54 protein-coding genes and 4 tRNA genes (2 of these 58 cut by a window edge) are annotated in these 57,671 nt (G+C 30.7%); 32 read left to right on the top strand and 26 right to left on the bottom strand.

Features of this window, described 5'->3' with window-relative positions:
• Positions 1–15: the beginning of an RluA family pseudouridine synthase gene (locus tag K354_RS0105630; protein WP_024954528.1), read on the bottom strand. 891 nt of this gene lie to the left of the window's left edge; 15 of the gene's 906 nt are visible here — the first part of the coding sequence; its start codon is at positions 13–15; its stop codon lies beyond the left edge, outside the window.
• A 91-nt stretch (positions 16–106) separates the two neighbouring features.
• Here K354_RS0105630 and purB point away from each other — a divergent pair, with 91 nt between their 5' ends.
• The 9 genes from purB to K354_RS0105585 all read left to right on the top strand — a co-directional run bounded on the left by purB (position 107) and on the right by K354_RS0105585 (position 10,253).
• Positions 107–1,435, top strand: coding sequence for an adenylosuccinate lyase (purB, locus tag K354_RS0105625; RefSeq protein ID WP_024954527.1), 1,329 nt, complete (start codon positions 107–109; stop codon positions 1,433–1,435).
• A 19-nt stretch (positions 1,436–1,454) separates the two neighbouring features.
• Positions 1,455–3,821, top strand: coding sequence for a ribonucleoside-diphosphate reductase subunit alpha (locus tag K354_RS0105620; protein WP_037940317.1), 2,367 nt, complete (start codon positions 1,455–1,457; stop codon positions 3,819–3,821).
• A 25-nt stretch (positions 3,822–3,846) separates the two neighbouring features.
• Positions 3,847–4,437 (top strand): LysE family translocator, encoded by a 591-nt coding sequence (locus K354_RS0105615; protein ID WP_024954525.1) that lies wholly within the window; start codon positions 3,847–3,849, stop codon positions 4,435–4,437.
• A 144-nt stretch (positions 4,438–4,581) separates the two neighbouring features.
• Positions 4,582–5,562: a YhdH/YhfP family quinone oxidoreductase gene (locus K354_RS0105610; RefSeq protein ID WP_024954524.1), complete on the top strand. Its 981-nt coding sequence runs from the start codon at positions 4,582–4,584 to the stop codon at positions 5,560–5,562.
• A 58-nt stretch (positions 5,563–5,620) separates the two neighbouring features.
• Positions 5,621–6,388: an AraC family transcriptional regulator gene (locus K354_RS0105605; protein WP_024954523.1), complete on the top strand. Its 768-nt coding sequence runs from the start codon at positions 5,621–5,623 to the stop codon at positions 6,386–6,388.
• Entirely contained in the window at positions 6,385–7,083 is a 699-nt protein-coding gene (locus K354_RS0105600; RefSeq protein ID WP_024954522.1) for an aspartate/glutamate racemase family protein, read from the top strand. Before K354_RS0105605 ends, K354_RS0105600 begins: the two co-directional genes overlap by 4 nt.
• A 237-nt stretch (positions 7,084–7,320) precedes the next feature.
• Positions 7,321–9,429, top strand: coding sequence for a ribonucleoside triphosphate reductase (locus tag K354_RS0105595; RefSeq protein WP_024954521.1), 2,109 nt, complete (start codon positions 7,321–7,323; stop codon positions 9,427–9,429).
• Complete coding sequence (gene nrdD / locus K354_RS15330) at positions 9,422–9,583, top strand: anaerobic ribonucleoside-triphosphate reductase (protein ID WP_024954520.1); 162 nt, start codon at positions 9,422–9,424, stop codon at positions 9,581–9,583. Before K354_RS0105595 ends, nrdD begins: the two co-directional genes overlap by 8 nt.
• The gene (locus tag K354_RS0105585) at positions 9,561–10,253 is read left to right on the top strand and encodes an anaerobic ribonucleoside-triphosphate reductase activating protein (RefSeq protein ID WP_024954519.1); all 693 of its coding nucleotides are present in this window, start codon (positions 9,561–9,563) and stop codon (positions 10,251–10,253) included. Before nrdD ends, K354_RS0105585 begins: the two co-directional genes overlap by 23 nt.
• A 9-nt stretch (positions 10,254–10,262) precedes the next feature.
• Here the strand turns inward: K354_RS0105585 and K354_RS0105580 are convergent, their stop codons facing one another.
• Positions 10,263–10,856 (bottom strand): TetR/AcrR family transcriptional regulator, encoded by a 594-nt coding sequence (locus K354_RS0105580; RefSeq protein WP_169733421.1) that lies wholly within the window; start codon positions 10,854–10,856, stop codon positions 10,263–10,265.
• A gap of 73 nt (positions 10,857–10,929) precedes the next feature.
• Between K354_RS0105580 and K354_RS0105575 the strand changes: the two genes are divergently transcribed.
• The 6 genes from K354_RS0105575 to K354_RS0105550 all read left to right on the top strand — a co-directional run bounded on the left by K354_RS0105575 (position 10,930) and on the right by K354_RS0105550 (position 18,957).
• Positions 10,930–12,288, top strand: a complete 1,359-nt coding sequence (locus K354_RS0105575; RefSeq protein ID WP_024954517.1) for a TolC family protein — start codon at positions 10,930–10,932, stop codon at positions 12,286–12,288.
• Positions 12,275–13,402, top strand: coding sequence for an efflux RND transporter periplasmic adaptor subunit (locus K354_RS0105570; protein WP_024954516.1), 1,128 nt, complete (start codon positions 12,275–12,277; stop codon positions 13,400–13,402). The genes K354_RS0105575 and K354_RS0105570 overlap by 14 nt, the downstream gene beginning before the upstream one ends.
• The gene (locus K354_RS0105565; RefSeq protein WP_024954515.1) at positions 13,402–16,491 is read left to right on the top strand and encodes an efflux RND transporter permease subunit; all 3,090 of its coding nucleotides are present in this window, start codon (positions 13,402–13,404) and stop codon (positions 16,489–16,491) included. The genes K354_RS0105570 and K354_RS0105565 overlap by 1 nt, the downstream gene beginning before the upstream one ends.
• A 75-nt stretch (positions 16,492–16,566) precedes the next feature.
• Positions 16,567–17,589 (top strand): ribonucleotide-diphosphate reductase subunit beta, encoded by a 1,023-nt coding sequence (locus K354_RS0105560; RefSeq protein WP_024954514.1) that lies wholly within the window; start codon positions 16,567–16,569, stop codon positions 17,587–17,589.
• The gene (locus tag K354_RS0105555) at positions 17,579–18,307 is read left to right on the top strand and encodes a carbon-nitrogen hydrolase family protein (protein WP_024954513.1); all 729 of its coding nucleotides are present in this window, start codon (positions 17,579–17,581) and stop codon (positions 18,305–18,307) included. The genes K354_RS0105560 and K354_RS0105555 overlap by 11 nt, the downstream gene beginning before the upstream one ends.
• Entirely contained in the window at positions 18,307–18,957 is a 651-nt protein-coding gene (locus K354_RS0105550; protein ID WP_024954512.1) for a protein-L-isoaspartate(D-aspartate) O-methyltransferase, read from the top strand. Before K354_RS0105555 ends, K354_RS0105550 begins: the two co-directional genes overlap by 1 nt.
• On the opposite strand, the gene K354_RS0105545 is transcribed toward K354_RS0105550, so the two are convergent.
• The 13 genes from K354_RS0105545 to K354_RS0105485 all read right to left on the bottom strand — a co-directional run bounded on the left by K354_RS0105545 (position 18,954) and on the right by K354_RS0105485 (position 34,185).
• Complete coding sequence (locus K354_RS0105545; protein ID WP_024954511.1) at positions 18,954–19,187, bottom strand: hypothetical protein; 234 nt, start codon at positions 19,185–19,187, stop codon at positions 18,954–18,956. The two genes, K354_RS0105550 and K354_RS0105545, sit on opposite strands and share 4 nt — an antisense overlap.
• Before the next feature lie 75 nt (positions 19,188–19,262).
• Positions 19,263–19,931: a c-type cytochrome gene (locus tag K354_RS0105540; RefSeq protein ID WP_024954510.1), complete on the bottom strand. Its 669-nt coding sequence runs from the start codon at positions 19,929–19,931 to the stop codon at positions 19,263–19,265.
• A gap of 29 nt (positions 19,932–19,960) precedes the next feature.
• The gene (locus K354_RS0105535; protein WP_024954509.1) at positions 19,961–21,403 is read right to left on the bottom strand and encodes an NAD(P)/FAD-dependent oxidoreductase; all 1,443 of its coding nucleotides are present in this window, start codon (positions 21,401–21,403) and stop codon (positions 19,961–19,963) included.
• Between the two features lie 50 nt (positions 21,404–21,453).
• Positions 21,454–23,037 (bottom strand): single-stranded-DNA-specific exonuclease RecJ, encoded by a 1,584-nt coding sequence (gene recJ, locus K354_RS0105530; protein ID WP_024954508.1) that lies wholly within the window; start codon positions 23,035–23,037, stop codon positions 21,454–21,456.
• Positions 23,030–24,670: a CTP synthase gene (locus K354_RS0105525; protein WP_024954507.1), complete on the bottom strand. Its 1,641-nt coding sequence runs from the start codon at positions 24,668–24,670 to the stop codon at positions 23,030–23,032. Before K354_RS0105525 ends, recJ begins: the two co-directional genes overlap by 8 nt.
• A gap of 127 nt (positions 24,671–24,797) precedes the next feature.
• A complete protein-coding gene (locus K354_RS0105520) occupies positions 24,798–26,474 on the bottom strand; it encodes a Na/Pi cotransporter family protein (protein ID WP_024954506.1) in 1,677 nt (558 codons plus the stop codon).
• Positions 26,475–26,598: 124 nt separating this feature from the next.
• Complete coding sequence (locus K354_RS0105515; RefSeq protein WP_024954505.1) at positions 26,599–28,122, bottom strand: ABC transporter substrate-binding protein; 1,524 nt, start codon at positions 28,120–28,122, stop codon at positions 26,599–26,601.
• Positions 28,123–28,134: 12 nt separating this feature from the next.
• Positions 28,135–28,926, bottom strand: coding sequence for a gamma-glutamyl-gamma-aminobutyrate hydrolase family protein (locus K354_RS0105510; protein ID WP_169733420.1), 792 nt, complete (start codon positions 28,924–28,926; stop codon positions 28,135–28,137).
• Complete coding sequence (locus tag K354_RS0105505) at positions 28,880–29,857, bottom strand: ABC transporter ATP-binding protein (RefSeq protein WP_024954503.1); 978 nt, start codon at positions 29,855–29,857, stop codon at positions 28,880–28,882. The genes K354_RS0105510 and K354_RS0105505 overlap by 47 nt, the downstream gene beginning before the upstream one ends.
• A complete protein-coding gene (locus K354_RS0105500; RefSeq protein ID WP_037940316.1) occupies positions 29,839–30,795 on the bottom strand; it encodes an ABC transporter ATP-binding protein in 957 nt (318 codons plus the stop codon). The genes K354_RS0105505 and K354_RS0105500 overlap by 19 nt, the downstream gene beginning before the upstream one ends.
• Positions 30,795–31,652 (bottom strand): ABC transporter permease, encoded by an 858-nt coding sequence (locus K354_RS0105495; RefSeq protein ID WP_051505393.1) that lies wholly within the window; start codon positions 31,650–31,652, stop codon positions 30,795–30,797. The genes K354_RS0105500 and K354_RS0105495 overlap by 1 nt, the downstream gene beginning before the upstream one ends.
• A complete protein-coding gene (locus K354_RS0105490) occupies positions 31,649–32,599 on the bottom strand; it encodes an ABC transporter permease (protein WP_024954500.1) in 951 nt (316 codons plus the stop codon). Before K354_RS0105490 ends, K354_RS0105495 begins: the two co-directional genes overlap by 4 nt.
• Before the next feature lie 50 nt (positions 32,600–32,649).
• Complete coding sequence (locus K354_RS0105485; RefSeq protein ID WP_024954499.1) at positions 32,650–34,185, bottom strand: ABC transporter substrate-binding protein; 1,536 nt, start codon at positions 34,183–34,185, stop codon at positions 32,650–32,652.
• 254 nt (positions 34,186–34,439) lie between these two features.
• Between K354_RS0105485 and K354_RS0105480 the strand changes: the two genes are divergently transcribed.
• Positions 34,440–35,273 (top strand): LysR family transcriptional regulator, encoded by an 834-nt coding sequence (locus K354_RS0105480; protein WP_024954498.1) that lies wholly within the window; start codon positions 34,440–34,442, stop codon positions 35,271–35,273.
• Here K354_RS0105480 and K354_RS0105475 read toward each other — a convergent pair.
• Positions 35,270–36,418, bottom strand: coding sequence for a M20/M25/M40 family metallo-hydrolase (locus K354_RS0105475; RefSeq protein WP_024954497.1), 1,149 nt, complete (start codon positions 36,416–36,418; stop codon positions 35,270–35,272). The two genes, K354_RS0105480 and K354_RS0105475, sit on opposite strands and share 4 nt — an antisense overlap.
• 179 nt (positions 36,419–36,597) lie before the next feature.
• Here K354_RS0105475 and K354_RS0105470 point away from each other — a divergent pair, with 179 nt between their 5' ends.
• Together K354_RS0105470 and K354_RS0105465 are read left to right on the top strand one after the other, a co-directional pair.
• The gene (locus tag K354_RS0105470) at positions 36,598–37,485 is read left to right on the top strand and encodes an aspartoacylase (protein WP_024954496.1); all 888 of its coding nucleotides are present in this window, start codon (positions 36,598–36,600) and stop codon (positions 37,483–37,485) included.
• A 100-nt stretch (positions 37,486–37,585) separates the two neighbouring features.
• Positions 37,586–39,013, top strand: a complete 1,428-nt coding sequence (locus tag K354_RS0105465) for a DUF4139 domain-containing protein (protein ID WP_024954495.1) — start codon at positions 37,586–37,588, stop codon at positions 39,011–39,013.
• Positions 39,014–39,016: 3 nt separating this feature from the next.
• Here K354_RS0105465 and K354_RS0105460 read toward each other — a convergent pair whose 3' ends face one another.
• Positions 39,017–40,585, bottom strand: a complete 1,569-nt coding sequence (locus tag K354_RS0105460) for an HD-GYP domain-containing protein (protein WP_024954494.1) — start codon at positions 40,583–40,585, stop codon at positions 39,017–39,019.
• A 23-nt stretch (positions 40,586–40,608) separates the two neighbouring features.
• Positions 40,609–40,947 carry a zinc ribbon domain-containing protein YjdM gene (locus K354_RS0105455; RefSeq protein ID WP_024954493.1) on the bottom strand — a complete coding sequence of 113 codons (339 nt, stop codon included), beginning with the start codon at positions 40,945–40,947 and terminating at the stop codon, positions 40,609–40,611.
• Between the two features lie 133 nt (positions 40,948–41,080).
• Here K354_RS0105455 and K354_RS0105450 point away from each other — a divergent pair, with 133 nt between their 5' ends.
• The 3 genes from K354_RS0105450 to K354_RS0105440 all read left to right on the top strand — a co-directional run bounded on the left by K354_RS0105450 (position 41,081) and on the right by K354_RS0105440 (position 42,752).
• Positions 41,081–41,938 (top strand): nuclear transport factor 2 family protein, encoded by an 858-nt coding sequence (locus K354_RS0105450; protein ID WP_024954492.1) that lies wholly within the window; start codon positions 41,081–41,083, stop codon positions 41,936–41,938.
• An 87-nt stretch (positions 41,939–42,025) separates the two neighbouring features.
• Complete coding sequence (locus K354_RS0105445) at positions 42,026–42,466, top strand: MarR family winged helix-turn-helix transcriptional regulator (protein WP_024954491.1); 441 nt, start codon at positions 42,026–42,028, stop codon at positions 42,464–42,466.
• A gap of 49 nt (positions 42,467–42,515) precedes the next feature.
• Entirely contained in the window at positions 42,516–42,752 is a 237-nt protein-coding gene (locus tag K354_RS0105440; RefSeq protein WP_024954490.1) for a hypothetical protein, read from the top strand.
• Here the strand turns inward: K354_RS0105440 and K354_RS0105435 are convergent.
• From K354_RS0105435 to ilvD, 6 genes are all read right to left on the bottom strand, one after another.
• Positions 42,747–43,016: an EscU/YscU/HrcU family type III secretion system export apparatus switch protein gene (locus K354_RS0105435; RefSeq protein WP_024954489.1), complete on the bottom strand. Its 270-nt coding sequence runs from the start codon at positions 43,014–43,016 to the stop codon at positions 42,747–42,749. The two genes, K354_RS0105440 and K354_RS0105435, sit on opposite strands and share 6 nt — an antisense overlap.
• On the bottom strand, positions 43,013–44,779 hold the full coding sequence (gene recQ / locus K354_RS0105430) for a DNA helicase RecQ (RefSeq protein WP_245600571.1): 1,767 nt from the start codon (positions 44,777–44,779) through the stop codon (positions 43,013–43,015). The genes K354_RS0105435 and recQ overlap by 4 nt, the downstream gene beginning before the upstream one ends.
• Positions 44,780–44,800: 21 nt before the next feature.
• Positions 44,801–46,669, bottom strand: a complete 1,869-nt coding sequence (locus K354_RS0105425) for a flagellar hook-length control protein FliK (protein ID WP_024954487.1) — start codon at positions 46,667–46,669, stop codon at positions 44,801–44,803.
• Positions 46,670–46,676: 7 nt separating this feature from the next.
• Positions 46,677–46,877, bottom strand: coding sequence for a hypothetical protein (locus K354_RS0105420; protein WP_024954486.1), 201 nt, complete (start codon positions 46,875–46,877; stop codon positions 46,677–46,679).
• Between the two features lie 437 nt (positions 46,878–47,314).
• Positions 47,315–47,956, bottom strand: a complete 642-nt coding sequence (locus tag K354_RS0105410) for a MarC family protein (RefSeq protein WP_024954485.1) — start codon at positions 47,954–47,956, stop codon at positions 47,315–47,317.
• Positions 47,956–49,635: a dihydroxy-acid dehydratase gene (gene ilvD, locus K354_RS0105405; RefSeq protein ID WP_024954484.1), complete on the bottom strand. Its 1,680-nt coding sequence runs from the start codon at positions 49,633–49,635 to the stop codon at positions 47,956–47,958. Before ilvD ends, K354_RS0105410 begins: the two co-directional genes overlap by 1 nt.
• Before the next feature lie 105 nt (positions 49,636–49,740).
• Between ilvD and K354_RS0105400 the strand changes: the two genes are divergently transcribed.
• From K354_RS0105400 to K354_RS13990, 5 genes are all read left to right on the top strand, one after another.
• Positions 49,741–49,815: transfer RNA gene (locus tag K354_RS0105400), tRNA-Gly, on the top strand.
• Positions 49,816–49,852: 37 nt separating this feature from the next.
• Positions 49,853–49,940 (top strand) — tRNA-Leu (locus tag K354_RS0105395).
• Positions 49,941–49,963: 23 nt separating this feature from the next.
• Positions 49,964–50,037, top strand: a tRNA-Cys gene (locus K354_RS0105390).
• A gap of 29 nt (positions 50,038–50,066) precedes the next feature.
• A tRNA-Ser gene (locus K354_RS0105385) sits at positions 50,067–50,154 on the top strand.
• Positions 50,155–50,426: 272 nt separating this feature from the next.
• Positions 50,427–50,786, top strand: coding sequence for a hypothetical protein (locus K354_RS13990; protein ID WP_024954483.1), 360 nt, complete (start codon positions 50,427–50,429; stop codon positions 50,784–50,786).
• Between the two features lie 113 nt (positions 50,787–50,899).
• On the opposite strand, the gene K354_RS0105370 is transcribed toward K354_RS13990, so the two are convergent.
• A complete protein-coding gene (locus K354_RS0105370; RefSeq protein WP_024954482.1) occupies positions 50,900–52,498 on the bottom strand; it encodes a cation:proton antiporter domain-containing protein in 1,599 nt (532 codons plus the stop codon).
• A gap of 143 nt (positions 52,499–52,641) precedes the next feature.
• Between K354_RS0105370 and K354_RS15095 the strand changes: the two genes are divergently transcribed.
• From K354_RS15095 to K354_RS0105350, 4 genes are all read left to right on the top strand, one after another.
• Positions 52,642–52,797, top strand: a complete 156-nt coding sequence (locus K354_RS15095; protein WP_169733419.1) for a hypothetical protein — start codon at positions 52,642–52,644, stop codon at positions 52,795–52,797.
• 146 nt (positions 52,798–52,943) lie between these two features.
• On the top strand, positions 52,944–53,747 hold the full coding sequence (locus K354_RS0105360; protein ID WP_024954481.1) for a hypothetical protein: 804 nt from the start codon (positions 52,944–52,946) through the stop codon (positions 53,745–53,747).
• Positions 53,748–53,829: 82 nt separating this feature from the next.
• The gene (locus K354_RS0105355; RefSeq protein ID WP_024954480.1) at positions 53,830–55,047 is read left to right on the top strand and encodes a hypothetical protein; all 1,218 of its coding nucleotides are present in this window, start codon (positions 53,830–53,832) and stop codon (positions 55,045–55,047) included.
• Positions 55,048–55,620: a class I SAM-dependent methyltransferase gene (locus K354_RS0105350; RefSeq protein WP_024954479.1), complete on the top strand. Its 573-nt coding sequence runs from the start codon at positions 55,048–55,050 to the stop codon at positions 55,618–55,620.
• A gap of 54 nt (positions 55,621–55,674) precedes the next feature.
• Here K354_RS0105350 and K354_RS0105345 read toward each other — a convergent pair whose 3' ends face one another.
• Positions 55,675–56,628, bottom strand: a complete 954-nt coding sequence (locus K354_RS0105345) for a malate dehydrogenase (protein ID WP_024954478.1) — start codon at positions 56,626–56,628, stop codon at positions 55,675–55,677.
• A gap of 246 nt (positions 56,629–56,874) precedes the next feature.
• Between K354_RS0105345 and K354_RS0105340 the strand changes: the two genes are divergently transcribed.
• On the top strand, positions 56,875–57,537 hold the full coding sequence (locus K354_RS0105340; RefSeq protein WP_024954477.1) for a response regulator transcription factor: 663 nt from the start codon (positions 56,875–56,877) through the stop codon (positions 57,535–57,537).
• A 5-nt stretch (positions 57,538–57,542) separates the two neighbouring features.
• Positions 57,543–57,671, top strand: the start of a protein-coding gene (locus K354_RS0105335) for a sensor histidine kinase (RefSeq protein WP_024954476.1). The gene runs 1,248 nt beyond the window's last position; the window shows 129 of its 1,377 coding nt (coding positions 1–129); it begins with the start codon at positions 57,543–57,545; the stop codon falls past the right edge of the window.

The raw sequence follows: 57,671 nt of genomic DNA, 5'->3' as shown, positions 1-57,671 counted from the left end.
CGTGACATACGCCAAAATTAACCTTTTTATAACCATCAATTAGATAAAATAAATATACTTAAATACTTCATATTTTAGCATAAATCAATAATAAGGTAGTTACATAATGGTAGAGCGTTACGCAAGAGAAGAGATGACTCAACATTGGACACAAGAAGCAAGATATCAAGCATGGCTAGATGTAGAAAAAGCTGCTGTGAAAGCTTGGAATAGAATCGGACTAATTCCTGATGAAGATTGTAAAAAGATTGTAGAAAATGCTGGTTTTTCAGTTGCGAGAATCGAAGAGATTGAAGCAGTAACAAAACATGACTTGATTGCATTTAATACTAGTGTATCAGAAACACTTGGTGAAGAATCAAGATGGTTTCATTATGGTATGACAAGTTCAGATGCAGTTGATACTGGTGTAGCACTTCAAATGAAACACTCTTTAGAGATAATTATAGCTGATACTAAAATGCTAATGGAATCTATCAAAAAAAGAGCGATAGAACATAAACTTACACTTATGGTCGGAAGAAGTCATGGTATCCATGGTGAGCCTATAACTTTTGGTTTAACTTTAGCTGTTTGGTATGATGAGATGGCTAGACATCTTAAAAACTTAGAAGAGACTATGGATGTTATTTGTGTAGGACAGATAAGTGGAGCTATGGGTAACTTTGCTCATGCACCACTTGAACTTGAAGAGTATGCAATGGAAGAGTTAGGGCTAAAACCGGCACCAGCTTCAAATCAAGTTATCCAAAGAGATAGATACGCTAGACTTGCAACTACTCTTGCTCTTCTTGCTTCTAGTATAGAAAAGTTTGCAGTTCAAGTAAGACACCTTCAACGTACAGAAGTTTATGAGTGTGAAGAGTTTTTTGCTAAAGGGCAAAAAGGAAGTTCCGCTATGCCTCATAAAAGAAATCCTATCTTAACAGAAAACATAACGGGACTTGCAAGAATGGTAAGAGCTTATGCAATGCCTGCAATGGAAAATGTTGCACTTTGGCATGAAAGAGATATAAGCCACAGCTCAACTGAAAGATTTTGGTTACCAGATGCATTTATCACAACAAACTTTATGTTACATAGAATGAACAATGTTATAGCAAACCTTACAGTAATGCCAGAAAATATGATGAAAAATCTAAACCTAACAGGTGGATTAGTATTTTCTCAAAGAGTTCTTTTAGAACTTCCTCTTCAAGGAGTAAGTAGAGAAGATGCTTATAGAATTGTACAAAGAAATGCGATGAAAGTATGGGAAGAGATTCAACAAGGAAAACCAACGATCAATGAAAAAGGTGAAAGTCTCTATCTGAATCATTTGCTTAATGATTCAGAGTTAAGAGAAAAACTAAGCGAAGATAAAATAAGAGAATGCTTTAATTATGACTATTATACAAAAAATGTAGATAACATTTTTGCAAGAGTATTTATATAACCAAACTAGGAAAAACTGAATGATAACTGTACAAAAACGTAATGGTAGAACTGAAACACTAGATATTTCTAAAATACAAAAACATACAAGCAGAGCTGTCGAAGGCTTAGCTAATGTAAGTCAGAGTGAATTGGAAGTAGATGCGAAGATTCAGTTTCGTGATATGATAACCACTAAAGAGATTCAAACAACTCTTATAAAAACGGCTGTTGATAAAATAGATATAGATAGACCAAACTGGACATTTGTAGCAGCCCGTCTTTTTATGTATGATTTATATCATAGAGTAAATCAATTTAGTGGTTATGGAAAACTTAGTGAATACTTTGAAAAAGGTGAAAAAGAAGGACGTTTAGTTCTTGGTCTTAAAGAGAAGTATGACTTAGAAGATTTAGATGCGTATATCAAACCTGAACGTGATTTACAGTTTAACTATCTAGGTGTTAAAACTCTTTATGATAGATATCTTATTAAAGATAGAAAAGGGAACCCCATAGAGCTTCCACAGCACATGTTTATGGCTATAGCAATGTTCTTGGCCCAAAACGAGTTAAACTCTCAGGATTGGGCTAAAAAGTTTTATGATTTAATCTCTAAATTTGAAGTGATGCTTGCAACTCCTACTCTTTCAAATGCAAGAACACATAGACATCAACTCAGTTCTTGTTATATCGGAAGTACCCCTGATAATATAGAAGGTATTTTTGACTCATACAAAGAGATGTCACTTCTAAGTAAATTTGGTGGTGGAATTGGTTGGGATTGGAATCTAGTTCGTTCTATGGGTGGAAGTATCGATGGACATAAAAATGCAGCGGGAGGAATTATTCCGTTTTTAAAAATAACGAATGATATAGCCATTGCAGTTGATCAACTCGGAACAAGAAAAGGTGCGATTGCTGTTTATATTGAACCATGGCATATGGATATCCAAGACTTTTTAGATTTAAAAAAGAACTCTGGAGAAGAGAGACGTAGAACTCATGACCTTTTTCCTGCAATGTGGCTGAATGACCTCTTTATGGAAAGAGCTAGCAAAGATGAAATATGGACACTTTTTGATCCTTATGAAGTAAGTGATTTATCTTCACTTCATGGTGAAGCCTTTGAAAAAAGATACAAAGAGTATGAGAATGATCCGAGTATTGCTAAAGAAAGAATTCACGCAAAAGAGTTATGGAAAAAAATGCTTACAGAACTTTTTGAAACAGGAAATCCATTCCTTTGCTTTAAAGACAGTGCCAATAGAACTAATCCTAATGATCATACAGGAACTATTAGAAGCTCAAACCTTTGTACAGAAATATTTCAAAACACAGCGCCAAATCATTATAGAACAAAAATTATTTATGAAGATGGGACTGAAGATATCTTAGAAGAAGATACATTAGTAAAAACAGACAATGGCATTACAAAAGAATCTAAAAAAGTTACTGCTCTTGATACTATTAATGGTAAAAAAATCTTCATTGTTGAAAAAGATATGAGTGAAGGTAAAACGGCTGTTTGTAATTTAGCAAGTGTAAACCTTTCTAAAATCAATACTCAAGAAGATATTGAAAGAGTAGTACCAATAGCAATAAGAATGCTCGATAATGTTATTGATTTAAACTTTTACCCACATGCTAAAGTAAAACACACGAACCTCAAATCACGCTCCATTGGACTAGGTGTTATGGGAGAAGCTCAAATGCTAGCAGAAAACAAGCTAGAATGGGGTAGCTATGAACACTTTAGTAAAATAGATGAAATTATGGAGGCTATAAGTTACAACGCTATTCATGCATCATCTAAACTCGCTATAGAAAAAGGACAATATCCTGAATTTGATGGGTCTAAATGGAGTAAAGGAATTTTTCCAATAGATACAGCTAATGAGGAAGCAAAAAAACTCGTAGACCGTGGTGGACTTTTTGGCTACACTTACAATTGGGAAGAATTACGTGAATATGTAAAGAAAAATGGTATGAGAAATGGTTATCTTATGGCAATTGCACCTACAAGTTCAATCTCTATTTTAGTAGGAACAACTCAAGCTATTGAGCCAGTTTATAAAAGAAAATGGTTTGAAGAAAATCTTTCTGGCATGATACCTGTTGTAGTACCAAATCTAAGCCCTGATACTTGGAGTTTTTATACTCCTGCGTATGATTTAGATCAAAGATTACTAATAAAAGCTGGAGCAATTAGACAAAAATGGATAGATCAAGGTCAAAGCCTTAATATATTTATGACTTTAGATAAAGCAAGTGGTAAAGTTCTAAATGATATCTATATGCTTGGTTGGAAATTAGGAATTAAATCAACATATTATCTAAGAAGTCAATCACCAGAAAACAAAATTGATGTCGCAGATAGAAGTATAGAGTGTGATAGTTGTCAGTAAGCACCTAACATAGGAAAAATAAATAATGAATATGGAAACGATTTTATCTTGTGTCATAACTTTGCTTCCTATTACAATAAGCCCAGGTCCAGCAAATATTTTATTTGCTGCATCTGGTAGTTCTTTTGGAATTAAAAACTCCCTACCTTTTTGGTTAAGTACAAATAGTGTTTGTATACTACAGACATTATCAATTGGATTTGGACTTGATTTTATTCTTAAAAATTATCCCCATACTATAGAAATTATTCATTATATTGGTGTTGCTTTTTTATTATACTTAGCTTTTAAATTTTATAACCTCTCTATATCTTCAAAAGACGATATAAAACCTTTAACGTTTACGGATGGTTTGGTTGTAGAGTTTTTAAATGTTAAATACTTAATAATACCTACTATAATGTTTTCACAATTTTACCAACCAACAGATGGTTATTCTCAAATAATACTATTAAGCATACTTCTAGCAGTCTTAACTATGACAAGCAATATAATTTGGATAATAGGAGGAAAAAGTCTAGCTCTTTTTGTATCACAAAAAAATATGCAAAAAAAGCAAGGTATAATTTTTGGTTCACTACTCTTAATAACAGCTATCTGGTTAGCAATAAATTAATATTAATCTAATAGCTCTTCTAATGATATATAAAAAGTCATTTTGCTTCTAAACTATACAAAAGTAATAATTATTAGTCACTCTCTATGCATAATACATCTTATTAAATATTTTCTGATAGAATAATAAAAAAAGGACATTTAAATGAAATATAAAGCTTTACATGTAGAAGAAAAAGATGGCCGATTTACTAAAGAGATACAAGAACTAGATCTTGTAAAACTAGATAAAAACGATATTCTTATTCGAGTAAAATATAGTGCTTTAAATTTTAAAGATGCTCTCAGTGCTATTGGAAATAAAGGAATTACAAGAGAGTATCCCCACACTCCTGGAATTGATGGAGCTGGAATAGTTGAGCGTAGTAATACTAAAGAGTTTAAAGTAGGTGATGAAGTCATAGTCACTAGTTTTGATTTAGGGATGAATACCAATGGTGCTTTTAGTCAGTATATATCTGTACCAAAAGAGTGGGTCATTCCTCTTCCAAAAACTCTTAGTTTAAAAGAAGCTGTTGCTATAGGAACAGCTGGTTTGACTGCTGCGATTGGTACTTATAAACTTTTAGCAAATGGACAAATAAAAGGCAATAAAATATTAGTAAGTGGTGCAACTGGAGCAGTTGGTAGTTTTAGTGTAAAACTATTGTCATCTCTTGGTTTTGAAGTTACTGCTTTAAGTAGCAAAGCTGATAAACAAGAGTTTTTAACTTCTATTGGAGCAAAAAATATCCTTTTAAAAGAAGATTTTGAAACACATGAGAAAAAACCTTTATTAAAACCAAAATTTGATGGGGCAATAGATGTTGTAGGAGGGGAGTTACTAGAAAACTTACTCAAACAAATCAAACCGGAGGGAAGTGTAGCTATATGTGGACTTGTAAGCTCGGCTCAACTTAACACGACTGTTTTTCCTTTCATTCTTAGAGGTATAAATCTTTTAGGAATAAATTCTGCTGAACTCCAACAAGAAAAAAGAAATCAACTTTGGCAATTATTAGCAAATGAATGGAAAATAGACTTAAGTGATATAATGCATGAACACAGTTTAGAAGAACTCCCTTCTCTCATTGATAAAATGCTTACTGGACAAAGTTCAGGAAGAGCTATTATAACAATAAATTAGCAATTTTTTTCTATTTTATTATTTATCTTTTTGCTATAATATTGAAAAAGGAGTAGATGTGGATATTGCTATGCCAAGCTTATTAGAAGCATCATTTGAAAATAAAACATTTGCTCCACATTTTCACGACGAATACTCTATTGCCCTTATCACATCAGGTAATCACAACTTTACATGTAACAAAACTGAATTTCATGCTTCTTCAGGAGATATTAGGCTCATTAATCCTGGTGACATACATGTTTGCAAGAGTAAAACTTGGGGTTATATTACATTTACTCCTGATGCAAACTTTGTAGAAACATTTAGCCAATCTTGCCAAAAAGAGTTACACAATATCTCTTTCACCAATCCTGTTATTCATAACAAAAAACTTACGAAACTTTTTATTGATTTAAATAGTGCTAAAAAAGAGTGGCAAGATAATCTAATGGCTGAAAATATTCTTGAAGAACTTATTGTAAATCTTATTTCATCATACTCAAACAATGAAATTAAAAACAATCAAATAAGTTACTCTAAAAAAAGATTAGCTGAGTCAATAGAGTATATGCAAAACCACTACAATGAAAATTTAACTTTGGAAGAGTTAGCAAAACTCACAGGACTGAGTAAATACCACTTTTTGAGAAAATTTAAAGAGCAGTACAACATGACTCCTCATGCCTATCTATTGCAAATTCGTATACAAAATGCAAAAAATATGTTACGTGACAAAAGAACCCTTACCGATATTGCTTTTTCATGTGGATTTAGTGATCAATCACATTTTACAAGAGTTTTTAACAAAATATTTGGCATGAGCCCAGGTAAATTGATAACATGAAAACCATAGGATTACTAGGTGGCATGAGTTGGGAGTCAACGCTAAGTTACTACAAACTTTTAAATGAAGGCGTACGAGATGCTCTTGGTGGAGTTCACAGCGCTAAAATCATTATGCACTCTGTTGATTTTGCGCAGATTGAAGAACTTCAAAGTCAAAACAGATGGGATGAAGCAGGCAAAATTTTAAATAAACATGCCAAAGCACTCGAACTTGGTGGTGCAGATTTTATCTTGATTTGTACAAATACCATGCATAAAATAGTAGATCAAATATCTTTACATGTAAACATACCCATCATACATATTGCTAAAGCAGCATCTGAAAAATTAAATGAAGAAAATTGTAAAAAAACAATCCTTTTAGGAACTAGATTTACCATGGCTGAAAATTTTTACAAAGAGATTATTGAACATAACAATATTAAAGTAATCACTCCTAATCAAGAAGATATGAAAGAGATAGACAGAATTATATTTGAAGAATTAGTTATGGGTAAAATTTTACAAGAATCTAAAGAAAAATACATCAATATTATTGAAAAATTATATTCTGATGACAACAAAATAGACTCTGTAATATTAGGATGTACCGAAATCGGTCTACTAATCAAAAAAAGTGACATAAATTTTAAAATCTTTGATACAACTTCTTTACATGTAAACAAAGCACTTCAACTCGCACTTCAAAAATAATTAAAAATAATATTAATTTATTACTTATAAAATTTATTTAATTTTTATATTTAATATAATAAACATATATTTCTTTAAAAATACTATAATACAATACTTTAAGTCCTTAAGATAAAAAAGAAATTTTACTCTTTTTTTATATGTGACAAAAGAATAATACTTTTATCATTAAGTTTCAGTTTACATTTCATAGAGTATAATCCTGATTGAATAAGAGTTTACATTGACAGGAATATTATGCTAACAAAACTACTCAAAAGAGATGGGACAACAGAAGACTTTCATGCTTACAAAATTGAAGATGCTATCAAAAAAGCATTTAAAAGTGTAAGAGTAACATATGATGAAAGTGTATTTAAAAATTTGACTGAAACACTGAATGCAAAAAGAATTGCAGCAGTTGAAGATATCCAAGATTTAATAGAACAAGAGTTATATAAAGCTAGATATTTTGATGTAATGCGTTCTTTTATGATTTACCGTCATACTCACAAAATGCAAAGAGAACACATTGCTGGACTCAATGAAGATACAACTTTTGTAAACTCTACACAAACAATCGAAGAGTATATTGGAAAAAGTGACTGGAGAATCAAAGCAAACTCAAATACTGGTTACTCAAATGCTGGACTTGTTAATAATACAGCAGGAAAAGTAATAGCAAACTACTGGTTAGATAAAATCTACTCAAAAGAAGAAGGATTTGCGCATAGGAATGGTGATTACCATATCCATGACTTAGACTGTTTAACAGCATATTGTGCTGGATGGAGCCTAAGAGCTTTACTCAATGAGGGTTTTAATGGAGTAAGAGGAAGAGTAGAATCTCGCCCACCACAACACTTTAGAGAAGCACTAGGACAAATGGCTAACTTTTTAGGAATACTTCAAAGTGAATGGGCTGGAGCACAAGCTTTTAGTTCATTTGATACGTATCTAGCACCATTTGTATTTAAAGATAACTTACCATACAAAGAAGTAAAAAAAGCTATTAGAAGTTTTATATATAATCTAAATGTACCAGCTCGTTGGGGACAAAGCCCATTTACAAATATTACAATTGACTGGACGGTTCCTAGCGATTTAGCAGATCAAACTCCTACATCAAGTGATATTCATCTGTTTAAGAACTTAGAGAGTAAAATTCTTTTAGAAGAAGCTAAAAAAAGAGGTGTTGACACACTTGAAAATATGACTTATAAGAACTTTCAAAAAGAGATGAATCTTATAAATAAAGCTTATTATGAAGTAATGACTGAAGGTGATAAAACAGGTCAGCCGTTTACTTTCCCTATACCAACAGTAAACCTTACAGAAGATTTTGACTGGTATGGAGAAAATACAGATTTACTTTTTGAAAATACTGCAAAAATAGGTTCATCATATTTTCAAAACTTTATTGGTAGCCAATACATGAGAGATGAAAATGGAAAACTTGTAGAAGATCCAAAAGCATATAAACCAGGTCATGTAAGAAGTATGTGTTGTCGTCTACAACTTGACCTTAGAGAACTTCTAAAACGTGGTGGTGGATTATTTGGTAGTGCAGAAATGACAGGTAGTATTGGTGTTGTTACTGTAAATATGGCCCGTCTTGGATATAATTTTAGAGGTGAAAAAGAGTTACTATTTAAACAAATTGAACGCCTTATGGATTTAGCAAAATCTACACTAGAGAAAAAACGTGTTTTTGTTCAAGAGATGTATGATAGAGGACTCTACCCTTATACTCAAAGATATTTACCAGGATTTGCTAATCATTTTTCTACTATTGGTATCAATGGTGTAAATGAGATGATAAGAAACTTCACTGAAGATAAACACAATATTGCAGATGAATTTGGAATGAAATTTGCTGATGAAGTAATAGAGTTTATGAGAATGAAAATGGTCCAATACCAAGAAGAAACTGGTAACTTATATAACTTAGAAGCTACTCCTGCAGAAGGAACTACTTATCGTTTTGCAAAAGAAGATAAAAAGAGATATCCTGAAATTTTACAAGCTGGAGAAGGTGATAATATATACTATACCAACTCTTCTCAACTACCAGCTGATTACACATCTGATCCTTTTGAGGCATTAGATTTACAAGATGATTTACAGTGTGCATATACTGGAGGAACCGTTTTACATCTTTATATGAAAGAGAGAATCAGTTCAAGTGAAGCTTGTAGAAAAATGATAAAAAATGTAATAACAAATTATAGAATGCCTTACCTAACTATAACACCAGTTTTTTCAGTATGTGAAAAACATGGTTATATAAGTGGCGAGCATGAATTTTGTCCAAAATGTGATGAAGAATTAATTTTAAATTATGAAAAGGAGATGGAAGATGAGTAGAGAAGCGATGTTAAAAAAATTAGAAGCAAAAAGAACAAAATGTATTGTTTATACTAGAGTTATGGGTTATCATAGACCAGTTGAAAGCTTTAATGTTGGCAAAACTGGAGAACATAAAGAAAGAGTGAAATTTGTCGAAAACATTTCTTGCTAAGAAATCTGTTTACGATATAACTAAATTTACCACGCTAGATTTCAAAGACCATTTAGCGTGCATAATTTGGTTTGCAAAATGTAATATGAGATGCTCGTACTGCTACAATAGTAAAATTGTAGATGGTGAGGGCACCTTATCCAACGAAGAAGTACTTGAGTTTTTAAAATCACGTATAGGTAAACTTGATGGTGTTGTTTTAAGTGGTGGAGAATGTACGCTTAATCCTGATATTGTTGATTTATGTGATGAAATTAAAGACTTAGGTTACGAAATAAAAATAGACACTAATGGGCTTAAACCAAATGTTTTAAAAGAGTTGATTAATCTCTCTTTAGTAGATTTTATAGCATTAGATTATAAAGCTCCTTCTTCAAAATTTGAACAAATTACAAAAAACAATCAAATTGAAAATTTTTATCAAACACTTGATATGTTAATAGACAAAAAATTTCCTTTTGAAGTACGAACTACAGTACATCACGAACTTCTTAATGAAGAAAATATAAATGAAATCATATTTGATTTAAACAAAAGAAAATACACTGGAACTTACTATTTACAAAACTATTTACATGTAGATGATACTATTGAAAAACTTTCACAAAATTCACCTTCTATAAATAAAAGCTTACTATCAGATACTTTACCTATAGAATTTAGAAATTAACCAAAAAATTTATTTTTTAATCAATATTAATAATACTCTAATATACTCTTTTAATTCTTTTGCCAAATGAAACTCTTTTAAAGCAAAAGAATGCAATAACATACCCTCAGCTGTGATAATTAAAGGACTGGTTAACGCAAGAGCCTCAAATCGTATTTGTTTGTTTTCAATAGCTTCTTTAAAAACACTTTGTAAAACGTTGTGCATCTTTTTGCTTATTTCGTTTTCAAAATTTTGCATTTTTTCATTCTTATAGTCAGAATAAAGATATAAAAATTCTTTAAATATCTCTTGAAATTTTAAAGTTTCTTCATCCTCCTTTAAATAAAAAGCAAAAATTCTCTCTAATTTTTCTTCAAATGTTTTTAAAGAATATAAATCTTTTTCTATCTCTTTTAAATCTTCTATTGCTATATAATAATATACTTCATATAAAAGCTCATCCTTAGATTTAAAATAATGATATAAAGAACTTTTTCCAATTTTAAAGTACTTTATAAAAGCTGCTGTAGAAAAATTTTTAATACCAAATTTTTCTACAAATAAAAGTGTTTTTTCTATTAATTCTTCTTTTTTTGCATCACGTTTTGTAAGTTCACTCATTAAAATACCTTTGTGGACTTTTGGTCCAGTTTGTGATATTATTATACAATAATTTCCTTTAAGGTCATAAAAAGTGAAGTACATTACAATCTTTTTTTTACTATTTTGTACAGGATGTACAACATTTGAGCAGCATAAAAAAATCATACCAAATACAATAGAGCAAAAAAGATTTATGCAAAAATCTAAGATGAAAAAACTAAATCTTTCTTATGAAGCTAAAAATTTAATACATGAAATAAATATACATAACTTCACGTTAAAATCTCTAGAACAATCAATTCAAAGCTATCTTGCGCTCACTAAAACAGAACAATCTAGAAATAAACCAAAAATTTCTGCTGAAATTTCCAACACCACATCTTTAGAAAAAAATACTTATAAACAAAAAACAAAAAATCTTAGTCTTGGATTATCCCTAAACTGGACACTCGATATTTTTGGAAAAATAGCTGACGAAATCAAAGCTACTCAATTAGAATATAAACAAGCTAAACTTCACTATATACATACGAAAAGAGAATTATTTGCTGAAGCATTAGGATTACATACTGATTTAATTTACTATGACAATGCACTTAAAAATAATTTAGAACAAAAAGATATACTAAAAATACTTTATTCATCTCAAAAAGAAGCTTATATCAAAGGTTTAACTGCATTTAGAGAATATATGGAAGCAAAAACTGCTTTTGAAAAAATCAATCATCAAACAGAAGCTTTACATGTAGAATACATGCAAGTACTCTATGCCCTTAATATTTTACGAGGAAGTGATCCTAAAAAAAAGCTTTCTCTTAAACAATATCCTCTTAGTAAAATAACTCTTAATGAAGAATTTACAATAAATGCAACAGATTTAAATCAACGTGCAGATTTACAAAGTAGCTTTTTAACAGTCAAAATACTACAAAACAAAGAGAGTGCTACCTATAAAGCACTTTTACCCCAAATTACACTATCTGGACAATATGCTACAACAGGACAAAAACTTAATGAACTTTTTAATGGCAATTTTATATGGCAATTTATTGGAGGTATTACGCAACCTATTTTTAATGCTGAGGAGTTAAACTCTTTGGCAAAATCAAAATCAAAAGAAGTACAAAGTAGTTATTTTAAATATCAAGAAAAAGTTTTAAATGCAATAAAAGAGATTGATGAAACACTTGCCCAAATCAACTTACTTAAAAAACAGAATAAAATATATCAGTCAGAACTCAATAATACAATAAAAAGTTTACACTCTCAAGAGAGAAAATATAAATCAATGCAAATTAATTTAAGTGAATATTTGGAAGAAAAACTCACATGGTTACAAATCAAGCAAAATTTAGAAAAAACAAATGCACAATATATAAAATTAAAAATAAAATTAGCTCTACTAGGTGGAATATTAGCTAAAGAGGAAATAAACAATGTTCAAAAATAAAAAGTTCTGGTTAATCATATCTGGAAGTATTTTATCATTTGTGATTGTAACAGTTATCTCTATGGAGAATACTACAGATATAACAAAAAAAGAAAAACATACATATACCAAACAAGTTACAATTGCCAATATTACACCTACATCACATCAAAGTTATGTCCAATCATTTGCAATAATTCAACCAAGGTGGTCAGCAAAAATCAAGTCTCAAGTAGATGGAGAGATAATAGAAGTTTCACCAAATGCATTGGAAGGTAACTGGGTATCAAAAGATGATGCATTAGCACAAATTGATCCAAAGCGTTATCAAGCTGAACTAGATGAGGCTAAACAACTTCTTTCACAAATGCAACTTGAATTAAAATTAGAACAAGAAAAAACTAAACAAATTCAAGCAGACTGGAGTAGATCAGGAATAAAAGAGAGTCCATCAGATATTTCCATGAATATCCCTCAACTAAAAGCTATAGAAGATAAAGTCGCTTATGCAAAAAGTAAAATGTTATATCAAGAAAACATGCTCAAACATACAACAATACAAGCTCCTTTTTCAGGTTATATTACTATAAGACAAATCAGTCCTGGTCAAAAAATATTAGAAGGAGAAGAACTATTTGAAATTATTGATAATAATCATCTTGATATTCATGTGAGCTTAGGAGAACAACAATGGAATTTATTAGATAAATCAATTTGGAAAAAACAAGCAGCAAATATTGTAAATGAAAATGATGAACTTTTGGCTCAAGCAAATATTGTACGAGGAGGAGGATATCTTGATTCTAAAACACACCAATACACTCTTTTTTTAGAAGTAATACAAAACCAAGTAAATCATTCGTTAAGCGGGCAATTTGTCCATGTGCAAATACCAGGTAAAATATTGGACAATGTGCTACAGATTCCTCAAAGTGCACTCACTCAAGAAGGTAATGTATGGTATATTGATAAAAAAAATCAATTACAAAAATATGCTACGCAAGCTCTTTTTTATAAAGGGGAATGGGCCTATGTTTATCCTCCTAAAGAGCTAAAAGAAGACACTATAAAAATAGCAATAAATCCTTTAAGCTCTTTTTTAATAGGTACAGTTGTTAAAGAGGTTAAGCATTAATGCATACAATGACACGTTATTTTATTTATAATCCAGTAGCTGCAAATTTATTGATGCTACTAATTCTTATCGGAGGGTATTTTACACTTTCAACTCTTCGTATTGAAGGCTTACCAAAAATTCCTGCTGACACTATAACCATTGAAACAAGTTTTTCTGGAGCTTCTGTTCAACAAATAGATGAGCAAATTACACAAAAACTTGAAAGAGCACTAGAAGGGCTAGATGGAGTTAAAGATATATGGTCAATTTCTACTAAAGAATTATCTAGTATAACCGTACAAAAAAGAGCAAATTACGATATTCAAAAACTTCTTGATAACATTCGCATCCGTATTGATAGTGTCGCATCACTTCCTCACAAAGCAGACCACTCTATTATAAAAGTAGATGACTTTGATTTTCCAGCCCTTTATATTCAAATGTATGGAGAATCACAAGATACCATCCAATTACTCTCAGAACGCTTAAGAAAAGAGTTGTTATCTCAACCAGAGATATCACATATAAAAACTTGGGGCAAACAAAAACATCAAATTCGTATAGAATTTATTCCAAGCAATCTAGAAAGATATAATTTAACTATCGATGATGTTTCTAAAATAATACAAAGTTCTTCTCTATTTTTTGAAACAGGAGAATTAAAAAGTGATAAGAAAAATATTATACTAAAAGCCGATGCTCAAGCTTATTATATAGCAGATTATATGGCTATACCTATTTTAGAATTTAAAGATGGAAGAACCATAACTTTAGGTGAAATAGCTCATGTAAGCAATTTTTATGAGAATGAAGGTATAGCAGTAAGATTCAACACCAAAAATACAGTAGGCATGGAAATTCTTATAGGAAGAACTGAAAATCTTTTAGTTATATCTGATGTTGTAAAAAAAGTTGTTAATAATTTTAATGCCCAATTACCAAATGGCATACAAACAAGTATTTGGGGGGATGCAAGTAATTATATAAAAAATCGTTTAAATCTCTTACGTAACAATGCTATTGTTGGTCTCTTTTTAGTAATTTTGATACTATCACTTTTTCTACATGTGAAGCTTGCTTTTTGGGTTGCTATGGGTATTCCTATCTCTATAGGAGGGACAATAACACTTATGGCTACATCATGGGTAGATTATTCATTAAATGATATTACGACTTTTGGTATGATTATCGCTCTTGGAATTTTAGTCGATGATGCTGTTGTGATAGGGGAGAGTATCTTTGAAGAACGCAAAACTTGTCATAATCCCCAAAAAGGAACATTAAAAGGTGTACAAAAAGTAGCAATAGCCACTATTTTTGGAACCTTAACAACTATAACTGCTTTTGCCCCAATGCTAACTATTGACAATGCTATGGGTAAACTTTTAGCTAGTTTTTCAGGTATCGTTATTTTAACATTACTTTTTTCTTTATTTGAAAGTAAATTTATCTTACCTTCACATCTAGCTCAAATTTCTTTAAATACAAAAAAAAATACTAACTTTATCAGTCATTTTTGGAACATTTTACAACAAAAAGCTCAAAATACACTTGAGTGGATAAAACATATACTTTATGTACCTTTACTATCATTCTCATTAACACATCGATATGCTGTTTTAGGAATATTTATCTCTATACTAATTTTATGTGGTGGACTTATAGCAAATGGTAAAATAAGGTCAGTTTTTTATCCTGAAATCCCTGGACAAATCATTACGATTAATTTAGAGATGGACAAACGTGCACCAAAAAATCTATTAAATACTCATGTAAAAAAAATAGAAAATGCAATTGAAGAGTTAAATCAGAACTATGCTTCAAAGTTAGATACTGATAGAAAATTAATTGAAAACTGCCTTATTGTAATAAATGATGCACAATCAGCTGAAGTTTACGCAGAACTTCTTCCAGAAAATCTTCGTAAAAATATAGAAACATTAAAAGTACTTGAAGCATGGAAGCATAAAATAGGGTATTTAGAAGGATCTCAAAGTATCAAATTTTCAGGGAGTGAAGAGATGGCTGGGGGATTCGAAATACGCTTATATAGTGAAAATACTCAAGATTTAAAATCCTCTGGTGAAGATGTAAAAAAGTTTCTAAGTAATATAAAAGGTGTCAGTAATATCCGAAGTTATATGTATGGAGGGAAGCCTCAATTACAACTTCAACTAAAACCTGAAGCAAAACATTTAGGATTCACTACAGAAACTTTGGCACAACAAATTGGACATCTTTTTGGTGGTGCAGAAGCACAAAAAATACAACGTGACAACCAAGAAATAAGAGTTATTGTAAAAAGTAAAGAGCAATCTAGAAAAAATATTAATGATCTTTTACATACCAGAGTAAAAAGTGACACTGGAGAATGGTATTCCCTGCTAAGAATTGCAAAAATAAAATCAGGATATACTTCTGAAATAATTGACCGTAGAAATTCCAAGCGTATCAATACAATTAAAGCATTTGTAGATAAAAGCTTTATCTCACCTTCAATAGTATCACAAAGCATCTTTACAGAATTAGCACCAAAACTTGCTAAAAAATATCCTAATGTACGTATTGCTAAAGGAGGCGAACTAGAAGAAATGGGTGAAGTCAAAAAAGAATTTGTTAAAGCACTATTAATAGCAATTATAGTTATTTATGTATTAATAGCAGTTCCTCTTAAATCATACTGGCAACCTTTTGTTATTCTTTCTGTTGTACCGTTTGGATTTATTGGAGCAGCATTTGGACATTTAATTATAAATCTACCTTTAAGTATTTTATCACTTTTTGGAATATTAGCTCTTACAGGTATTACTGTTAATGATTCTTTAGTGTTAGTGACTACATATAACCAAAGTAAAGAAAAAATACATACAACACTAGATGCCTTACAAGATGCCTCTCTAAAACGATTTAAAGCAATTTTTTTAACAACTATAACCACAGTAGCTGGTCTTACTCCTTTAATAATGGAAACTTCAGAACAAGCACAATATCTTATTCCTGCAGCAGTTTCTCTTGTATTTGGTGAAATATTTGCAACTTTAATTACACTTATAATAGTACCAATTCTACTTGCAATTTTAAATGATTTAAAAGAATATGTTTTATAAATAAAAACATAAATAAAACTTTTTAAGTCTGCTTTAGCTAAAATATTCTATAAAAAGTATAATTAGGACACAATTATGGAAAGAAAAAAAATATACAACCCAAGCTCAGATGAAAACCTCAATGACAGAAGAGTTTTTAATGGAAATCCTCACGGTATTTTAAACTTTACAAAAGCAAAATACACTTGGGCTCTTAATTTATGGGATATGATGGAAGCAAACACTTGGTTCCCAAAAGAAGTTGATACTACAAAAGATGTAATTGATTACAACAAAAGTTTAACTGACCCAGAAAAACGTATGTATGATTTAGTTTGGTCCCAACTTATTAGTATGGATAGTTTTCAAACAAATAACTTAGCTGATAATATAAACCCCTATATCACTGCTCCTGAAATCAATGCTCTTCTTGCACGTCAAGCTTATGAAGAAGCTAATCATTCAAAATCATATGCAGTTATGGCAGAAGCTATTTGTGATAATACAGACCTTATTTATGAGATGGAAAAACATGATGAAGTGTTAAGACGTAAAAATGATTACATTTCTAGTGTATATGAAGAATTAGCAGGTGATGTGACAGATGAAAAACTTCTTTTAGCTATGTTTGCAAACCAAATCTTAGAAGGTATCTATTTTTACTCAGGCTTTACAGCAATCTATGCACTTGCACGTGCAGGAAGAATGCTTGGAAGCGCACAAATGATAAGATTTATCCAAAGAGATGAAATCACACATCTACTTCTTTTTCAAAACATGATAAATTCTACAAGAAAAGAGAGACCTGATCTGTTTACAGATGAACTCAAAGCAAAAGTTTTTAAAATGTTTGAAGAAGCGGGTAAGCTTGAAATTGAGTGGGGACAATACATCACACAAAATCAAATTATGGGTTTTACAGATGATATTATTGAAGAGTATATTCACTTCTTAATTGATGAAAGATTGAGTGCTGTTGGATATGAAAAAATGTACAATGCAAACCACCCTATTAAATGGGTTGAAGATTTTTCAAAATTTAATGAACAAAAAACAAATTTCTTTGAAGGAAATGTAGCAAACTATAGTAAAGGTAGCTTATCTTTTGATGACTTCTAAAAAAACTTTAGTTGCACTTCAATTTGATTATGAGAACAAGAGTCTTGAAGAAAATTTCAAGACTCTTACAAGACTTCTAAAAAACTGCCCTGAGGGCTCAATCATCCTCGCTCCAGAGTTATGCCTAAGTGGATATGATTATGCTCATTTAGAGCGTTCTAGCATGTTTAGTGAATCCATAATAGATACTCTATGCCAGCTTTCCTATAAAAAAACTTTTGGTCTCACTCTAATCCGTCAAAAAGAAGATAAATATCTTAATGTTTTTATGCTTTTTTCAAATGGTAAAATTATAGATTCACGTCCTAAAGCAAGACTTTTCCCTCTTGGTGATGAAGAAAAATACTTTTATTCAGGAACAGATGAAGATATACGCATCATAGAAATAAATGGAATAAAAATTGCTACACTTGTATGTTTTGAATTACGATTTACTGAACTTTGGCAACATATTCTTGGTGCAGATATTATTCTGGTCCCTTCTTTTTGGGGAAAACTTAGAAAAGAGCATTTAAAAACACTTAGTAATGCTCTAGCAATTATAAATCAAGCCTATGTTATAGTTGCAAATAGCAGTGATGATTCTATGGCCAGTAGTAGTGGTATTATATCTCCTTTTGGAGATGTTTACAGAGATAACTCATCCTATATTATCAAACGTGAAGTAGATTTAAACGAAATAAAAAAAATGAGAAAATATATTAATATAGGGTTATAATGAGTGATTTTAGCAGTAAAATAAGACTTCAAAAATGTAAATATATGGCTGATGAAATTTCTAAGGTATGCACATTAAGTGATGATACATATAAAGCACTTTGTCTAAGTGAAAGAGAACATTTTGTTCCAAAAGGTTTTAGTAGACACGCTTATAAACTTGATGCTCTTCCTATGCTTGCAGACCAATGGATAAGTTCGCCTTTAACAGTTGCAAAAATGAGTGAAGCTCTTACATGTAAAGGTGCTGATAGTGTCCTTGAAATTGGCTGTGGTAGTGGATATCAAGCACTTGTTTTGAGTAAACTCATTAGAAGAGTTTTTACTATTGAAAGGGTTGAGCGACTCTTAATGGAAGCAAGAGAACGTTTTAAAAACTTAAATATTCACAATATCCATACTAGATTTGATGATGGACAAAATGGTTGGAAAGAGTATGCACCATATGATAGAATTCTTTTTTCTGCATCAATCCCAAAAATACCTGAGAATATCTTTGAACAACTTGCTGATGGTGGTATCTTAGTTGCACCAATTGAAAAAGGTCATAAACAGATAATTACTCGATTTACTAAAGAAAATGGAACTATAAAAAGTGAAGAATTAGACGATTGTCTTTTTGTTCCTGTAAAAGATGGAAAAGGATATTAGCTTTTTAATGCAAATAATCCTCTTAGAAAACTCAATATTTTCCTAATTATATAAAGGATTATATATAATCCAAACGTAAAATATAGAGGATGAAAAAGTCCAAATTGACTTTGGCTAAGATGTTCGATGTGTTCAATAGGATGAGAAATCCATTGTTTCATATGCATACCAAGAGCTAAAAATAGAAACAATCCTACAAACACCACTATTTCTTTACCTATTTTTGTCATTCCATATCCTACTTTGTATTTAACATTATACCAAATAAAAGGGGAAGAAACTCTCTTCCCCTTGTTAATAATAAGCTATTTTTTAGCTTTTTTATTAAAATGAAAATAAATGTAAGTTGCCATATCTTCAGGATGATAGAGCATTCCTTTATCTTCTATTTTCTTTTGATTATGAGTCATTATTTCATTGCTACTACCTGAAGACTGAAATCCATCAGATTGTAGACTATACAACTCCATTTCTAGTTCACTTTTACTCATATCATTAATTGCTGGAGCATGTTTTTCTGGATTACCTTCAGCATTCATTCCATGACATTTTGAACACATTCTTTTATATATTTCAGAAACACTATATGTTTTTATACCATTATGGTTAACAGAAGAAACATCTGGCTTTGAACTTTTTATACCATACGTAGAAGAAATGTATAAAGCCATATCATCAGGGTGATATGTCATCCCTTTTTTCATAATTTGCTTTTGATTATGTGCCATAACTTCACTGTTACTTCCCGAAGATTGTGAACCATTTGCTACTAAATCAAAAAGCTCATAAGCTAACTCATTTTGGGTCATGTTATTTAATGCTGGAGCCTTTTTTTCAGGAATTCCTTCTGCTTTTAAACCATGACACTTTGAACACATTTTATCATAAATTTCTGCTACACTATATTGCTTAGCCTGAGCTAGAGAGATAATGGCGCTTAAAGATATGATTAAATAAACTAATTTTCTTATCATTTTATAACTCCTTTTAAGTTCATTATCGACTATGCTCTACCTTTTAGCATACCATAAAAATACATAGGCTTCAGCATATAAACTTTCAATATCCACCAAATCCAACGCTCTTTTGTAGGATCAAGAGGAAATGATGGTGTAGGTTTCTTACTCCAATCAAACTCAGCAAGCATAACCGTACCAATATCTGTAATCAAAGGGCAAACAGTATAGCCTCCATATTTTTGTGTTGGAGCCTTTCCAGACATGACATCTACAAGATTTTGTGCAGCAACTGTATATTGTTTTCTTACTGACCCACCAGTTTTTCCCATAGGAATACCAGCAACATCTCCTAAACCAAAAACATTTGCATATCTTGTATGTTGAAGAGTCTCTTTTTTAAGTTCAACCCAACCACCTTTACTTGCACTTCCTCTTTGCCATGCTAAAGGAGATTTTTTAACAGCATCAGGGGCACTCATAGGAGGTGTTACATGCATAAAATCAAATGGAACTTTTACTTGTTTTACTTGAGGAATCATGTCAAACTCTTCTAAGTCTGGATCCCATTCACCTTTTACAAGATAACTGTGATCAAATGTAGCTATTTTCTTACCTGGATCAACTGCTACTAAATTATGCTTATAGTGCCATTTCATATCACGAGCTTCAAACTGTTTTACAATAGCTTCATGATACTCTGGAACACCAAACATTTTCCCACCATTAGGATAAAAAGTCAATGTTGCATTGTCTCTTGCTTTTGCTTCTACTAATCGAGCATTTGTTAAATACATGATTTTTTTAGGAGCACCACCACACTTAATTGGAGTATTTGGATGAGTAAAGACACCTTCAACTTTTTTACCACTTTTTGCTTCTGAAACAAACTTTTGCATAAGTGGCCAAGTTTTTGCTGCACCATCGGCAAAATAAACAGAACCTATCCCATTACTTCCTATTATGTCACGGCTTAGTCCATCAATCTTGTCATAATTTAATTGTAATCCTGTAGCAACTACTAAAAAGTCATACTTTACTTCACCATTTTGAGCAGTTATAACTCTATTTTTATCTGGATCAAATTCTATCACGGAATCTTGCATCCATTTTGCTTCACTAGGAAAAAAATCTTGGCTTTGCCCAAGAATATCTTCTTTTTGCCAAACACCAGCACCTATTAAAGTTTGGCCTGGTTGATAACTCACACTAGTTGCATTTGGCTCAATTATAGTTATATTTGGATTACTTAGTTTTTTTACTAATAGTGAAGCTATTGAACACCCCGCTGCTCCACCACCAACAATAACAATTTTTCCTTTCACATCAGATGCTACAGCTTTTGTAGCTGCACTTGCCTCCGATGGGTTTAATAAAAAAGAGGCTGTACCAACACCGGCTAATTTTAAAGCATCTCTTCTTGATAGCCCTCTTTTACACAACTCCTTATCTAACTGCTCACACAGCAGATCAACATTCTCATTTATCATAGCTTCCCCTTATAAATATAACGTATATTATTAGGTTAGCATATTAATCTTTACTTATAACTTAAAATTTGCTTTATTAGTAACTGTGGTGTTACTAATCCTCTATATTCGTTACGAGAAACACTAAATAATATATCAATTGTATCACCTCTTTGTACTTCAACATCATAATTAAAAAACAAAGATTCTATAGAATGATTATCTTTTAATAAAATCAATTTTAAATGTCGCCTATCTCGTCCAATTACTCTATCTACTTTTATAAGTGCATTTTTGAGTAAAAAACTAGGTTTTGGATTTTTTTGTCCATATGGCTCAAACTCTTCTAATATTTCCAATAATTCGAAGTCAACATTGCAAATATCAAGTTCACCTAAAACGTCTTTTTCAGCTTCTAACTCTTTTGCTGTTAGCTTTTCACTTGCTTTTACAATACGTGATTTAAACTCAATCAAATTTTCTTTTTTTATAGAAACTCCAGCAGCACCTTTATGACCACCAAATCCTAAAAGTATCTCTTCTTGCATTTGAATAAGTGATAAAATATCAACTTCCCCAATACTTCTAGCACTTCCTTTAGCATATCCATCTTTTATCGAAAAAACTATAGCTGGTTTTTTAAATCTTTTTGAGAGTCTTGATGCTACAATACCAACAACACCTTCATGCCAATCTTGTCCCCAAACAACAATAACATTTTCACCCTCTTTAATTTGCTCTAATGAAGCATCAAAAAGATTTTTTTCTTCATCTTTTCTTGTGTTATTTAAATGAACTATATACTCTAATTTCAATATAGCATCTTCTAAATTTTTTGATTTTAAAAATTCATAAGAGTATTTAGCATCTTCCATACGTCCAGAACTATTGATAAGCGGAGCTATAAGAAAAGATATATCATCTCCTTCTAATACATTTTTAGAAAAATATTCACATATAGCTTCAAATGCAACCCTTTTTGAAGAGTTTAAAGCAAGTATCCCTTTTTTTACCATTACTCTGTTCATATCTCTAAGTTCCATCATATCTGCCATAATAGCAATACTAAGAAGGTCTAAAAATTTTGAAAGATCATATTTTAAATCTAGTTTATCTTTAAGAGCAGCTACGAGATACCAAGCCACTTGTGCACCACATATTTCACAGTTTGGAAAATCACAATCTTTTTGTTTTGGATTAACAATAGCGTAAGCATCAGGAATATTAGTTGGCACTGTATGGTGATCAGTAATTATTAAATCGATACCTTTTTCTTTACAATACTGCGCAGCTTCTAATGCTGAAATTCCATTATCTACAGTAATAATAACATCAGTATCTAATCTTTTTACAATATTTGGATTTAACCCATAACCATCATTAAATCTATTAGGAATTATTAGCGAATATTCAACATTTAAATCATCAAAAAACTCACTTAAAATTACAGAAGAAACAACACCATCAACATCATAATCACCTACAATAGCAATTTTTTCTCTGTTTTGTATAGCCTTCACAATCCTTGAAGATGCTTTATCAATATCTTTAAAAGAAGAAGGATTAGGCATCTCTCCTAGGCATTTACATGTATCATCTTTAAATCTATTCGATAAAATTTTCCTTACATCTTCTTTACTTAATAACTCACCCATCTTGATGAGATTTTAATGCTGCTTCACAAAATGATAAAAGAGCTCTATTTGGTGCAGTTAAACGAGATGTAAACTCAGGATGAAATTGAACTCCTAAGAACCAAGGATGACCTTTTATCTCAACGACTTCTATAAGGCCTTCTGACTCTCCACTTACTATCATTCCTGATTTTTCAAACTCTTTTCTATATTGTGGATTTGCTTCGTATCTATGACGATGACGCTCTTCTATAGTTTTTTTACCTTCATACACTTCTCTTAAAAGAGAACCAGCTTTAGTATCACACTTATAACCACCTAGTCTCATTGTACCACCAAGAGGACTTTTGTATGTTCTTACTTGTTTATTTCCTGCTGTGTCTAAGAAATTGTCAATTAAATAAATAATAGGTGCTGTTGTTTGCTCATCAAACTCTACAGATGTTGCATTGTCAATTTTTAATACATTTCTTGCATACTCTATCATGGCAAGTTGCATTCCTAAACAAATTCCTAAAAATGGTATATTATTAACTCTTGCATACTCAATTGATTGTATTTTCCCTTCAACCCCACGCTCTCCAAAACCACCAGCAACCAAGATACCATCTACGTCTCCTAGTAATTCTTTGGCACCTTTTTCTTCAACCATTTCAGCGTCTACCCATTTAAGCTTTACTTTTGCATTTAAGTGAGCTCCTGAATGTATAAAAGATTCTGTTAAAGATTTATATGCTTCTTTTAAATCAAGATATTTTCCAACAAAACCAATAGTTAATTCATTTGTAGGATCAATAACTCTTTTTACCAATGTATCCCATGTTTCCATATTAGGATTTAATTCACCAAGTTCTAGTATTTCTGATATTGGAGCTAAAATATTTTCTTTTTGAAGATTTAAAGGAACTTTATATATAGTCAAAGCATCCACTGATTCAATAACACAGTTTCTTTCAACTCCACATGAACTAGCAAGTTTATTTTTAAGCTCTTTTGGTAGTGGTAACTCAGAACGACAAACTAAAATATCTGGACTAATACCAATTCTTCTTAACTCTTGAACAGAATGTTGTGTAGGTTTTGTTTTAAGCTCACCCGCAACTTTTATATAAGGAATAAGTGTTAAATGGATATACATAGCACGTTTTTTACCAACTTCACTTCGTAAAGACCGTATTGCTTCTAAAAATGGTAAACCCTCAATATCTCCAACTGTTCCACCAATCTCAACAATAAGAACATCTTTTCCTTCACCAGCTTTTTTAATTCTATCTGATATTTCATTTACGATATGTGGTATAACTTGAATAGTTTTTCCAAGATAGTCACCTCTACGCTCTTTTTCAATTACAGAAGAGTAAACTTTTCCTGTTGTAAAGTTATTATTTTGAGATAAATCTTCATTTAAAAATCTTTCATAATGTCCTAAATCAAGGTCTGTTTCTGCTCCATCTGATGTTACAAAAACTTCTCCATGCTCTAATGGACTCATCGTCCCTGGATCAACATTTATATATGGATCAGCTTTAAGCATACTCACTTTTAGCCCTGACTCTTTTAACAATGTAGCTAAACTAGCTGCTACAATACCTTTACCAAGTGAGCTAAGAACTCCACCTGTGACAAATATATATTTAGTTTCTTTAGATGACATACTTTATCCATTCTGTATTTTTTTAGAAATTATATCTCAATAAAGATAATAAAGCGTTTATTTCATGTAAGTACATTTAGCTGGTAATTCAATTATATTGTTACATGTAAAGCATAAAAAATTTATCTCACTTTTCTAATTCTTTTTCTTTTATTTCTTCACTTTTTTGCATTTTATACATATAATCTGCTGAATCTAAAAATGCTTTTGCTGAGTGATATAAAGAGCTATTAACATTAATAATTGTCGTTGCATCATGTTCAGTAACATAATCTCCACGTACTAAAGTAGCAATATTTTCCATGAATTCTTTATTGCTATCTTTCATTTTATAATACTGCTTTTGAGCACGTTCTCCTTTATTTTTAATACCTTCCATTATGTAAGCATAATTTTTGAAAAACCTAGCAGTATTACGCCTTTGCTCTAAAAATATACCCCGTATAAAATCTGATTCATTTTCAATTAACTCTTCAATATTATGGCGAATATCTTTAACCAACTTAGCAGCATAAACTATTCTTCTTATTGCCGAAGTAAGATTATTAATAGCTTTAATCTCTTCAACTTCAAGTTTCATAGTTGAAACTTGGTTAGTATATTCTAATATTTCTATTTCCAATTTTTTTAAATCTTTATATCTTCTAACAAAATCAATTTCCATAAGTTTATCATCTAAATTAACAACTTCTTTAACCTTTTGTTTTTGTGTAACAACTTTTACTTCATTTATATTTAAAATTGCTAAAGAGAGTTTCATAGCCTTATCAAGTAAAAGATTTATATCTTTTTTTATTGCTTCAATTGATGCTTCTGGAATTTCAAAACCAGTGTTGTGTATACTTTGAGCTATAAAAACTCGTTTTTTAATGAAAAACGTATTTAATCTTTGTGTCAATAAATCAATAAAAGGATAAAAGAGAACAACACCTGTCAAATTAAACAAAGTATGAAAAATAGATAAACCAAGAATAGGATCGTCTTTAAAATTTAAAATTTCAAGTATAAAATAAGCATATTGAGATATAAAAATATACACAAATACAGAACCAACTACATTAAAAAGAACATGCGCTATAGCAATTCTCTTTTTATCCATCGTACCACCGATTGAACCTAAAAGAGCTGTTGCAGTAGTACCAAGATTTGCCCCTATTATAAATGCACAAGAAAGCTCAAAAGTAGCAATCCCCGCATAAAAAGCAGAAAATATGATTGCAGTTGCAGCAGAAGAAGATTGAATGACTGCCGTTAAACCCATACCCATAAATAAAAAGATAATACCTTTATAATTACTTTCAAAATTCAAATCAACACCATCTGCAATCGTTGCCATTGAGTTTTTTATTTCAGACAAACCAAAAAATATAAGACCAAAGCCTATCATCATTTGCGCTATAAAAAGTATATTTTTTCTCTTCCCACCAAAAACAGCTAAAAGTCCACCTAAACCTGTAATAGCAATAGCATATGCACCAATTTTAATTTTAAATCCAACAAGTGCCACAATCCAAGCAGTTGCAGTAGTCCCTATATTTGCTCCAAATATTGCACCAATTCCTGCTCCAAGTCCCATAAGACCCGCTCCAACAAATGATAAAACTATGAGAGTTATAACGGAAGAACTTTGCAAAACAGCTGTTGAGACTGCACCTAAAGCAATCGCTTTTAAGTTTGTGGAAGTATATCTTTTTATATAGTCTTTTAATTTACGTCCAGCAAATTCTTTTAATGCACTTTCAAGATAAAGCATACCAAATAAAAAAATCCCAAGACCAGATAAAACTGCAATTAATTTATCCATAATTTAGCCCCTCATTTCATTAGTACTTCTACTATGTTAGAGTAACTTATCTTAAAGAATAATTTATATGATGAAAATAGAGGGGTAATACACCCCTCTTTTATTAAAAATGTTTAGTTTATTCCTATTTTACGTCAAATGCCCAAATGTAACCGTTGATTCTTGGTTCAAAATGAACTTTTTTATTTGCAGCATATAAGTTCACTGTATAATGAATAGGTAGATACCCAAACTCTGCAAGAGCAATTTTTTGCACCTCTTTGAGTTCTTTTAATCTTTCTTCTGGATTCATTGTGCTAGCTGATTTTTCTATTAACTCATCCGCTTTTGCATTAGCAAAATTTCCCCAATTGTACTTTCCATATCCTTTATCAGGATTTACAGAATGAACTATACTATCAAGAAAAGAACTTGCATCTCCAGAACCACTTGCCCATCCGATTAAACTAAAGCTAGTTTCTCTTTTGCCCATTTTTCCAAAAAATACAGAACCAGGAGTTGCATTTACTTTAACTTTTATACCTATTCTTGTTAAACTAGAAGCTACTGCTTGAGCAATTTTTGGATAAGTTCCTGTATTTAGAGAGTCAAGTTGAATTTCAAAACCATTTGGATATCCAGCTTCTTTTAACAAAGCTTTTGCTTTTTCTGGATTAAATTCAAACTTTCCTATACTTTTATCATATCCATAAACAGTACTTGCATTAAGCTGATTTGCAGTCACTGCAAAGCCTTTCATAATATACTTTGTAATACTTTCTCTATCAATTGCATAAGAAAAAGCTTGTCTTACTTTTATATCTTGCAAAGGATTTTTACCTGTTGGGCTTTTTATAAATGGAGATTTTTCACGGTGCTGATCCATATGAATATAAATAGTTCTTAAAGAAGGAACCATAAAAAAATCTACTCTTTCGTTATTTTTAATTTTTGCTACATCTACTGCTGGAACTTTATTGATAATATCAACAGCACCACTTAAAATACCTGCAACTCTTGTTGCTGCATTTGTTAATGGCTTAAAAATCACTTTATCATAAGTTGGTTTTCCTAACCAATAACCATTGTTGGCACTCATTTTTATACTATCACCTTTATTCCATGAATCAAATTTATAAGGTCCTGTTCCTACTGGATTTAAACCTATCCATTGATCACTTTTTCCTGCTAATGTTTCTTTATCTAAAATATTAACATAAGTAAGTTGTCTTAAAAAGATTGGATAAGGTTTATTTGTAACCATTTTGATAGTATATTCATCAACTTTTGAAACTGATTCAATCATATTTACTTTACTTTTAAAAGCTGATTTATCCCAATTTCTTACTCTATCATAAGAAAAAATTACATCATCTGCATTAAAATCACTACCATTATGAAATTTTACACCTTTTCTTAACTTAAAAATCCACTCTTTTGGACTAGGATTACTCCATGACTCTGCTAAATTTGCTTGAGTATGTAAGTCTTTATCAAAAGAGATTAGACTATCAAATACATTATTTAAAATAGAATTTGTATCATCATTGTTAATAAAGTATGGATCCATACTTTGTGCACCATCAGACATCCCTACACTCAAGGTCTTTGCATTAGCTCCTGAACAAAGTAACGCTGCCGTTGCTAAACCAACTATAATTTTTTTCATTGAAACTCCTTATTACTCTTTTACTTCTTTAATTAGTCTTTTGAATATTTTAAGCATATCCTCATTATCACGAGCAGCCATCATTTCAGGGTGCCATTGAACTGATAAGAAAAAATACTCAGGATCTTTATACTCAACAGCTTCTATTGCTCCATCAGTTGCAACAGCAGTTACCTTAAGCATTTCTGGAACATCTTTTACAACTTGATGATGAAAAGAATTGACCCATATCTCTTCTTTTTTCAAAATATCATACAATAAACTATCTTTGTCTATTTTTATTTCATGTGCTAAAAAATCAGGAGTAGACTGTTGATTATGTGTTAAATGCATGTTATTTGCATAAGAAGTATCTTGATGCAATGTTCCTCCACGTAAAATATTTGCTACTTGATGTCCTCTACATACTGTCAATGTTGGTTTTTTAAACTCTTTAACTATTTTTGCAAGTTCAAAATCAAACCAATCTCTTTTATTATTAGGAGCTGTACTTCTTTCTGAAATTTCTTCTCCATATATAGCTGGATTTATATCTGCTTCTCCTCCAGAAAAGATAATAGCATCTATATTCTCTACTTGTGCTCTTATTACTTCTTTATCATCAACAATGGGTATTATAAAGGGAATTCCGCCTGCTTTTAAGATAGCTGTTACATAATCTTCATTAACATAGGTTCTCCAAAAGTCTTTAAATCTTCCACTTTCGTCTATTACTAAATTACTTGAAATTCCTATAATAGGTTTTCTTCTAACCAATTTAAAACTCTCCAATTCTAGGGCATCTTGCCAAATGTTTATTTCCAAGATCTACCAACTCAGGATGACTCTGTTCACAAGCATCTACTTTATAAGGACATCTATTAGCAAAAAAACAACCTTGTGGTAAATCTATTGGACTTTGTATTTCTCCTGTTTTTAAAACACTTTCTGTTGCCAATGGTGTACGAATATCTGGAACTGTAGAAAAAAGCATTTCAGTATAAGGATGTTTAGGATTTTTAAATAACTCATCTTTAGAAGCATACTCTACAATTTCTCCAAGATACATCACTGCAACATAATCACTTAAATGCTTAACAACACTTATATCATGTGTTATAAACAGTGTTGTTAATTTATACTTATCTTTTAAATCCATCATAAGATTTAATATTTGTGCTTGAATCGAAACATCCAGAGCTGAAATTGGCTCATCTGCTAAGATTAATTCCGGTTTTAATATCATAGCTCTTGCTATTGCAATTCTTTGACGTTGTCCACCGGAGAACTGATGAGGATACCTTTCAAGATACGTATGGTCAATTCCTACATCATCACAAAGTGATAACATTGTTGCTAAGCGTTCTTTCTTTTTCATTTTAGTATGAATTTTTAGAGGTTGTTCTAAAATTGTCTTTATTTTTTTTCTTGGATTTAAAGAAGAATAGGGATCTTGAAATATCATCTGAATATCTTTTTGGCTTATTCCTCTTTGCGCTGGAGATAATTTTGCTATATCTTTATCTTGAAATACTACTGAACCATTCGTAGCTTCATATAATCCTAAAATAACTTTTCCTATGGTTGTCTTTCCGCATCCACTCTCACCAACTAAAGAGAGAGTTTTTCCTTTAAAAACATCAAAACTTACTTTATTTAATGCATGTAAATCTTTTTTTTCAAATGAACCAACTTTTACAGAAAAAATTTTCTCAACATCTCTTACTTCGAGTAATTTTACTTCGCTTTGTGACAAAATATTCTCCTTCCATCTATCTCTTGTTCAGGAGGGTATACATCACACTCTCCATCTGCATATTCACATCTATCTTTAAAATAACAACCCTTTGGTAACCCTAATAAAGATGGCATAATACCAGGTATCTGATATAACCTTTCTTTGTTATCATCAAGTTTAGGTAAACATTCAATCAAACCTTTTGTATAAGGGTGTTTTGGATTAAATATAATATCTTCTTTTTTCCCATATTCAACAATACGTCCTGCATACATAACTGCAATCTTATCACAAAGTTGAGAGACTACAGCAATATCATGTGTAATTAAAATCAAAGAAGACTCAAAATCTTTACTTAATTTTTTCATAAGATATAAAATTTGAGCTTGTATTGTTACATCAAGTGCTGTTGTAGGTTCATCCGCTATTAAAAGTTTTGGATTATTTAAAAGTGCCATTGCAATAACAATTCTTTGTTTCATTCCACCAGAAAGCTGATGAGGATAACTACTCATCCTTTTTTCAGCTGCTGGAAGACCAACAAGTTTTAAGATATCAACACTAGCTTTATATGCCTCTTTTTTTGACGCCTTTTTGTTATGATAAAGTATTGCTTCCATCAGTTGTTCACCAATACTTATAACAGGATTTAAAGATGTTTGAGGATCTTGAAATATCATTGCAATTTCATTCCCTCTTATTTTTTGAAGATATTCTTCGCTTTTTTGAGCTAAATCTACTCCATCAAATAAAATCTCACCTTCAACAATTTTACCAGGACTATCTATAAGCCCTAACATAGAAAATCCTGTTATAGATTTTCCTGCTCCTGATTCTCCTACAATTCCTAATATCTCACCTTTTTCTATAGAAAAACTAATTCCATCTACTGATTTTACAACACCATTTCTTGTAAAAAAATGAGTTTTTAAATTATTTACTTCTAATAGTGCCATTATCTTTTTAACCTCGGATTCATTATGTCTCTTGTTCTATCACCTATAAGATTGATAGATATAATTAATACCATCAGAATAATTCCTGGGAATACTGAGGTCCACCAATAACCACTAAATAAAACTTGATAACCATTAGCAATTAAAGACCCTAAAGATGGCTCAGTAATTGGTACTCCAAGTCCTAGAAAGCTTAATGTTGCTTCAAGTATAATTGCATTTGCAATTCTAACAGTTGCTATAACTATAATAGGAGCTGTAACATTTGGCATAATTTCACGAAATATAATGGCAAAATTACGCATACCTAAAGCTTTTGCAGATTGTGCGTAATCTTTTTCTTTCTCAGAAAGTACAACACCTCTTGCTGTTCTTGCATAATAGACCCAATTTACAATGGTAATTGCTATGATAATCTTCCCAATTCCAGCACCCCAAAGTGCCATAATAATTAAAGCTATTAATATAGCTGGAAAAGAGAGTTGAATATCTGCTATTCTCATGATAATAGTATCAACCCATCCACCATAATAACCAGAAATCAATCCCAAAGAGAAGCCTATAATAACAGAAAGAATAGTACTCGCAAGACCTACATATAAAGACACTCTTAATCCATACATGATTGCAGATAAAATATCTCTTCCTTGTTCATCAGTACCTAAAAGAAAATTTTGATTTGGTCCTTGAAAACTATTTTCCAAAAATAGCTGTGCTAAATCATAAGGATTTTGTGGAGAAAAAATTGCAGGTGCAAGTGCGAATATACATAATAAAGTGAAAACAAAAAGCCCAACAACTGCTAGCTTATCTTCAAAATATTCAATTAATAATTCATTTTTAAATAATTTCATCATACCCTCACTCTTGGATCAATAAATGTGTAAAGCACATCAACTATAAAATTTATTGCAACAAATATAAAAGAAATTACCAATAAATAAGCAACAACAATTGGACGATCAAGATTTTGAATAGAATCTATAATAAGTTTTCCTGTCCCTGGCCAAGCAAAAATAGTCTCAGTAACGATAGTAAAAGCAACAAGTTGCCCAAACTGTATACCAATAACTGTAATTAAAGGTATAAGAGTATTTTTAAGTGCGTGATAATAAACGATTACTTTCCTTGGAACACCTTTTGCAGAAGCCAATTTAATATAATCTTGCATTAAAACTTCCATCATACCTGTTCTTGTAAGTCTCAATATTAATGCTAATTGAAAAACTGAAAGTGTAATAACCGGCATAATTAAATGTTTTATTCCATCCCATGTAAAGGCACTTGTAAAAAGATACACCTCTCCTCGTCCTGAACTAGGTAAAACTCCTAAAATAACAGAAAATATAAGCACGAGTATCATTCCTGTCCAAAATACAGGCACTGAAATACCCGCTAAAGAGAAGAACATAATAATCCTACTTAGTATTGAATTTGGTTTTATGGAAGATATAATACCAAGTGGAATACCAAGCAAAATAGAAACTATCATAGCAATAACAGCAAGTTCCATTGTAGCTGGCAATCTTTCAAACACTATATCAAGAGCTGGTTGCCCATATATAAAAGAGTTTCCTAAGTTTCCTTCCGCAACATTACTTAAAAACTTTTGATATTGAACTATAAATGATTTATCAAGTCCAAGTGCTGCTCTCATTTCTACAACATCTTGTTGTGTGGCATCAGGGGGGAGCATAAGCTCAACTGGATCACCTGCTTTAAACATAATAAAAAAGACGATAAAGCTTATAGTGAACATAACTAAGGTCGAGTGAAAAAGTCTGTTTAATATATATTTTGTCATTAATCTCCAATAAAGTATCTCACCTTTTAAAAAGGTGAGATATTATTTATTTATTTTATATCAAATGCCCAAATACGGCTATCTGTTCTAGGCTCAAAATGAACTTTTTTACTCGCTGCATATATATCTACTTGATAATGAAGTGGTATAAAACATTGCTCTTCAACTAAAGCAACCCTTTGCGCTTCTTGTAAAACTTTCAATCTTTCATTTGGATCCATAATACCAGCTGATTTTTCTATCAATTTATCAGCTTTTGGACTCGAAAATCTTCCTCTATTATATCTTCCATAACCTTTATCTTTATCAAAAGTATGGACAACTCCATCAAAAATAGAACTTGCATCACCATCACTGCTTGCCCATCCTATAAGGAAAAAGCTTGTATTTAATTTACCAGTTTCTGCAAAAAAAGTAGATTTAGGTGTTGCATTGACTTTAACAGTAATTCCAATTTTAGCTAATGACGAGGCAATTGCTTGAGCAATTTGTGAATCATTAATATATCTATTATTTGGCGCATCTAAAACTATTTCAAAACCATCAGGATAACCAGCTTCTGCAAGTAAAGCTTTTGCTTTTTTAGGATCGTATTTTACTCTTGTTTTAATACTAGGGTCATAACCAAACACTGCTTCTGGACTCAATTGAGATGCAGGTTTTGCAAAAGTTTTCATAACATATTTAATGATAGCGTCTTCGTTAATACCATAATACAATGCTCTTCTAACTCTAATGTCTTTTAATGGATTTTTACCATCATGACTTTTTATATATGGTGATTTATCACGATCTTGGTCCATTTGTAAGTAAATTAGTCTAAGCCCAGGTTGAACAAAGAAATCTAACTTATCATTAGCTTTAACTCTATTAACATCAACAACAGGAACTCTATTGATAATATCAACTTCATTACTTAGTATTGCTGCAACTCTTGTCGCATTATTTGTTAATGGTCTTAAAAGAACTTTATCATACTTTCCTTTACCTTGCCAATAAGTAGGATTTGCATCTAATTTTATATGATCACCCTTACTCCAAGAAACAAGTTTGTAAGGTCCAGTCCCTATAGCATGTAATCCAATCCATTGTTCTGATTTACCTTCTAATGTCTCTTTATCTAAAATATGAATATAAGTAAGTTTTCTTAATAAAATAGGATACGGTACATTTGTAACAATCTTAACAGTAAAATCATCTACTTTAGAGACTTCTTTAATCATGCTAACTTTACCTTTGAAACCTGACTTGTCCCAATTTTTTACTCTATCATAAGAGAAAACAACATCATCAGCATTAAAATCGCTTCCATTATGAAACTTAACACCTTTTCTAAGTTTCATTAGCCAAACAGTTGGTTCTGGATTTGTCCAAGAAACAGCTAGGGCTGGATGAGTTTTAAGATCTTTATCAAAAGAAATCAATGCATCAAATATATTTGAAAGAATAGAATTTGTAGCAGTTTCATTATGTGCGTATGGATCCATACTACCTGCACCTGATGCTAAACCTACTTTTAGCGTTGCAGCATTTCCTGCTGAGAAAAGTAAAGCTACTGTAGCTAAACCCATAATCATCTTTTTCATATAAACTCCTTTATTTAAAGTTGATTTAAGTATATTCCATAATATAGGTATATGTCAAATTATTTCTAATTATTGAATCCATTAAAAATATTTATCCTATATAGCATATATATTTAATAAAACATATATCAAAAGACTTAATTTTTAAGCAATTTAGTGCTATAATTCAATCATTATACAGGATTAATCTTGGTGTATACGTTGTCTTTTGCCTATAAAGTATCCACTTCACAATATAATTATCAGGAGCGCATATGGATTCAAATCTTTTAAAAATTTTCACTACTGTTACAAAAAGTAAAAGTTTTACACTAGGAGCAAAAAAACTTAATGTAACTCAAGCCAATGTTACACTAAGAATTAAACAACTTGAAAAAGAATTAGGTTATAAACTATTTCATAGAGTACCAAAAGGAATTATTCTTACGAAAGAAGGTGAAAAATTACTCCCATTAGCAAATGAAATAGATAAAAAATTTAAAGAAATTCATATGCAAATGAAAAATATCAATTCTCAAGATTCATTGATTGTTGCATCGACATATACAAATGCAAGTAAAAGATTAATTCCATTCTTACAAAAAATCAGAGTTGACTTTCCTACCTTAGAATTAGAACTTATAAGAAAAACTAAAATACCTATAGTAAAGCTACTTTTAGAATATAAGATAGATATTGGCTTTATAAATCATGAACCTGATGATAGTGAAATAATGGTTCTAAATAAATTCGATAATGAACTTTTATTTCTTCAACAAAAAGATAGTTCAGTTGAGAACCATACTATTTTAGCGTATGAAGAAAATTGTGCATATCATAGTGGTATGAAAAAATACTATGAACATATAGGCGTTAGCGAATATGATACAATTGAAATTGCAGACTTTGAAGTTATTCTTGCTTGTGTAGAACTTGGAATGGGTGAATCTATTATCCCTAAATCAATTGTTGAGAAACTTGGGTATCTTGAGAAATTAAAAACTACTAAAATTCCTAATAGTGTTCTTGAAATACCAACTTGTTTAGTTTGTAGAAAAGACAATGTTCCTCAAATAAGTGAATATTTAAAGAACATTGATATAGACTAATTATTTTCTAATAAATCAATCATAAACAAAACAAAAATCTTTGTTCTATAAACTAATGAGTCTTTTACTATGTACTCTTTTTTGGTATGACTAAAATCTCCAATAGCACCTAAGCCATCAATAGTTGGTACACCCATTGCAGATAAAAAGTTTCCATCAGATCCTCCTCCTGTAGCCATTTCTTCACAGCTATAATTAAGCTTTTTTGCAATACTTCTATAAAGTTTTGCTAACTCTCCAGAGGCTTCAGTTTTCTCAAAAGGTGGTCTATTTAAGTGTAGATCATATTTTACTTCAGCTCCTACAGTGGTTGGTGTATTTAAAATCTCTTCTATCTTTTTATATAAAGGTTCTTTTTGTGACATTTTTTCAAATCTTACATCAACAGTAATTTTACTATATGGAGGCACTACATTTCTAGCAATACCAGAATGAATCTCATTACACCCTACTATAATGCCATTTTCATAGTCATTTAAAGCTTCTAGTTTTTGAATTATTTCACATGAAGCTAAGATAGCATTAACTCCTTCCCAAGGAGCAACACCAGCATGTGCAGGTTTACCTATAACCTCAATATCCAAAGCAGCAAGACCTTTTCTTTGAACTGTTATCTCTCCACCAATACGCCCAGGTTCAAATATAAAACCAGCTTTTGCATTAATAAACTCTTTTTCTACTATTTCTTGAGAATCTGTTGATCCTATCTCTTCATCTGAATTAAAAAGAATTTTAATTGGTAAATCACGATTTGGATAGAGTTGTTTAAGAATAGAATATGAATATAAAGCAACAATAAGTCCAGCTTTCATGTCATTTGTTCCAGGACCTTTTATAGTATCACCTTCATCTATATAGGTGTTAAAATCACTAGAAGCAGGATGCACTGTATCAAAATGTCCAATAAATGCAAAATAATCTTTTTCTTTCTCTTTCCCATGCATAAGATGAGGTCTTACATTTTTACTTGAATAAACTTTTTGTAGTTCAATATCTTTTTCACTTGCAATATCCACTAAAGCATTTAATGCTTTATCTATTCCATCTAGGTTTGAACTAAAACTATTTATATTTACTATTTTCTCAAAATCTAAATACATTTGGCTTTTATTTTCTTCTAAAAGTTTATCAATCTGTGTAAGCATCTTCTTATCCTTTAATTAATAATTATTTCAAATCCTAACCAAAAAAATATAAATATAAGCTTTATGCTAGAAAAATTGAAATATAGATAAAAAAATTTTATATCAAGAATAATTATCTATTATTTGACACAAATGAATTTATTTTAATATACTCAACGAAAATCTAAAAAGAGATATTTATGAAAAAAATTCACAAAGTTGCTATAACAGGCGGTACTCATGGGAATGAACTCACAGGTGTTTATCTTATAAATAAATTTAAAAAAAATCCTAGCTTAGTAAAAAGAGAGCATTTTGAAACATTTTTTATGCATACAAATATAGGTGCAATGAAACAGTGCACTCGATATGTCGATAAAGATTTGAATCGTACTTTTACAATAGCTGGATTAAATGATCCTTCACTTGGTTCTTATGAAGATAAACTAGCAAAAGAGATAAATCAAAAAATAGGACCCAAAGGAAGCCAAAATCCCAATATAGATTTCATTGTAGATTTACATTCAACAACTTCAAAAATGGGATTATCTCTTTGTATAAGTACTAACGATAAACTCACTTGGCAAGTAGCAGGTTATCTTAAAGAGTGTATGCCTGAGGTAAATATCTTTAAATGGGAAGGGGATACTGATGATATAGCCTTTGTAAGTTCTATTCCTCCTAGTGGATTTACTATAGAAGTAGGTTCAATCCCTCAAGGTGTTCTTCGAGCAGATATGTTTTTTGAAACTGAAAAAATGATCCAACATGTTTTAGACTTTTTTGAATTATACAATACAGATAAACTAAAAAAAACATATACAAATATTGAAGTTTATGAGAACTCAAAAATGATTGATTTTCCAAGAGGAGAAGATGGGTATATCAACGCTATGGTTCATCCTACCTTACAAGAAAATGGTTATTTCAAACTCACAAAAGGAAGTCCACTATTTGTTACTCTTGATGGAGAAGAAATATTTTTTCAAAACGATGAAACACTTTATGCCTTATTCATAAATGAAGCGGCTTATTATGAAAAAGGTGTTGCTATGTGTCTTGCAAAAAAGAAAACAATACAAATATAACTAAAAAAAATTCTGGCTGCTCTATATTACTAAAAGAGCAGTCTATATACGCTTATTAACTATTCTATGATAAAATCTACAAAAATAATTAAGGACTAAAATGAAAAAATTACTTTTGGGATTAACTCTACTAACAATAAATCTTTCAGCCAATACTAAACCTTTACATGTAGAACTTGATATTTATGCAAATCAATCTTTTTTAAATAAATCTTTTACTTTACAAAACAGTGGAGAAATAACAACACAAGTTCCTGCATACTCTACTCTTGAAAACATAAAATACAAAATAGCATCATCATGTGCAATACAGAAGCATAACCTTTCCAATACAATTAAAAATCCAAATGAAAATATTGAAAAACTCAATGAAAAAAAACGGCAAATAACTCATGAAATAGAAGCCCTTGTAGCAAAAGAATCCCTTTTAAAATCCCTCTCTTTACAAAAAATTGATAAAGTTTCTAAAATAGATAGTATTACATTGTATCTTACAAAAAATTTAGTCGCAAATGCTACCCAAATTGATACATTAAAAAAAGAACTAACTCAAATTGAAAAAGAATTAAAAGAGACTCAAGCATTAGATAAAGAGTACAAAGAACTTAAAATTACTTATACATGTGATAGAGAAAATAAAAAACTTCAAATTATATATCCACAAAATAGCATTAAATACACTCCTTTTTATAATATAAGTGCGAATATCAACAATAAATCAATATCGATAGAAAAAAAAGCAACACTTCTTTTTCAAGGTACTGAAAACTTTAAAAATATAGATTTAAACATCTACTCTTACAGATACAACCAAAATGTAGCTCCCCAACCTTTTTACCCAACTTACTTAGGAGAAGAACGACCAAAAGTATATAAAAAAGCTCTCATGGCTATGAATGATAGTGTGAAAGAATCTTCAATAAACACTAGAAATATACAACATACTGACTTAGCTACAAAATCTGTTTACAAAATATCTAATGTATCACTTTTTAGTGGAGAAAAAAATCTTTTACATGTAGATAACCAACTCATAAATGCAACTTTTAGAAGTGTAATAGATGCATATGGTACAAATAAAGCATACTTAGAAGCAATTATAAAAACAAAAAAAGACTATTCTAGCGCTTACGCACAATACTTTTTAGATTCAAATCCAGTTGCTAAAAGATATATGGAAAAGATATACAAAGATAAAGAAACAAAAATATATTTTGGAGAGAATGAGCATATACAAGTGAAAAAAGAGTTAATCAAAACTCTTGATGAAAAAACATTTTTTGGTGATAAAAAAGTTTCTACCCAAAACTGGAAATTTACAATTATTAATAAAAATCCATATAGTGAAAATATCAATTTTATAACAAAAGTTCCTGTTTCAAAAGATGCCAATATAAAAGTAAAAACATTAGTGGAACCAGCATTTGATACTCAAAATGCTAAAGGTAAAACCCAGTGGAATTTTACTCTGAAGGCAAATCAAGACAAAACTATATTTTTTGGATATGAAATTTCAAATAGTAAATAAAATTTAATCTTTAAATTTATCTCTTATTGCTAAAAAACTATCTAAATTTTCAAAAAAGATATCTATGAGGGTGGGGTCAAAATGAACCCCTCTCTCTTCTTTAAAAAACTTAAAAATTTTCTCATCTTCCCATGCTTTTTTATAAACTCTATCACTACCAAGTGCATCAAAAACATCTGCTACCGCTGTTATTCGACCATATATATGGATATCTTCTCCTGCCTTTTTTTGTGGATAACCAGAGCCATCCCATTTTTCATGATGTTCATATGCCACAATAGAAGCCATCTTAAGAAGTGCTCTATTTGATCCTTTTAACATATCATAACCAAGTTTGGCATGTGTATCCATAATCTTTCGCTCTTCTTCATTAAAACGACCTGGTTTGTTTAAAACAGAATCAGGAATTGCTATTTTCCCTATATCATGCATAGGACTTGCTTGTTTTAACATCTCTGCCTCACTCTCTTCTAAGCCATAATTCAATGCCAAAAGTTTTGTATACTCTGCAACTCTTTTTACATGGTTTCCTGTCTCTTTGCTTCGCTGTTCACCAATAGCACCCATGGTAAAAACAACTTCTTTTTGAGTCACTTCTATTTCATGATTTAAAGCTTTTATCTCTTCTAATCCATTTTCTACTTTTTCTTCAATTTCATCAACAGATAAATCAACATTTTTACTAACTAAATATGCTACTAAAACAATAATAAAAATTGTACATCCTAATAAAATCAATACATATAAGTATGTTTTGTCAATAAAACTGGAGGATAACTTTTCTATATTATTTTCTATATTGACATCTACTTTTCTATTTAAATTAATTATTTCTATAATGCTTGTTGTTAGCTTTTCTTGTAATTTTTCAAATTTATTTATATCAATAGCATAAGAACCTACTCTTTGCACAACACCTATGTATTCATTGATTCCTCTAATATTTTTATTTTTTAAAAAATATATTTTATTTAACCATTTTTGTAAAGTTTCTTTATCTTTTTTTTGAAAAAGAGCCTCTTTACTATAGTATTCAATACCTCCAAAAGTATGAACTAATACAATGTTGCCTGAACTTGAAACACTGCTACCTATTTTCTTTCTCAATTTATTTTCTAAAGGATATGCTAAATCAAATTTTTTCTTTAACTCAATTTTCTTTTTTTGTAAATCATGAGCTTTATCAAATGCAGCTTCAATATTTTTTTCATTTGAATAGAGTAATTGTAAGTCTTTACGAATAATAGGTGCTCTATAAATATCTTCTACAAACCTGTCTATAAAATTATCATTTTTATTTGAAGTAAATATTTTTTTTGTTTTTTCAAATTCTTTTTCATATTTAAGAAAATTTGATTTAATATGATACAGATCATCAGGATTTTTGGAGATAACTAAATCTTTTGATAAAGAATTCATATTTTCTTGAAGAGATATTAATTTTGCTATATTTTTTTTATAATAATCATTGTCTTTTATTTGATATAAAACTATAGAATTGATAGTTGCAATTAATATAACAAGAATAGCAATTAAAAAAAAACTTAATTTAACAATTTTTTTTATATTCATAATATCTCCAAAATACTACTTTACTACGACTTTTTCAAAAAACAAGTTAAAAGAACTATCTTTACTCCATTAACTCTTCCCTCTATTTGCTCAGGATTTGAAGTCAATGAAATATTTCTTACAGCAGTTCCTCTTTTTGCAGTAAAACCAGCTCCTTTTACATCTAAATCTTTTATGATTGTGACAGTATCTCCTGCACTCAAAACAACACCATTTGAGTCTTTATGAACTAAAACATCTTCACTATCTTCTTCAGGTGCTACTGCTGACCACTCATGAGCACATTCTGGGCAGACTAACAATGCTCCATCTTCATAAGTATATTCACTATTGCATTTTGGGCAACTTGGTAAGTTTTCCATTTTTAACCTTTTTATTTTTTCGTATTTTACCTTTTTTTTACAAAAAAATACAAAACCCTTGACTTTAGTTTGATATAAAACTATAATTCTACTTATAAAGTTTGATATCAAACTAAAACCACAAGGAATAAGCATGAAACTATTAACAACAAAAACTGCTTTAATGTCACTATTGAGTGTAGCAGTTTTTACAGGATGTGCGTTAAGTACAAATACAAAGGAAACAAAAATGAACTCAGAAAAACAACAAGTTGTTGAACTTCTAAATTCTATAGAGAATGGAAAAAGAAAACCAGCAGGTGTTATAAACCCGACTAAATACATACAACATAACTTAGCAGTTAAAGATGGTATTGCAGGTTTTGGTGAAGCATTAAGCCATCTTCCAAAAAGAAGTGCTAAAGTAGACGTTGCTCGTGTATTTAAAGATGGTGATTTTGTTTTCACTCACACGAAATATAACTTCTTTGGACCAAAAATTGGTTTTGATATCTTCCGTTTTGAAAATGGTAAAATTGTTGAACACTGGGACAATCTACAAGCAATCGTAGAAAAAACTGCAAGTGGACGCTCTCAAATCGATGGGCCAACGCAAATTAAAGACCTTGATAAAACCCAAGCAAACAAAGCTTTAGTAGAAGGTTTATTAAACGATGTTTTTTTTGGTAAAAACCCAGCAAAAATTACAGAGTATATATCAACCAAAACATACAATCAACATAATCCACATGTAAAAGATAGTTTGGGAGCACTTGGTGAAGCACTTAAAGGAATGGCAGAATCTGGAATGCCAATGATTTATAAGAAAAATCACATGATTTTAGGCGAAGGTAATTTTGTACTTATGGTAAGTGAAGGAACATTTATGAATAAACATTCTTCTTTTTATGATCTTTTCCGTATTGAAAATGGGAAGATTGTTGAGCACTGGGATACTATCGAAGAGATTCCAGTAGAAGCAAAATGGCAAAATTCTAACGGCAAATTTTAATCAATAAAAGTCACTCGTATCCATAAAAATTTAAATTTATGGATACGTTAAAATCTAAATTTAATAGGATATAAAATATAATAACATATGAAAAATACTAACTCAATCATTGCTACTATAGCTAATATACAACTCAATGCAAATAAACTGATTATAAATGAGCTTAAAAAACATAACTTAGATGGACTAGCTCCATCTCATGGGGCTATTTTGGTTAACTTATATAAAAATGAAAATGGCATAGCTATGAAGAAACTATCTGTATCTATAAATAAAGACAAATCTACTCTAACAGCACTTATCAATAAACTAGTAAAGATGGATTTGGTAGAAAAAGTCAAAGATAAAAATGATAGTAGAAGCACTTTAATCAAGCTTACAAATAAAGGTTTAGAAATCAAACCAATTATTTTAAACGAAATATCTTCTAAACTTATATCTAAAACATATGAGGGATTTTCTCAAAAAGAAAAAGAAACTCTTATGGATTTACTTACGAAGGTTAAAAATAATTTTCTTGAAAATTAATCTATATTTATCTAATTATTGCTAGTATTAGAGAAAAAGAAAGATTTACATGTACGCACCAATATCAAATGAATTTTACGACCAATTAACAGTTGCTATTCAAAGAAAAATTCCTTCAACGATAGTTTATTTAGACAATGAACAAAAAGAGACTATAAAAGGAGTTGTGGCGACTTTAAGCGTAATTGATTATAAAGAGTTTTTAATTTTAAAGAGTGGAGAAAAGATAAGACTTGATTTGATTTTCACATTTAATGGGAAAAAACATAGAGATGCTCATCTATAACTTTTTATTTGTCACATTATAAATAAAACTAAAAACTTCTGCAACTGCTTTATATAAATTTGATGGTATCTCTTTGTCTAACTCTATTTTTGTAAGAAGCTCTACTAAATCTTCATCTTTTTTTATTGGAAGCTCATTTTCTTTGGCTATTTTAATAATACGCTCAGCAACGAGACTTTTACCTTTTGCAACTACTCTTGGTGCTTTTTCTTTTTCTTTATCAAATCTAAGTGCTACTGCTTTTTTTACATTTGCCTCTTTCATTGTTTTAACTCTTTCACTTTATTCATAAAGACTTCACCATATCTTTCAAGTTTTACTTTTCCAACACCGTTTATATCTAAAAAACTCTCTTCATCACAAGGAAGTTTTTTTGCTATTTCTTTAAGTGTAGCGTCTGAGAAAACAACATAAGCTGGAACACCTTTTTGGCTTGCAAGCTCAGCTCTTACTTCTCGAAGTGCTTCAAAATTTTCATCTTTTATTTCATGCTCTTTATCCAAAGATATCTCTTTTGCAACTTCTTCAAAAATATCAACATCTGCATAAATATTTTGTTTGCCTTTCAAAACATTTGCTCCAAAACTTGTGAGCATTAGCTGTCTAAAATCACCTCTTTTTACCGCTTTTTTTTCAAAAAGTTTATCTATAACTAAACCCCAGCTATCTTTACTTATCTCTTTTCCTATGCCATATACACTCAGTCGATCATGCCCATTTTCAATAACTTTTTTATTTTTGCTACCCTTTATCACATCAACGATATGAGCTGAACCAAAGTTTTGTCCACTTCTATATATAGTGGAAAGTAACATCCTTGCTTCTTGTGTTATGTCTATCTCTTCAACAGCTTCTTTTTGGCAATTATCACATAGATTTTCACACTCAATTAACGATTCTTCGAAGTAACCTGTAACTGCTTGATGCCTACACTGCCTTGAATTGGCATAATTGTAAAGCTCTTCTATCTTGTTCTTTGCAAAGTTCTTATAGACTTCATCTTCAATAGAGTTCATCAACTCACTTTTTTTGACAACATCTCCCATTGCATACAAAAGCAAACACTCACTTTTCAAACCATCACGACCAGCACGTCCAATCTCTTGATAATAACTCTCCATGCTTTTTGGTAAATCCATATGAACTACGAAACGAACATTACTTTTATCAATTCCCATACCAAAAGCTATGGTTGCTACTATGATTTTTGTCTCATCTCTTATAAATTTATCTTGATTTTCTTTGCGTATTTCACTTTTTAAACCCGCATGATAAGCTAAGGCATTAAAACCTCTACTTTGTAAAAAAGAAGCTATCTCTTCAGTCTCTTTTCTTGTAAACGTATAGATTATCCCACTCTCATCATCATAATTTTTCAAAAAATTTACTAACTCTTTTCTTCCATTAGCCACTCTTTTTTTCACATTTAAGATAAGGTTATCTCTAAAAAAACTTCCCTTTAATCTCGTAGGATTGTCTAGTTTTAAAGCACTTACTATATCATCAGCCACTTTACATGTAGCCGTTGCTGTAAAAGCTGCTATTGGTATGTGAGGAAACTCTTCTTTTAAAAAATGAAGTTTACGATAATCAGGACGAAATTCATGTCCCCACTCACTCACGCAATGTGCTTCATCAATGACTATAAAACTCACATCAACCTGTCGTAAAAGTGCTTTGAAACTCTCCATATTAGCACGCTCTGGAGATACATAGAGTAAAGATAACTCTTTATTGTTAAGTTTTCTATACACTTCACTTATCTCTTCGTTATTGAGCTCACTTGTGAGTTTATCTGCTTTTATATTGTTCAAACCAAGATTGATAACTTGGTCATTTATCAAAGCGATTAAAGGAGATATTACAACCGTAACTTGACCTTCAAAATAGAGTGCTGGGAGTTGATAACAAAGAGATTTTCCTCCACCAGTTGGTAAAATAGTAAGTAAATCTTTTTTATTGATAATAGCTTCAATGCTTTCACGCTGTAATGGTCTAAAACTATTGAATCCAAAATAGTTTTGCAATATTTTTTTTATCTCTTTCTCCTAAACTTCTATATTTATACTAGAGCCAAGCTGTCTAGAACTTGCAAAATCTCTTGTATCTTCTTTGAGTTTTTTATCTTTTAGAGCATCATAAAGCTTGATATTTGAGGGGACTAAGCCTAGTTTATTTAACCCTTGTTTCAATGTTTGCATATTTTCTTGTACCAACTCTACAAACTCTTTTTTCTCAGCAAACACAGATATGTTTACATGTATATCTTCAAAAAGCATTAACATCAAATCAATTTTACCATACTCTTTGAGTTTTAAATTGATCTCACAAAAAAATCGGTTCTCTTTGAGTTTTTTAATACTCACTTGACCTTCTTGCAAACCATCCCAGACATAAGGAAGATATGTAGTATTTGAGTTTGAACCTAGTGAAACGAGTTGAAAATAATCAATCCGAGTCAAAAGCCTATCTACTTGAATCAAAGCTTCTTTTGCACTTGGTAAGGTTGAAGTACTTAATTCATGTTTCATACTTAAAAGTGTTGCTTTTGTATCAGCAAAACCCTCACTTTTTATGGGTGTGTCTAAAAGTAGTTTTTGATTTGGTACTATATTTTTACTTGCTATTTGCTCTTTTATTGTTAACTCTAGCTTTTCTGTAAGTTTTGCAACTTCTACATGTAAAGGATTTTTTGCATCTACTTTTACAAGTTCACTTTTTATGAGATTTACTACTCTTTGAATTTGTTCTGAGATCGTTGCTTTACTAAGTTCTTTTGGAAAAAACTCTGGCGTTTTTAAAGTTTGATCTACCATCTGAACTATAGTTTGTGACTTTTCTAAAATCGCTGGTGCTTTTTTACTACTTGCACTTAGACTCAACTCTTTTAACTCTGTCATAACTTGTTTTATTTCATTGGCAACTTTTTGAACTTCTTTTGGTGCTACTTCAGATATGTTTTGTATTTTTGATTCTATTAATGTACTTTTTTGTACCAAAGTTTCAAGTTTTGCAGTCACTTCAACTACTGGTTTATTTATATTTTTACTTGTTTTGAGATTTGCTATAAGTGATTTTATATCGTCAATAAAAACTTTATCTGCTTTTGGCGTATTTAAAAGCTTATCTATTATCTTTACATGTACATCACTATTTTGTGTGTTTTGTGTAAGTGATTGTTTTAGATTTGTCAAAACTTCTTTAATATTTGTTTGAGGTATGGGAGTATCTTGTTTGAGTATGTTTTCTAAAGTTTTAATCTGCGGTTGTACTTCTTTTAGTAAATCTGGTGCATTTTTTATATTTTTTATGAGACTACTTAGAGTATCTATAAAACTTTTATCTGCCTTTTTTGCACTTAAAAGAGTATCAATTTGTTTTAAAGGTAACTCCTTTATCTCTTGTTTTGGAAAACTTTTTACAACTAACTCTTTTAGATTTGTTAGTACTTCTTTTAATGGAGTTGGCATAACTTCTGTTTTAGAAGTTGCTAGTTTTGATTCTAACAAAAGCCCAGTATTAGATAACTGTGTTTTTAACGTTTCAGGTTTTATCTCTTTTACATGTAAAAGAAGTTTTTCTAAAGCAGGTGCAAATTTTGCAAGAGTTTTATCACTTTTTACCAAATCTAATAGTGATTTTAACTCAACCGTTGTATTTTTCATCATCTTTGGAATGTCATTTTCTTTGAGTGTTGATAAAACGTTTTCTTTTGTTTTTGTATTGCTACTCAGATCTTTTAAAAGAGAATTTACTAACTCTTTTGTCGTTTGATTTTTTATTTTATCAGAACCTATATTTTTCTCATCTGCTAAAATACCTTCTTTATTAGAAACAATTTTTTCCAATGCTTTTTTCACATCTTTTGTATCTGCTTTAGAGATGAGATTAAAAAGTTCTTTAGTAGACACACGCATTGTATTGTTATTCCTTGTTTTCTTCTAACATCTGTTTCATCTTTCTTTCCATTCTTTTTTCAAAAGCTTCATTAGATGGAGAATCCATACTTGCAAACTTGGCTTTACCAAAAAGGACACAACCTTTATCGCCAGGGTCACACTCTTTTTTTATAATATCACAGGTTCCTTTTATTTCATGAGGACATGACCATCCGCCTTCATTCACCTTGTCTCCTTTTTCTTTACATGTGAGAGATATTATAACAAATATCGGTTTTTGTAAAAAAAAATGAAAAGTAATATAAATAGTTTATTATTATTACAATATAAACCTATTAGAAAAATTTATCACAAAAACATCTCTTTTAACTTAAATATGGCTGAATATTTAAGTTGGGGCTTTTCTTCTTAATCTTTAAATAAGAGTAAAAATGAAACATTATAAAAATTTACCTCTTCTTTTTTTAATATTTTATTTTATTTTAAAGATAATTATGTATCATTTCAAAAATACTTAAAAGGAAATAAAATGAAAAAAGAAACAAATTCTATCCAAATTTTAAAATTTATAGATGTTGCAGCAGTATTTGCATTAATTGGTTTTGGTTACGCTATCTCGTTAACAATATCATAATTTACAATATAACTTTACTTAATTTCTAACTAGTACCCGTAACCCTTTAGCAATGCATATATCCCAGATAATATAAACTGTACAGCTATAGCTCCTACTATCAATCCCATCAATCTACTTATGATTTTTTGACCGGTGATTCCTAGATACTTTTTAATATATATACTATTTTTAAAAGAGAGATACACGGCAAGTGCTACAAGTAAAAAGGACATCACTAAAGCCAATAACTCTACAAAAGTATGTGTATGTCCCTTTAAGATAACAACTGTAGCAAAAATTCCAGGTCCAAAAGTAATAGGAATTGCTAAAGGGATGATGGAAAAATCTTCATGCATTTTTGCTTCTTCTTTTTCTTCTTTAGTCTGATTTTTTCCTTCTATTGCTCCATTGACCATTTTAATTCCCGTCATCAAAAGAACAATCCCACCCATGACTTTTAAAGAATCTAACTCTATACCAAAAATTTTCAATAAAAAATTACCCGTAAACAGAACAACAACAAAAGCTATGATAATAGTAAGAGTAGATTTATACGCTATCTTATTTACTTCTTCTTTTGTAGCAGTTGAAGGGAGAAGAGAGAGCATTACTGCACTCACTCCAAGAGGATCTACTATCGCCATCATAGTGATAGTGTGTTGCAATAATAGATCAAAAAACTCTATCATTAAAACTCAGTCTTTAAAACAGCACCATTACTTGCGTTTGTTACAAGTTGTCTATATTGTTTTAACCAACTTCCTTTTAACTCTTTCACAACTGGTTTGAAGTTTGCTTCTCTTTTTGCTATCTCTTCGTCACTCAAATCAACATTAATAGTATAAGCATCAACATCTATAGAGATACTATCACCATCTTGAAGCAATCCTATCATACCACCTTCAGCAGCTTCAGGAGAAACATGACCAATACTTAACCCTCTTGTAGCTCCACTAAATCTACCATCTGTGATAAGAGCTACGCTAGAGCCTAAACCCATACCCATAATTAAAGATGTAGGAGCAAGCATCTCTTGCATACCTGGACCTCCTCTTGGACCTTCATAGCGTATAACAACAACATCACCAGCTTTTACTTTTCCGCCAACAATACCTGCAATACATGATTGTTGTGAGTCAAAACATACAGCACGTCCAGTAAAACTTCTCTCTCCAGTAATTCCTGCTGTTTTTATAACACAACCAGCAGTAGCAAGGTTTCCAAAAAGAATAGCAAGTCCACCTACATTTGAGTATGGATTGTCTAGGGTATGGATTACACTTGTATCTTTAATCTCATCGTTTTTAATACGCTCACCGATTGTTTGACCTGTAACTGTTAGGTTATCTAAATACATTGAGCCATTGTCACGTTTTGATATCTCATGCATAACAGCCCCAACACCACCTGCTCTATTGATATCTTCCATATGAACAGTTGAAAGAGATGGAGAAATCTTTGCTATGTGTGATACTTTTTTGCTTATCTTATTAATATCAGCTATATTAAAATCAACACCTGCTTCTTTTGCAATTGCTAACATGTGAAGAACTGTGTTTGAACTTCCACCCATAGCCATGTCAATTGCAAAGGCATTTTTAACTGCTTTTTCATTGAGAATATTTCTAAAGTTATATTTTTCATCAAGAGCTATTTCACATACTCTTTTTGCAGCTGCACGTATCAGAACTTCACGCTCAGGAGTTAAAGCTGGGATTGTTCCATTGCCTGGAAGTGCTATTCCCATAGCTTCCATAAGTGTGTTCATACTATTTGCAGTAAACATACCTGAACAACTTCCGCCACTTGGACATGCATTGCACTCAATGTCTGTTAACTCTGCTTCACTAATGTCTCCATTTTCAAATTTTCCAACTGCTTCAAACGCTGTCGCTAAATCTATAGGAGCACCATCTTTTGTATAACCTTTTTTCATAGGTCCACCACTTACAAAAACAGTAGGAACATTGACTCTTAAAGCACCCATAATCATACCAGGAACGATTTTATCACAGTTGGGCATACAAATCATCGCATCAAGCTTATGAGCATTCATAACAGTCTCTATAGAGTTTGCTATAAGCTCACGACTTGGAAGTGAGTAAAGCATACCATCATGTCCCATAGCAATACCGTCATCTACGCCAATTGTATTAAACTCAAAAGGAACACAACCGTTCTTTCTTATCTCGTCTTTCATGATAGCACCATACTCTTGTAAAAAGAAATGCCCAGGGATAATATCTATATGAGAATTAGCAACACCAATAAATGGTTTATCAAAATCTTCACTCTTCACACCAGTTGCTCTAAATAAACTTCTATGAGGAGCCCTATCATGGCCCTTTTTAACCTGATCACTACGCATAAATAACCTTTAAATTTTTTGTTATTATAACCAAATTTTGATTTTAATGTGTGTAGCCCTTTACTTTTAAGAAAAGAAATGATACAATTCCATCTCAAATTTATTGCGGGAATAGCTCAGCGGTAGAGCACGACCTTGCCAAGGTCGGGGTCGCGAGTTCGAACCTCGTTTCCCGCTCCATTAATTTTGAAACTTTTAGAAGCACATAAATGCGTTTGCCCGGGTGGCGGAATTGGTAGACGCAAGGGACTTAAAATCCCTCGCTCGTTTCGAGCGTGCCGGTTCAAGTCCGGCCCCGGGCACCACTTTTCAAAACAACATGTATTTTGGCGACATAGCCAAGTGGTAAGGCACGAGCCTGCAAAGCTTTGATCCTCGGTTCGAATCCGAGTGTCGCCTCCAAATATACATTTGTCTTTATTTTTTATTGTCGGGAGATGGCAGAGCGGTTGAATGCACTGGTCTTGAAAACCAGCGAGGGTCATACCTCCGGGAGTTCGAATCTCCCTCTCCCGGCCACTTTACTTTACAAACCCCTTATTTACAATACTTTTAAAAACCTTTTAATATTACTGTTCATTTTCTATAATTTTTGATACAATTTATACATTCACAAAAAAAGGGGAAATAATATGAAGAAAATTTTTATTATGATAACCGTTTTATTTGTTGCACTTTCATTTGTTGGATGTGAAAAAAAAGTGATCTTGAAAAAGTACAAGATAGTATGAAAAAGACATTTGAACACACAAAATATGCTGTTAAAAAATCCACTGAATAAGGAAAGAATTATGTTATGGAAAAAAATAGCCTTGAGTCTAGTTTGTGCTAGCCTTCTTATAGGTACAAATGCACCTGCAAAATCTGATAAAAGTCATAAAGTTAAAAAAGAGAAAAAGCAAAAACAGAAACACTTGCCACCAGGCTTAGCAAAAAAAGTTCAAAGAGGTGGTGAATTACCTCCTGGATGGAAAAATAAAATCAGAAAAGGTGAAGTTGTAGATAGAAATATTTTAGAACAAGGAGTTCTATTAAATAAGACTACTTATCCTAAAAAATATGTAGATAATTATTCTAATATATATAAAATAGACAATAAAATCATTAGAGTAATGAATGCTACAAATGAGATACTAGACGTACTAAAATAAAAAAAGAGAAGAGGGTGGTTTTTTCAAATCTTCTTCTCTCACTTACTTTTATCAAACCTCTAAAATATGTAATCTATTATTCTTACATGTAAGGAAAAACTTTTGTAAATCTCTTATATTTTCAGGGCATGATTTACAAGTAGGTTTGAGACTTCAAAACTTGCATCTACAAACTCTAGTTTTTGTAAATCTTTCATGCTTTTTCTCTCATCAACACCGTCTATTTTTACGATAATATTTGCATCTTGAGAAAAATCCAATATTGCCTCGCTTATGAGTCGTTTATTGTGTTCGCTACTTGCTGTGATGATTATGGCTTTTGCTTCATCTACTGCTAAAGACTCCAAAACTGGTAGCTTATTTAAGTGACCAAAGTATGCCTTGTATCCAAGTTTTCTTGCTAAGAGTACATGTTTGAGGTTATCAGAGATGATAATAAAATCAGCCCCTTTTTTCTTTAGTTTTGAAGTAACTCTTCTTCCTAAGGTTGAAAATCCGACTACTATGATATGGTTTTTCATGCCAATAGGCGTGATAACATCTGCTTCAAAAAACTCTTTTTCAAAATAAGATGAGAGTTTATAAATATGATTTAGTATAAACGGAGTAAGGATCATAGAGATAACACTTGTGAGTATTAAAAGACTAGCCATCTCTTGTGTTATGAGTTTTTCTAAACCAGCAAGGGCGAAGATTGCAAAAGAAAATTCACCTATTTGAGCCAAAGCTAAAGCGGTTTTTGCCGAGGTATTTTTATCTGAGTTACGTCTTATAATCGCATATATAACCAGCCCTTTAAAAAGCATCACCAATGCAAAGATAAAAACAATAATATGAAGATTTTCTATAAAGTAGATTACATCTATCTTTGTACCCACCCCAAAGAAAAAGACACCAAGCAACAAATCTTTATAGCTAGAGATATCTGATTCTACTTTTACATTGTATTTTGTGTCTGCTATAATCATACCTGCTATAAATGCGCCTAAAGAGTAAGTAAAGCCAAACTGATGTGCAAGTAAAGATGCTCCAATAACGATAGAAAAAACAGAGCCTAAAAACAACTCTTCTAGTTGCGTTTTTGCTGAAAATCTTAGTAAGGCATCGACTATTTTTTCACCAATAGTAAACATAAAAGCAAGTATCAAAACACCAGATACTACTGTTTGAAGTAAAACTTCACCCATAGACAAAGTGTCATTTGATAAAAAAGTAATAAGCAACAAGATAGGGATAACAGCTAAATCCTGAAATATAAGTATCCCCATAGATTTTTGCCCATAAGGAGTGAGAATATCTTTTGATTTTTTGAGATATGTCAGTACAATAGCCGTTGATGAAAGTGAAAATGCAAAAGAGATGATAAGTGATGTATTTAAATCAAGTTTGAAAAGATAATACGCAAGTAAAAAGATAACCGTAACACTACATAAAACTTGCAACAGACCATTGGTAAGCAAGATATCTTTCATCTTTTTTATTTTATGCAGACTGAGTTCTAGTCCTATTGTAAACATTAAAAAGACTATTCCAAACTCTCCGATAAGCTCCAAAGAGTAGATATTGAGCCCATTAAATCCAAAAATATCACTGATTATAGTACCCGTTATGATATAACCGATAATATGGGATATTTCAAATCTTTTTAAAATAATGTTGAGAACAGTTGCAATTGCGATTGTTAAAAATATGATTAATAATAGATTTTCCATAGCCTATTATAGGGTATATTATAGAGTTTTTTTGAAGTTTAATGTATAAAATATAGACAAAATTTACTTAAAAAATAGATATCAAAAAAACTACGCTATAATCTATACAACATCTAAAATATCAATACAAAAGAGGTTTACTAATGGCAAAAACAAACTACAGTTATGAAAAACGAAGTCGTGAACTAGAAAAACAGAAGAAAAAAGAAGAAAAGCGTAAGAAAAAACAAGCTCAAAACAGTACCGAACCACAAGATGAAGAAACACCTTCAGATACATCCCAAACCCCACAATCATAATATATCTTCCTTAGTTGACTTTTTAAAAAATTTTTTAATAAATTATCAGGTATCATTATGCGAAATTTACATGTTAAAAAAATTATAATTTATGTTAGGGAAAACTTGAAAAAGAGAACAAGATCAATCAGTACTGGTAACATAAAATGATTTATCTTATTGTGTTTTTTGTTTTAATGGCAATGATTGTTATAAAATTAGAGCAAAAAATAATTGCATCAAAGTATTTAATAAAAAGAGCACATAAATATAGACATAAAACTCGAGCTGAAAGAGTTGAGAGAAGAAAAGAGATAGAAGAGTATAAAAAAAGTTTAACTCACAAGTATTATCTTGATAATAATCTAAAAGACCCAGAACTACAAAAAATGAAAGATAAAAATAAATATAAAAGCTTAGATGCTTTTAGATTTGAAGCTAGACTTTTTTATTATGGATTTTTTATTTCTATTTTATTTGGCTTTATCTTTACTATGACAGGACTTTACAAAGATGAATTTATAAGCTCTTTATATCCTTATGTAGAACCATATTTTAAAGTATTTTATCACAACTTTGAAAAATATACTTTCAATCCTTTATCTTTTAAAGTATGTTTTTCTTGGATTTTTGTTTTTAGTGTTATATTATTTTCAATATTTACAATTTATTATATTAAAACCCCTAAAGATAAAAGTTTAAATTTAAAGAATAAATATTCTCTAAAAGATATTATTATTAACCTAACTATATGTTTCTTAGGGATTTATTTAAGTTACTTGTTTTTTAATGATAGTCAACCAGGGTTTTATACAAAAAGAATATTTTATAATTATATCTACTCCTATGGAATATATTTTCTTTTAAATAGTTTTTCCCTTGTTTTTTTATTCTCTTTATTATTTCTTACATGTAATAACTTAATAATTAATAATCTAAATCATTTAAAAGGAAAATTAAATGCCAACTAATCAAAAATCAACCTCACTAATTTTTATTTAATATTATAAAAAGATATAATAGTGACTTTATAAAACTATAATAAGGTCAAATGTGAAAATAAAAAATATTATTGTTTTAGTGGTTATATCCATTTTATTTACTGCTTGTGCAAATACAAGTCAGAATAATTCCGCTCAAGCAAATACCTCTGAAAAAAAACAAATCAAAAAGAAGCTTAGCCCAGCTAAAAAACTATCTTATATAAAGTGCTCTAACATCGCAGATAGATTTGATACTGGTTACTCTTCTAAAGTTAAAGCTATGTGCTTAGGTAAGCTATCATTTATAGATGTTAAAAGCAGAGTAAAAAGTCAAAAATTATCTATGTTAAATGCTATAAGTATCCAAACGTTTTACAAACTTGAAAATAGTTCTTGTCCCGATATTGTTATTTCTAAAGCAAGTGGTTCAAAGCTAGATGACAAAGTCTCTTTTAAATCTACTTATAAAAATCAACTTTTGAAACATTTTGATCACAACTGTTTAGTTGATACTATAGACGGTATCAATTTTTTAACTTGCGGGAAAAACGAAAAAAGCTATTTTATGGAACTTTCATTTTCAAATAACCAAAAGATTTATAAAAAGTACATGGTTCAAACAGGCCAAAAATGTTTTAATAAATTTAAAAAGTATTTTAACAAAGATAACTTAGATGATGCATGGAGAAGTAAACAAGGATACAACACCGATGGCTTCAACGACTTAGGACACAATATACTTACAGATTCTATCTATGATTTAAAAGGATATGACTATAAAGGCTGGAATAAAGATGGCATCAATAAAATCACTAAAACAAAGTATGACGTTGATGGGCTTGACATACATAAACTGCATAAAGATGGTGTGGATAAAGATGGATGGAGTCCTAAACTAAAGAAATTTGTTAAAAAAGGGAAAGAAAGCAGACCTTACTCTTTTGATGTAATAAAACTAAGTTCACAAATGAAAGATGAATTATATAATAGAAGTTTTTATGATGATGTACGCTATATAAAAACGCAAACTGGCTTTGATTTAGTAGGTAAAAAAATCTATGGTAAAAAATCAAAACCCACAAAGATAGTGCAATATTATTTTAAATCAGCAAGAAAAAAACTATTAGATTTTGATAAACCAAAACAATCTATAATGAAACAAAGACTTATTTTAGATAAAAAAGTTACAAGATCTTTTGACAAAGATGGCTACGATAAAGACGGATTTGATAAAGATGGTTGGAACAAAAAACTCAAAAAATTTAGAAATCAAATAAAAAGTAATTAAATGGCACAAAAAGATAAAATAAAATGGAATAAAAAGTACAAAGAAACACCCTCTTTACTTGAGAAAAAAGAGCCTAGTAAAAAACTGACTCAAATACTCCATAAAGTAAAAGGTAAAAAAGCTCTTGATGTAGCTTCAGGAGCTGGAAGAAACTCGATTTATCTAGCTTTAAATGGTTTTGAAGTTGAAGCAATAGATATTTCGCAAATAGCACTGGATGAACTTGATAAAAAAGCTTTTCAAAACATCACTTGTAAATTAGTTGATTTAGATGAATATGAAGTGCCTAAAAACTCTTATGACCTAATCATTATGGCAAATTTTCTCGATAGAGATTTAATACCTAAGTTATCAGCCGGACTTAAAAAAGGCGGTATACTTTTTATTGAAACATACATGCATGATAAGATAAATGAAAAGCCACCCTCAAACCCTGATTTTTTGTTACAAAAAGATGAACTTAAAAGTTTTTTTGATAATCAATTTGAAATTTTGGATTATGATGAATTTGAAAATGAAGACTATGAACTATTTAGGATGAAAAAACAGTCTATAGAAATCAAAAAACTCTAGATAGTTAGACTAAAATAGCTTTACATGTAAAGTATTTTGGTCATTCGAACTTAATTAGGCATATTCATAAAAATTTTGTTTTTCAAGGATATTAAGCATTGACTGTACTGTTGCAATACTACGCTTGAATGCCTCTTTTTCCTTTTCATTTAGTGAAAATTCAATGATATCTTTCATACCATCAGCACCCAAAACAATAGGAACACCTGTAACAACATCGTGGTATCCATACTCTCCATCAAGAAGAACAGCACACGGCAATAATGCCTCACTGTTTCTCAAAATGGCCTCAGCCATAACAACCGCACTATTTGCTGGTGCAAAATAGCCTGATGTTCCTAAAAGATCTACGATTTGCGCACCACCACGACGTGTTTTTTCTATCACTTGATCTATGGTTTTTTTACTTAATAACTCTTGAACAGACACACCATTAACAGTACTAAAACGAGGAAGTGGTACCATCTCATCACCATGTCCACCTAAAACTATTGCTTGTACTTGTCCACAGCCCATACCCGTTTTTTGAGCGATTAATGCCTCCATACGAGAACTATCAAGCACTCCTGCCATTCCTAAAACTCTTTCTCTAGGGAATCCCGTTTCACGAAAAACAACATATGTCATTGCATCAAGGGGATTTGCTACTGCTATCACAATTGATTCTGGTGCAAACTCTTTAACTTTATGTGCTAAATCTTTTGTGATATCTGCGTTACTAATAAGAAGATCATCACGACTCATACCAGGTTTTCTTGGACTTCCTGAAGTAATTATAACAATTTTACTATCTTTCATATCAGAAAAACTAGCACTTCCAAGGACTTGTGTCGTTGACTGTATTGTCGCCGAAGCTTGTGTGATATCAAGAGCTTTACCTTTTGCTTTATCATACGTTCGACCAATCAACACTACTTGACGACAAAGGTTACGCATAGCTAATTGATATGCGATAGCTGTACCTACATTACCCGTACCTATAACAGAAACTTTTTGGTTATTTAGCATAATCTATCCTTTTCTCTCTTTACATATAAAGGTATTTGATTCTAAGTATTTTAACGATTAAAACTCTCATTTCACTGTCAAATGATATACTAAAAAAAATATAGAAAAAATTTAAATCCCTATTATATTTTGTCAGGGTTTTGAGAAGACAAATAAGTAAAATATTTATAACAGCATTGTACAATGTTACAATTATTTTCGTTAGAGCATATGATACTATTAACTCAAATATTGAAAAGGAACATCATGCGTATTTTAATACTAGAAGACAATATTCGTTTAGCTACAGGTCTAAAAAAAAGACTTTCCCAAGAAGGCTATGCTATAGATGTTTTACATGATGGAGAAGAAGGGGCTAGTGTACTAGACTATCAAGAGTATGATTTACTCATCTTAGACTTGGGTTTACCTGGTATGGATGGTATTGATATTCTTAAAAAAATGAGAAAAAACAATAAAACTATGCCTGTATTAATCACTTCCGCTCGTTTTAAATTAGATCAAAAAATATTAGGGCTTGAAGCAGGCGCAGATGATTATATTGCAAAGCCTTTTGATCTTAAAGAGATTGTTGCAAGAGTTCACGCACTCCTTCGTCGCTCTCAACAAAAAGGACAAACTACGATTCAACTAGGAGATCTAACTTTTAATGTATTAACTAGAATGTTAACAAAAGGAGATGAACATATCCATCTTAGTAACAGAGAACTCAGTGTTTTTGAATACTTAATATCTCAAGTCAATGTAGTACTTAGCAAAGAAAATATTTCTAACCATGTAGGAAACTTTGATAATACCTTCACCCCTCATGCAATTGAAACATATATCTCAAGAATTCGAAAAAAATTGGGCTCAAACGTTCAAATTAAAACATTTCCAGGCCTAGGCTACATGATTTCTACAAAGTAACTTACATGTATTATATTTCTATAAAACGGCAATTAATTGGATGGCTTGGTTACTCATTTTTATTGATTACGCTTTTGGCTATTATTGCTGTTTATTTATTTAGTAACCATGAAATTAACCAATATTTTGATGAT

Origin of the sequence: Sulfurospirillum arcachonense DSM 9755 (assembly GCF_000597725.1) — a bacterium.
GTDB lineage: Bacteria > Campylobacterota > Campylobacteria > Campylobacterales > Sulfurospirillaceae > Sulfurospirillum_A > Sulfurospirillum_A arcachonense.
Note: the sequence above shows the minus strand (reverse complement) of the source record. Positions and strands in the feature narration are given on the sequence as shown.

Coding starts and splice junctions, on each gene's coding strand:
- purB (WP_024954527.1), top strand. CDS start 107: ATGGTAGAGCGTTACGCAAGAGAAGAGATGACTCAACATTGGACACAA.
- K354_RS0105620 (WP_037940317.1), top strand. CDS start 1,455: ATGATAACTGTACAAAAACGTAATGGTAGAACTGAAACACTAGATATT.
- K354_RS0105615 (WP_024954525.1), top strand. CDS start 3,847: ATGAATATGGAAACGATTTTATCTTGTGTCATAACTTTGCTTCCTATT.
- K354_RS0105610 (WP_024954524.1), top strand. CDS start 4,582: ATGAAATATAAAGCTTTACATGTAGAAGAAAAAGATGGCCGATTTACT.
- K354_RS0105600 (WP_024954522.1), top strand. CDS start 6,385: ATGAAAACCATAGGATTACTAGGTGGCATGAGTTGGGAGTCAACGCTA.
- K354_RS0105595 (WP_024954521.1), top strand. CDS start 7,321: ATGCTAACAAAACTACTCAAAAGAGATGGGACAACAGAAGACTTTCAT.
- nrdD (WP_024954520.1), top strand. CDS start 9,422: ATGAGTAGAGAAGCGATGTTAAAAAAATTAGAAGCAAAAAGAACAAAA.
- K354_RS0105580 (WP_169733421.1), bottom strand. CDS start 10,856: ATGAGTGAACTTACAAAACGTGATGCAAAAAAAGAAGAATTAATAGAA.
- K354_RS0105570 (WP_024954516.1), top strand. CDS start 12,275: ATGTTCAAAAATAAAAAGTTCTGGTTAATCATATCTGGAAGTATTTTA.
- K354_RS0105565 (WP_024954515.1), top strand. CDS start 13,402: ATGCATACAATGACACGTTATTTTATTTATAATCCAGTAGCTGCAAAT.
- K354_RS0105560 (WP_024954514.1), top strand. CDS start 16,567: ATGGAAAGAAAAAAAATATACAACCCAAGCTCAGATGAAAACCTCAAT.
- K354_RS0105555 (WP_024954513.1), top strand. CDS start 17,579: ATGACTTCTAAAAAAACTTTAGTTGCACTTCAATTTGATTATGAGAAC.
- K354_RS0105550 (WP_024954512.1), top strand. CDS start 18,307: ATGAGTGATTTTAGCAGTAAAATAAGACTTCAAAAATGTAAATATATG.
- K354_RS0105545 (WP_024954511.1), bottom strand. CDS start 19,187: ATGACAAAAATAGGTAAAGAAATAGTGGTGTTTGTAGGATTGTTTCTA.
- K354_RS0105540 (WP_024954510.1), bottom strand. CDS start 19,931: ATGATAAGAAAATTAGTTTATTTAATCATATCTTTAAGCGCCATTATC.
- K354_RS0105535 (WP_024954509.1), bottom strand. CDS start 21,403: ATGATAAATGAGAATGTTGATCTGCTGTGTGAGCAGTTAGATAAGGAG.
- recJ (WP_024954508.1), bottom strand. CDS start 23,037: ATGGGTGAGTTATTAAGTAAAGAAGATGTAAGGAAAATTTTATCGAAT.
- K354_RS0105525 (WP_024954507.1), bottom strand. CDS start 24,670: ATGTCATCTAAAGAAACTAAATATATATTTGTCACAGGTGGAGTTCTT.
- K354_RS0105520 (WP_024954506.1), bottom strand. CDS start 26,474: ATGGATAAATTAATTGCAGTTTTATCTGGTCTTGGGATTTTTTTATTT.
- K354_RS0105515 (WP_024954505.1), bottom strand. CDS start 28,122: ATGAAAAAAATTATAGTTGGTTTAGCAACGGCAGCGTTACTTTGTTCA.
- K354_RS0105500 (WP_037940316.1), bottom strand. CDS start 30,795: ATGGCACTATTAGAAGTAAATAATTTAAAAACTCATTTTTTTACAAGA.
- K354_RS0105495 (WP_051505393.1), bottom strand. CDS start 31,652: ATGATGAAATTATTTAAAAATGAATTATTAATTGAATATTTTGAAGAT.
- K354_RS0105490 (WP_024954500.1), bottom strand. CDS start 32,599: ATGACAAAATATATATTAAACAGACTTTTTCACTCGACCTTAGTTATG.
- K354_RS0105485 (WP_024954499.1), bottom strand. CDS start 34,185: ATGAAAAAGATGATTATGGGTTTAGCTACAGTAGCTTTACTTTTCTCA.
- K354_RS0105480 (WP_024954498.1), top strand. CDS start 34,440: ATGGATTCAAATCTTTTAAAAATTTTCACTACTGTTACAAAAAGTAAA.
- K354_RS0105475 (WP_024954497.1), bottom strand. CDS start 36,418: ATGCTTACACAGATTGATAAACTTTTAGAAGAAAATAAAAGCCAAATG.
- K354_RS0105470 (WP_024954496.1), top strand. CDS start 36,598: ATGAAAAAAATTCACAAAGTTGCTATAACAGGCGGTACTCATGGGAAT.
- K354_RS0105465 (WP_024954495.1), top strand. CDS start 37,586: ATGAAAAAATTACTTTTGGGATTAACTCTACTAACAATAAATCTTTCA.
- K354_RS0105460 (WP_024954494.1), bottom strand. CDS start 40,585: ATGAATATAAAAAAAATTGTTAAATTAAGTTTTTTTTTAATTGCTATT.
- K354_RS0105455 (WP_024954493.1), bottom strand. CDS start 40,947: ATGGAAAACTTACCAAGTTGCCCAAAATGCAATAGTGAATATACTTAT.
- K354_RS0105450 (WP_024954492.1), top strand. CDS start 41,081: ATGAAACTATTAACAACAAAAACTGCTTTAATGTCACTATTGAGTGTA.
- K354_RS0105445 (WP_024954491.1), top strand. CDS start 42,026: ATGAAAAATACTAACTCAATCATTGCTACTATAGCTAATATACAACTC.
- K354_RS0105440 (WP_024954490.1), top strand. CDS start 42,516: ATGTACGCACCAATATCAAATGAATTTTACGACCAATTAACAGTTGCT.
- K354_RS0105435 (WP_024954489.1), bottom strand. CDS start 43,016: ATGAAAGAGGCAAATGTAAAAAAAGCAGTAGCACTTAGATTTGATAAA.
- K354_RS0105425 (WP_024954487.1), bottom strand. CDS start 46,669: ATGCGTGTGTCTACTAAAGAACTTTTTAATCTCATCTCTAAAGCAGAT.
- K354_RS0105410 (WP_024954485.1), bottom strand. CDS start 47,956: ATGATAGAGTTTTTTGATCTATTATTGCAACACACTATCACTATGATG.
- ilvD (WP_024954484.1), bottom strand. CDS start 49,635: ATGCGTAGTGATCAGGTTAAAAAGGGCCATGATAGGGCTCCTCATAGA.
- K354_RS13990 (WP_024954483.1), top strand. CDS start 50,427: ATGTTATGGAAAAAAATAGCCTTGAGTCTAGTTTGTGCTAGCCTTCTT.
- K354_RS0105370 (WP_024954482.1), bottom strand. CDS start 52,498: ATGGAAAATCTATTATTAATCATATTTTTAACAATCGCAATTGCAACT.
- K354_RS15095 (WP_169733419.1), top strand. CDS start 52,642: ATGGCAAAAACAAACTACAGTTATGAAAAACGAAGTCGTGAACTAGAA.
- K354_RS0105360 (WP_024954481.1), top strand. CDS start 52,944: ATGATTTATCTTATTGTGTTTTTTGTTTTAATGGCAATGATTGTTATA.
- K354_RS0105350 (WP_024954479.1), top strand. CDS start 55,048: ATGGCACAAAAAGATAAAATAAAATGGAATAAAAAGTACAAAGAAACA.
- K354_RS0105345 (WP_024954478.1), bottom strand. CDS start 56,628: ATGCTAAATAACCAAAAAGTTTCTGTTATAGGTACGGGTAATGTAGGT.
- K354_RS0105340 (WP_024954477.1), top strand. CDS start 56,875: ATGCGTATTTTAATACTAGAAGACAATATTCGTTTAGCTACAGGTCTA.